Origin of the sequence: Paraburkholderia sp. BL18I3N2, assembly GCF_003001875.1 — a bacterium.
Classification (GTDB): domain Bacteria; phylum Pseudomonadota; class Gammaproteobacteria; order Burkholderiales; family Burkholderiaceae; genus Paraburkholderia; species Paraburkholderia phytofirmans.
In genome coordinates this window covers 228,913-286,583 of record NZ_PVNC01000007.1, presented here as the reverse complement: position 1 = coordinate 286,583, position 57,671 = coordinate 228,913, and the positions used below count along the sequence as shown (strand labels likewise).

Genomic DNA, 57,671 nt, shown 5'->3' with positions numbered 1-57,671 from the left:
AAATTCGCCTTACAGCCGACCCCGTTGCTCTGCCTGGAATCCGGCAATCAACCTGGCTTGGCCACGCTGATGCGCAGCGCGGCGACCTCGGTCTGCCCGGCTTCGAGCCAACGCAAACCCCTGCCGTTGTGAATCGCGTCCGGCAAGCCGAGCCACGGTTCGACGCAGTAGAAGTCCGACTCCGCGGCTTCGGTCCACGTGGTCACCGCGTACCAGGGCACCGAACCCGGCCGTTGCAGGTCGATGGTGATGAGCCGGTCGAGACCCGGCGCGACGAGCCGTACAGGTTGATCGGGCGTCCCGGCGAGGCAATGGAAGCGATCGTGGATGCGCGCCTCGTCGAGCGTATAGCGCGCTTCGCCCGGCTCGGCGGCGCTGATCGAACCGTCCTCCTGCTGATAGCAGCGCTGTGTGCGTGGCAGTTCCAGCGAGGTCTCGCCACGCTGCGTGTGCGGCAGCGTGAAGTAGAAGTGATGGCCGGCGTAGTAGGGCAGGCGCGTATGGCCGGTATTGGTGGTGGTGAACGTGACGTCGAGCGTATGCGCATCCACGAGGTCGTAGGCGGCCTCGAAACGGAATCCAAATGGATAGCCGCCCCGGGTCGCCTCGCTGTCGGTCAGAATCATGCGCAGGCCGGCGCCGTGCACGTCGGCGTGGGCTTCGAACGGCAGGTCGCGGGCGAAGCCGTGCATCGGCAGTTCGCGCACCGTGCCTTCCGCGTCACGCCAGTAACCGATCTTGCCGTCGACACGATGCCGGCCGAGAAACGCGAACAGCAACGGATTGCCGCCGCGAATCCGCGCGGGCTGGCTCCAGTCGGCATGCTCCGGCCAATGGATGACTTCTTCGCCGTCGATCGTCCACGACATCAGTCGGCCGCCGGCTTGCGGCGCGAAACGGAGCACGGAGGCGTCCTGAGCGATCTCGAGAATGTCCTGTTGCGGGGAGAGGGGCATGGTCGATGGATTGGTGAGTAAGAGGTTGAAGGCAGACCCGGGGGTGCCCGCAGGCGGCGCCATCCTGGCGTACGACCGTCGGAAATTGCCGCGCGGCGCCGCGCGAGAGAATGATTTTGCGCTGCTTTCCGCTACGGGGAAACCCTTCTGGGGAAATTGCGGGTGTCGCCGCAAGGGCATTCTTGCTGATAATTCGTCCGACTGCCCGGTAACTTCGACGTCGGGCGAGACTGCCTCAGGAGGCTGTATGGATCTCGCAATGGCAATGGCTGGCACTTTGTTCGGCATGTTCGCAGCAAGCACGGTCTACTTCTTTTACAAGCTCGAGCGCTGATCCGCGCGTCCCGCCCGGTTTACTCTGCTCATCAGAGGCGTCCGGCCTGTTGAGCGATTCTCCTGTCGGGCATCACGCGGTTCGCTTTACGTCATTTCTGCTGATCCCATAGGGCGGCCATTCACGGCGGCCCGTTTCTCTTTCTGCGCCGTAACAACGGTTTCGAGTTGTGACGCGACGCACAATATTTCCCCGAATGCGGTGCAAACGCTTGGCGCTGACATTGCAGCCAGGCATAATCGGTGCGCTTTGAGGCGCCCGTGGATTCCTTATGCGGCGCGCTTGTCCCCGACATTTTCCTTACAAGGACGCCCCGCGTGAACCTGTCGTTTCTCATCTTCCTGAGCGTGCTGCAAGGCGTCACCGAATTGTTTCCGGTGAGCAGCCTCGGCCATACATTGCTCGTGCCCGCACTGTTCGGCATGCATATCGACAAGCACGCGCCGCAATTGCTGCCGTTCCTCGTCGCGTTGCATCTCGGCACCGCGCTTGCGTTGCTGTGGTACTTCCGCAAACGCTGGTGCGAGTTGGTGCGCGGCTTCTTCGCGTCGTTTGGCGGCCGCCGCAACGACGACGCGCACATGATGTGGGCGCTCATCATCGGTACGATTCCGGCGGGTCTGGTTGGGCTGCTGCTGGAAAAACGGCTCGAGCGGCTTTTTCACGACTTGCGGATCGTGGCGATCGCGCTGATCGTCAACGGTGTGCTGTTGTGGCTCGGCGATCGCCTGCAGCGTTCGCGCGCGCATCAGGCACCGGAGAAGCTGAGTTTCGGTCAGGCGTTTTTTGTCGGTCTCGCGCAGATCGGCGCGTTGATTCCGGGTTTCTCTCGCAGTGGCCTGACGATGATCGCCGGCAATGCTGCCGGCCTGACGGCGGAGAAGTCGGCGGAATTCTCGTTCCTGCTCGGCACGCCGATTATCTTCGCGGCCGGCGTGCTCGAGTTGCCTAAACTGTTCCATGCGCCGGGCCAACTCGCCGATGCGTTGCTCGGCGGCGTGCTGACCGCGATCGCCGCATATCTCAGCGTGCGTTTCCTGATGCGCTATTTCGAGGGCCGCGGACGTCTGGCGTCGTTCGGCGTGTATTGCGTGATTGCCGGCATCGTGTTCCTCGGCTGGTTCATGCTGCATCCGCAACCGGCTTGATGGCGTTCACCATGTCCGTTAGCGTGCCGGCGGGCAGGGGACGATCGGTTATAATCCGGGCCCGGCTCAACTTGCCGGGCCCGTTTGTTTTGTGACTTGCGACAGGCGGTGTGACGCGCGGATTGTTTGCCGGGCGTCCGAGTAGATTTCCCGTCTACGGCACGGTCAGTTAGAATTTCGGTATCCCGCGAACCCTGTGGCTTGCAGAGGCACAGGTTCCAATACCCGAAAGCAGGTTCTCATTGCGGGCGATGCACGTTGTACAGGGTTGCATCGCCTCACTTCAATACGGCAGTAGCTCAGCTGGATAGAGCATCGGCCTTCTAAGCCGAGGGTGGGGGGTTCGAGTCCCTCCTGCCGTACCAATCAAATCAGATCTGTTCGCGGGGCAGTGCGCGCCCTGTCGAGTTGCCGAATTTGTTTCTTCAATGTCCGATTGTGCATCGAGCGTGACCACGCGCTGATCGTCATGCGGGGACGTGTTCTGGGTAGGCTTGCTGATCGGATCAAACCGGCCGTCAGAGTCATGCGCCAAGTCATCTCGAACGACCACTTCATATACGAGCCGGGCCCTTCGAAATTCGAGGGCGCGGGACCTTGAGCGTCGAGTTGCCTATTCGCTTGATCGCCACTTATCAATTTAAAGTTTGAGGCTTTTCGCCTACTGTTATTAGGCTATGCGCGCGGCTGAAGGCGACACGTGTCGCTTCCCGATTTCAGACTTTATCGCCAGCCATGTTCAATATCCTCCTCGTTCCGCTGGACGGCTCGCCCCAGAGTGTCCACGTCATCGACCTGGTCAGCCGCGTCGCGGCGCCGGGTACCGCAACCGTGCACCTTCTGTGCGTTGTCGACCCAGCCTATTTGTTGCCTCCCGGTAGCGAAAGCGATGTCGCGCCCGATGGCCAGAACTATCCGTCCGCATACGCGCAGACATCTTTCGCACAATCCGTCCTGACTGCCGCCGGCGCACAGCTTGCCGACCGGAATCTCACGGTGGAACAGCACCTGTGCGCAGGAAATAGTCCGGCCGACGTCGTCATCGAACAAGCCCGACTGCTGACCGCGGAGGTCATTGTGATGGGACATCACCATTTGTCACGGCTGCGCCGCTGGGCCAATCCTTCGACCAGCGGAGAAGTCATCGACCGGTCGCCCTGTGCGGTACTGATCGAAACCCGGGACGAGAGCTGACTCCATGACGCGGGACAGGCCGTAGCCCATTCCCCGCAGCCGTTCCAGCAAGTGAGATGTTGTGGGCCATCGCGGAGTGCATCCATCGTCGAGCCCTTCGGCAGCCACGGCGGCAGCGCACGAAGCGCCGAACCGCGGCGCTACGCGCGACTGTCACTGCGCTGGTTTCACATCGATCGAGTCGACGCGGTTCGGATAGAACGCCAGATGTTGCGCGATCTCCTTCACGGCCGCATACGGCGACTCATAAGTCCACACCGCATTGACTGTCTTTTCACCACCCGACGGAATGCTGTAGTACGCGCAATCGCCCTTGTAAGGACAGTAGGTCGCGTGATCCGTGCGCTCCAGCAGCGTCATTTCGACGTCGTTGCGCGGAATGTAATACACCGGCGGATACGACGCTTCGCGCAGAACGAGTGCTTTGTGGGTATCCGCGATCACCTTGCCGGCGACGGTCACGACGACGCGCGCGTTGGACGGTTCAACCGTGATCGGATGGTCGGGGCCGGGCACCTTGATGGTTTTTTCAGTCATGCTGTCGAACTCCTGAATGTGGGCAAGTCTGCAACGTGTTGCGGAAGATATCGAGCCGCGTTCGACGAGACGATCGCGTTCTGGTTCGAAGCATACGCCGCTCATGAAAACGCGTCGGACTCGGCGGTCACGACGCGGCCATAAAAAAGGGCAGCCGAAGCTGCCCTGTCAAAGTCTCGCCCTCAGGCGGACTGTTGCTTAACGCTTAACATCTTCCTTCCGGTCTTGAACGAGTTGCGCCTTTCGCTCACTGCTTGATGTTCAACGCAGCCGTGAGGTCGCCCATCGGCTTGCCGCCGTTGCTGACCAGCGCCGCGTCGCGCGCCGCGATACCCGGCAGTGTCGGCAGCGAGAAGCGGTGCGTGATGAAGCGCAGGATCGACGTGGTGTCGTACTGCGTGTGATCGACGTAACCCTTCTTCGCGTACGGCGAGATGATCAGCGCGGGAATACGCGTGCCCGGACCCCAGCGGTCGGCCTTCGGCGGCGCCACGTGATCCCAGAAACCGCCGTTTTCGTCGTACGTCACGACCACCACCATGTTGTTCCACTGCGGGCTCTTGTGCAGATGCGAGATGACGTCCGCGATGTGCTGGTCGCCCGACGCCACGTCGGTGTAGCCCGGGTGTTCGTTCAGGTTGCCCTGCGGCTTGTAGAACGACACTTGCGGCAGCGTGCCGCTATCGATCGCCTTGATGAACTCCGAGCCGGCCAGACCGCCGTCGAGCAGATGCTGCGAACGGTTCGCGGTGCCCGGTGCGAGGTCGGCGAAATAGTTGAACGGCTGATGATGCGGCTGGAAATTCGGCGCCGTCAGATTCGCGCCGTAAATCACGTTCGACGTGCCGTTCTGCGCCGCTGACACCGCCGCGCCCCAGGCGCCGCTGTACCATGCCCACGACACCTTCGCGTTGTTCAGCAGATCGCCGATGTGCTGCTGCGACTGCGCCGGCAGGGTGGTGGCCAGGTTCGGATCGGCGAAGTTCGCATCGCCGCCGCTCGCCGGTTTGTTGCCGCTCGGCTGATACGGCGGCTGCATCGTGTTGATCGCGTAGAAGTCAGGCGTGAGGTTGCCCGAATTCACGTATTTGGGCGGACCGCTCAGCGCTGAAGCCGGCGAGTTGGACGCGGCCTTGAGCGTGACACCGTCGCTTTCCACCGACGAGATCGAGCCGGCCGCCACGCTCTTGTCCGCGTTCGGATAAGTCGGCGTGCACGCGCAAATCAGCCACTGGTGGTTCAGGAACGAGCCGCCGAATGCGCCCATGAAGAAGTTGTCGGCGAGCGTGTATTGCTGGGCGATCTTCCACAGCGGCAGTTTGTCCGCGTCGAGCGTGTAGTGGCCCATCACGAGGCCGCCCGAATCCGCCCACGCGGCGAACTTGTCGTTCTTGCCGCCGTTGATCTGCATCTGGTTTTCGTAGAAGCGGTGGTACAGGTCGCGCGTCGTCGCCGTGATCGGCGTGTTGAAACCCTTCGGGTCGTCGATGGCGAACGGGCTGTTCGGCAGATTCGCCGTCATGGCCTGCGTGACCACCGGCGTCACGCCGGTTTGCGTCAGACCGTTCCACACCTGCGGCAGCGTCGCGAGCACGGTGCCGTTGCGATCCACCTGCGTGGCGCTCGCCGCCGTCACGTTCTGCAGACCGTTGGCGCCCGGAAAGTTGCCGTACAGGTTGTCGAAGCTGCGGTTTTCCGCGTAGATCACCACGACGTTCTTGATCGATGTGATGTCCGGTTCGTTGACCTTGTCACCGCCGCACGCATACAGGCTCAACGCTGCTGCGATCGCGATGGGCGTCGCGCAGATCAGTTTCTTGTTCATTTGATGTGGTTTCTCTCTCTCGCGTTGGGGACGGGCCATCTGAACTCCTTACGCGGATGGCCGCGAGCGAAAGTTTGGCAAGGCAATTTGACAGAAAGATGTAATTAATTACGAATCGCTTCTGACTCAAAAATAACGTCGGCCGTATGTCATTTAAACGACATGCGCATGAAATACGCTCGCGGACTTCACTATCGCAAACTCACATCTTCATATGCGGCCAGGTCTGACGGGGATTCGGAAAACAATGGCTCGGGTCGACGCGCGGCATCGCGCCGGGCTCGCGACGAAGCGCCTGCGGCAAGCGACGGCGTTCGCGCTGGCTGCCATGACCTTGACGCTTGCCGCGTGCGATGCGGGCTCCCCGGGCACGGGTGCCGTCGCGAGCTCGGGCGCGGGCGTATCGCCTTCGTCCGTGCCATTGGCGGCTTCGGTTGTGCAAGTCGCCGCTCATGAATCGGGCCAGTCTCGCGCGCAGGTGTACGAATCCGTGCGGCAGATGACGGCGCTCGGCAAGCAACTATTTTTCGACGCATCGCTCTCCGGTTCGGGCAAGCTCGCTTGCGCGTCGTGTCACAGCCCGGAACATGGGTTCTCGCCGGCCAATGCGTTGTCGGTGCAATTGGGTGGCAACGATATGCACCGCACCGGCATGCGCGCCGCGCCGACGCTGAAGTACTTGCAATCGGTGCCGGCATTCGCCGAGCACTATCACGAATCGGACGACGAAGGCGACGAAAGCGTGGATGCCGGACCCACCGGCGGCCTGACCTGGGATGGCCGCGTCGACCGGGGCGGCGACCAGGCGCGCATTCCGCTGCTGTCGTCGTTCGAAATGGGCAGCTCGCCGGCCAAGGTCGCCGCGGCGGTCAAGGCCGCGCCTTACGCCGACGCTTTCCGCGCGGCATTCGGCGCACACATTTTCGACAGCGACGACGCCACCTTCAAAGCGGTGCTGCAAGCGCTCGAAACCTTCGAGCAGACGCCGGAAACTTTCTATCCGTACACCAGCAAATACGACGCCTATCTGGCGGGCAAGGCGCAGTTGACACAAGCCGAACTGCGCGGCCTGCAACTTTTCAACGATGAGAAAAAAGGCAATTGCGCGAGCTGTCACATCAGCCAGCGCAGCATGGACGGCGCGCCGCCGCAGTTCAGCGATTTCGGTCTGATCGCGATCGGCGTGCCGCGCAATCGCTCGCTGTCCGTGAATCGCGATCCGCATTTCTACGACCTCGGCGCATGCGGCCCGGAGCGCACCGATCTGAAGGGGCGTGCCGAGTTTTGCGGGATCTTCCGCACGCCGACGCTGCGCAATGTCGCGCTGAAGAAAAGCTTCTTCCACAACGGCATCTACCATTCGCTCGATCAGGTGGTGCGCTTCTATGCCGAGCGCGACACGAACCCGGAGAAGTTCTATCCGGTGGCAAAAGGCAGAGTGCGGAAGTTCGACGATCTGCCTCAGCAGTACTGGGCCAATCTGAATACCGATCCGCCGTTCGACCGCAAGCCGGGTGACAAGCCGGCGCTCGACGAGGCTGAAATCAAGGACGTGGTCGCGTTTTTGAATACGCTGACGGACGGATACAAGGCCGGAAGCGGGGCGGCCGATTCAGTGGCCGCGAAGTGAGGCGAGCGAGGCGATTGCCGCTGGCGTAGTTGATCGCTCGGGCAAAGATTAGTTGCCGGCGCTCGCCAACATGTAATAGCAAGCGGCGAGCAGCAGCGCGAAGGACAGCAACAGGCAGGCGACGCCGACGCGCGTCAGCAGATTGGGCCAGCGAGCGCGAGGCAACGCGTCCATGCGCACGACGCGCCGCGCGAGTCCAGGATCGCGGCCGATGGCAACCGGCACGAGCGCGACGCACAGCAGCGCAAGCGCGATGGCAATGATTTCGAGGGCGGGGAGGGTGTGCATGGCGGGGCGTCTTCAGATTCTGATTCGCGCGGGGGGCGCAACCGATCAATCTTAAGAAGGCGTCCTGGTGCCAGGAATGGGAGCTGTCCTAAAATTAGGGGCGCCCACTGTGTCCGCTGGCGCGCGATTCCGGGAATGAGGCGCGTCGTGTGCGGGGCTGGCGCTCCTTTCGTCCGCTTCGGCACGCGGCCGTTTCTCGCGGTTCCTCCGAGAGCGACATGCTATGCTTTTGGGGTCCAGATCACGAGACGTCATGCGCGCTCGAGACCGCCGAACACTTTCGAGGAGAACCCTTCATGTCGATGCGAACCCGTGTCCTGTCTCAACTGACCGCCGGTAGCCTGTTGCTGGGTACTGCGATCGGAGCACACGCTGCGAATCTTGGCTTTCTGAACGACACGCCGATCAGCTACATGAAGCAACGCGACATCGACTCCGTCAAAAAGGCGGTCTTCGCCGCACTGAACGAGAAGCAGGACGGCGAAACCGCGACCTGGGTCAACGAAGGCACGGGCAATAGCGTGAAGATCGACGCCGCGATCACGATGGCCAGCACGGCCAAAGACGGCGATCGCACCTGTCGCGACGTCGGCGTCGTGCTGAATGCCAAGGGGCAATCGATGAACCTGCGCCCGCAGTTCTGCAAGCAGGGCAGCGGCACCTGGCAATTGCAGAAAAAGCACTGAGCATGCAGGCCTTGATGGCGGCGCGCGCCGGTTGGCACCGGAGGCGGCCCGAAGCCGTGCGCGTGCATGTCGGCGGATTTGTGCGGCTGCTTGAAATGGTGCGGCGATGAGCACTCGGATAATTTCGTGCGGCATCGTCTTGCTCGACCCGGACGGCCGCGTGCTGCTTGCGCACGCCACCGAAACGTCGCACTGGGACATCCCGAAAGGACACGGCGAAGAAGGCGAGGCGCCGCACGTCACCGCGTTGCGCGAGATGGTCGAGGAGACCGGTATCGTCATCGAGCCCGAGCGTCTGAAAGACCTCGGCTTGTTCGTCTATCGGCGCGACAAGGATCTGCATCTGTTCGGCGCGCGTGCCACCGTCGATGAACTCGATCTGAGCGTGTGCACCTGCACGTCGCTCTTCCCGCGCCGCTCCGACGGCACGCTGATCCCCGAAATGGACGCCTACCGCTGGGCCGCGCCGGACGAGGTGGACAAGTATGCGAGCCGCAGTCTCACGCGGCTCTTTCAGACCACGCTGTCACTCGCGGAACTGCATCGGTCGCTGTAGCGGCGAGGCCGTAACCGCGCGACGCTTCAGTCGAGTGCGCGGTCGTTCGGATGCGCGAACAGGGCGCGGTTCTGCTCCGACAGCGGAAAATTCAGATTGATGCCGTGCGGCGGAATGGGTTGTGTGAACCACTGCTTGTACAGACGCTCCGCTTCACCGGAAGTCTGGCCGCGCGCGATCACGCCGTTGACGAGGGTGCGGAACGGCTCGTCGCCTTTGCGGAACATGCACGCGTAGACTTCGTAGCCCAGCGGCGTGCCCGTCACCACGAAATCGTCGGGACGCGGATCGGTCGATTTGAATCCGTACACGATCGGCTCGTCCATCACGAAGGCCACCGCGTGGCCGTCCTTGAGCGTGTTGAATGCCTCGGAATGGTCGCGCGCGCTGGTAATGCGCATTTTCAGAAGCTTGTCGGTGTTCAGGCGGCGCAGCAGACGTTCATCCGAAGTACCCGCGGTCGTCACGACCGCTTTGCCGGCCAGATCCTGAAAATCCGTGATGCCGGCGTTCTTGCGCGCGATCATGCGCACCGCATACTGGAAAAAACTGTTCGAGAACGCGGCCACGTTTTCGCGTTCCACCGTGTGGGTGGTCGAGCCGCATTCCAGATCGATCTGGTTGTTCAGCAGCATCGGCGTGCGGTTCGACGAGGTCACCGTGATCTCGTGCACCTTCAGTTGCGGCATGCCGAGCGTTTTCTTGATCTCTTCGACGATCTGCAGCGCGATGGTCTGCGAGTAGCCGACCGTGCCCTTGCCGTCGAAGTAGGAAAAAGGAATCGACGCTTCACGCACGCCGAGCACGACCACGCCGTCGTCGTGGATTTTTCTCAGCGTGCCGGTGAGTTCATCCGTCTGGGCGGAGCAGGCGAGAGACGCCGCACCGAAGGTGGTCAGCGCCACGAACGCGCAACGTGCGCCATGGACGAAACGCGCGGCGTATGCCGTGCGCCCCGTCGCGTGCCGGATACTGGCCCTGCGGCGGCCTGCAACTTTCATCGGACCTCCCGGACTGGCGTTTGCGGATGCCGCGCCGTCACTGTCGATGGAACATGGTGCAACAAAACGGCGTGCATCTTCGATCAAGACGCACGCCGAATCCAACCTCAGATGCGCGGTAAAAGGGTGCGTCCAGATTACGCCGGCTTGCCCCAACTGTCGCGCAGACTGACGATGCGATTGAATACGGGCTTACCCGGCTTCGAATCGACGCGGTCGGCGACGAAATAGCCGTGACGCTCGAACTGATAGCGCTGTTCCGGCAGCGCTTCGCGCGCGCCCGGCTCAAGGTAGGCGTTGACCACGCGCTTCGAATCCGGATTCAGCGCTTCGAGGAAATCGCGGCCGCTGGCGTCCGGTTGCGGTTCCTTGAAGAGGCGGTCGTAGATGCGCACTTCGGCCGGGCACGCGGCTGCCGCGCTGACCCAGTGGATGTTGCCCTTGACCTTATAGTTGTTCGCGCCTTCGGTGCCCGATTTGCTGTCCGGGAAATAGTTGCAATGGACCGCGACGATGTTGCCGTTCTCGTCCTTGTCCGCGCCGACGCATTCGATCACGTAGCCGTAACGCAGGCGCACCTTGTTGCCCGGGAACAGGCGGAAATAGCCCTTCGGCGGCGTTTCGTTGTAATCGTCGCGTTCGATCCACAGTTCGCGCGAAATCGGAAACTCGCGCACGCCCATTTCCGGATGATGCGGATGGACCGGCGCATTGCACGGCTCGGTGACGCCTTCCGGAAAGTTGTCGATGATCAGCTTGACCGGATCGAGCACGGCGGCGGTGCGCGGCGCTTTTTCGTCCAGATCGTCGCGCAGCGCGCCTTCGAACACGCTCATGTCGATCCAGGAATCGACCTTGGTCACGCCGATGCGCTCGCAGAACAACTGGATCGATTCCGGCGTGAAGCCGCGCCGACGCACGCCAACAATGGTCGGCATGCGCGGATCGTCCCAGCCGTCCACATGGCCTTCGGTCACGAGTTGCAGCAGCTTGCGCTTGCTGGTGATCGCGTAGGTCAGGTTCAGGCGCGAGAACTCGATTTGCTGCGGCAGCGGGCGCGTGAAAATGCCGGCCTCGGCGAGCTCGTTCAGAATCCAGTCGTACAGCGGACGATGGTCTTCGAACTCCAGCGTGCACAGCGAATGCGTGATGTTTTCCAGCGCGTCCGAGATGCAGTGCGTGTAGTCGTACATCGGGTACACGCACCACTTGTCGCCGGTACGGTAGTGATGCGCGAAGCGGATCCGGTAGATCACCGGATCGCGCATGTTGAAGTTCGGCGAAGACATGTCGATCTTCGCGCGCAGCACGTGCTCGCCTTCCTGGAACTCGCCGGCCTTCATGCGGCGGAACAGGTCGAGATTCTCCTGCACCGAACGCTCGCGGAAGCGCGACGGCGTGCCGACTTCCGTGGCCGAGCCGCGGTTCGCGCGCATTTCTTCGGCCGACTGGCTGTCAACGTAGGCCTTGCCGCGCTCGATCAGCAGTTCGGCGAATTCGTACAGCTTGTCGTAGTAGTCGCTCGCGTAGTAGAGCTCGGCCTTGCCGTCTTTTTCCCACTCGAAGCCGAGCCAGCGCACGGCGTCGATGATCGAGTCGACGTATTCGACGCTTTCCTTTTCCGGATTGGTGTCGTCGAAGCGCAGATGGCACACGCCGCCGTAGCTGCGCGCCACGCCGAAATTCAGGCAGATGCTCTTGGCGTGACCGATATGCAGATAGCCGTTCGGCTCGGGCGGAAAGCGCGTTTCGACGCGCTGGCCCCACTTGCCGGTGCGGTTGTCGTCGTCAATGATGTTGCGGATGAAATTGGATGCCGCTGGCGCGTCGTTGCGTTCGGTATTCATGCGAGATGGTGAGAGTCTGTCGGGGGCGCGCAATGCGTCCTCTTATTCGACAATTCTACCTGACGCGTCCCGTCGCGGCAGGCGAGTGCGGCGTGCCGCCAACGTTTGAGCCATTTTGACGGTAATTCAGGGGGCTGGCGGCGCTGTAACAGGAGGTAAAACGTTTTGTTCACGCGAGCGCCGCCGACTTAGGATGCGAGCGGCGCGGGTTCTCCCGCGAGGGCCGCACGGGATGCCCGCGTGAAGTGTCCTGGCGTGTTCTGGCGCCGCAATGGGCCGTATGCGCCCGCTTTCGGTCCGCCGCATCGAGCAGGCAGTCAGGCCGCGTTTCGTTCGGTGTGAGTCGGTGGCGGGCAACCATCGCGCGCATTGAGACGCCCATTAGCCGCCTCGCCTTACATGACCGCCGCCCGATTTTTCCCCCGGGGCAGTGCAGCTTGCGCCGGAACGCGCAGCGCGTGCACTCGTCGCAGCCGTCCACGCAGGCCGCATCGCCCTTTGTCGCCTTGCACGATTTCCTGCCGTTCGTGCACCATGGCGCCCTCAGTTGCCGGAGTTTCTCGGATGTCTGTCCCGACGCACGGCGCGCCTCGCGCGCCTTTCACCTTTCTTTCCCTGACCCGGATCCTGACCGTGTCGGCCGTGCTCGCCGCTTTTGCGGGCGGCGCGGCCGCGCCCGCGGTCGCGCTGGCGAAAACACCGCCGCCCAAGGCCGTGCTCGACGCGTCGGCGGTGGCCGTGCCGGACCGCTACAGCGCGGACACGGCGCAGCAGATCTTCGCCGCCGGCGGCAACGCGGTGGATGCCGCCGTCGCCATCGCCTTCACGCTGGCCGTGACCGCGCCGGATGCGGGCAACCTCGGCGGCGGCGGGTTCATGACCGTGTTCATGGACGGCAAGCCGTACTTTCTCGACTATCGCGAGAGCGCGCCGCAACAGGCGACCCGCGACATGTATCTCGACGACAAGGGCAATCTGCTGCCGAGCATGAGCGCCGTCGGGCACCGCGCGGTGGGCGTGCCGGGCACCGTCGAGGGCATGTGGGAGGCGCAGCAGCGTTTCGGCAAACTGAAGTGGAAGCAGGTGCTCGCGCCCGCGATCCGCTATGCCACCGACGGCTTCCAGGTCGAACCGTGGTTGCAGCAACGCCATGACGCGGCGGCGAAGAGTTTCGCCGGCAAGACCAACTTCGACGCCTACTTCTCCAATCTCAAGGCGGGCGTGACGTACCGCCAGCCTGAACTGGCGCAGACCCTGTCGCGCATTGCAAGCGACGGCGGGCGCGAATTCTATGAAGGCCGCACCGCCGACCTGATCGCCCAGCAGATGTACGGCCACGGTCTCGTCACGAAACAGGATCTGATTCAATACAAGGCCGTGTGGCGCCAGCCGCTTACCGCCGACTGGAACGGTTATCAGGTCGTCACCGCGCCGCCGCCGAGTTCGGGCGGCGTGGGTCTGATCCAGATGCTGAAGATGAAGGCCGACTTGAAGCAGGCGTTCGATGGTCTTGAGCTGAATTCCGTGCCGTACATCCATCTGATCGCGCAGATCGAGGACCGCGTGTTCGCCGATCGCCAGCAATACCTGGGCGATCCGGATGCGTACAAGGTGCCGACCGGCAAACTGATCGACGACGCCTACCTCGCGCAGCGCGCCGACGAAGTCAAACCCGACGAAGTGCCGGGCGCGACGCCGGTCAAGCCTGGCCTCGGCGACGCGGCGCCGGAGAAGGCGCAAACCACGCATTTCTCGGTGGTCGACAAGTGGGGCAACGCCGTGTCGAACACTTACACGCTGAACGGGGACTTCGGTTCGGGCGTGGTGGTGGACGGCGCCGGCTTTCTGCTGAACGACGCCATGGACGACTTCGTCACCAAACCCGCCGGCGCGAACGCGTCCGGCGCAAGCGGCGCCGAACTGAACACGGTGGCGCCGGGACGCCGTCCGCTGTCGTCGATGACGCCGACCATTCTGCTGAAGGACAACAAGGTGTCGCTCGTGATCGGCACGCCGGGTGGCTCGCGCATCCTGACGTCGATCTTCCAGGTGATGACCGACCTGTATGACTTCAACATGTCGCCCGCCGACGCGCTCGCCGCGATGCGTTTCCACCACCAGTTGTTGCCGCAGAAGACGATCTATTTCGAGCCGTATCGTCCGATCACGGGTGAACTGGCCGAGCAGTTACAGGCCAAGGGCTACACGCTCGAAGGGCAGTCGTTCAACGGCGACGTGCAGATGATCCGTATCGAGGGTACGACGCCCGTGCCTGCGGCGGATCCGCGCGGTGTGGGCGTGGGGCGCGTGATGCATTGACGCGGCGATGCGGGCTTGCGCCGGCGCGAGCAAATACCGCAGGCCAAAAACAATAAACTGCAATTGACAACCTTCGACGGGGAACGCGGATGAGCGCACGAAAACAGTCCACCACGCTGGTTCTGCCGGGCTACCAGAACTCCGGCGCCGGCCATTGGCAGACGCGTTGGGAAGAACTGAATCCGGCATTCGTGCGGGTGCGGATGCCGGACTGGGATCACCCTGAGCGCGACGCCTGGTGTCGCACACTCGACGCCGCCGTGGCCGCCGCCGATGCGCCCGTGGTCTTCGCCGCGCATAGCCTCGGCTGCCTGACGACGGCATTCTGGGCGGCGCAATACGCGAGCGCCGCGCAGCTTGCGAAGGTGGCGGGCGCGTTGCTGGTTGCGCTACCCGATCCGGGCGAGGCGCATTTTCCGCGGGACGCGCGCGGTTTCGCACCTGTGCCGCTCGAGCGCTTGCCGTTTCCGACCATTGTCGTCGCCAGCAGCGATGATCCCTACGGCGGCGTGCCGTTTTCGCAGACTTGTGCGAACGCGTGGGGCAGCCGCTGGATTGACCTCAGCGCGCGTGGCCATATCAACGCGGACAGCGGACTCGGCGATTGGGACGAAGGGCGTGAGTGGCTGGAGTCGTTCGGGCCGCGCTAGCCGGCCGCGCCGTCGATCTGGAAGCCCGTTTCTGGGCTACGTTCATCCCGGCGTTACGCTGCACACCTCGCATCTTCGGACCTCGCGGCAGCCTGACCGCAGACTCAAATCACGGACTGGCTTCGCAACGCCGCAATCCTGGCTTCGTCATAGCCCAGCACGTCGCGCAAGATGCTCTCCGTATGCTCCCCGAGGGTGGGCGGATGGGCAAGCGCTTCGGGCGGCGTGCCTGTCATATTGATCGGATTGCGCACCAGCTTGACCGTTCCGCCCGACGGATGCGGCAGATCCACCTGCAGCCCGCGCGCCACCACCTGCTCGTTCTCGAAGACTTCGCCGAGATCGTTGATCGGCCCGCACGGCACACCCGCCGCTTCGAGCGCGGCGATCCATTGCTGCTTGCCCTGCAGGCGGACCATCTCCGAGAGAATCGGTACGAGGATGTCGCGGTTGCGCACCCGCGCCGGGTTGGTGGCAAAGCGCTCGTCGTCCGCCAGTTCCGGGCGGCCGCCCGCTTCGACGAACTTGCGGAACTGCCCGTCGTTGCCGACCGCGACGATGATCCAGCCATCGCTCGTCTGGAAGGTCTGGTACGGCACGATGTTCGGATGCGCATTGCCCCAGCGCACCGGCGGCTGGCCGCTCGCCAGGTAGTTCGAGTTCATGTTGGCAAGCATCGCGACCTGCACGTCGAGCAGCGCCATGTCGATGTACTGGCCTTCGCCCGTCCGGTCACGGTGGGTGAGGGCGGTGAGCACGGCGATGGTCGAATACATGCCGGTCATGAGGTCGGCGATCGCGACGCCGGCCTTCTGCGGGCCGCCGCCCGGCTGGCCGTCGCGCTCGCCGGTAATGCTCATGAAGCCGCCGATGCCTTGCACGATGAAGTCGTACCCGGCGCGCTGCGCATACGGCCCGGTCTGCCCGAAGCCGGTCACCGAGCAATAGATGAGGTCCGGCTTCACTTCCTTGAGCGACGCATAGTCCAGGCCGTACTTCTTCAACTGGCCGACCTTGTAGTTCTCCAGCACTACGTCGCTCTGCGCGGCCAGCTCGCGAATGATCCGCTGACCTTCGGGAGAGGCGATGTCCACGGTGACCGAGCGCTTGTTGCGGTTCGCCGCAAGGTAGTACGCGGCCTCGCGCGTGTCCTCGCCTTCCGGCGTCTTGAGGTACGGCGGGCCCCAGTGGCGGGTGTCGTCGCCCACTTCGGGGCGTTCGATCTTGATCACGTCGGCGCCGAAATCGGCGAGAGTCTGCGCGCACCAGGGGCCGGCGAGTACGCGTGTGAGATCCAGCACGCGGATATGACTGAGAGCGCCCATATTGTTCGATGTCTCCTTTGTCGACCAGAGTTAACGCTTTAGCGCTTAGTCTGGTCCCATGCAAGGCGGGTCCCATGCACGTAGTTGCGAGTAGCCAGGCGGCGCGCGAGGCGCTGCGGGATGGAGGCAATCTTAAGCGATTCCCGCGCGCACGCGCAGTCGGCCGAACGGCATAGGACGAATGACGGGCCCCGCAAAGCGCCGTTATGTCCCGCGCCGCCCGCTCAAACCTGGCCGAACGGCCAACCATGCAGCCCGCCCCGCCGCGCACGGGCGCCGATCCCGTATAATCAGTCGTTTAAGAAACAAACAGTTGGCGCATCCCACGATGCCGCCGGTAACAGCCAGTGAACTGGCAAACCCGTCCCCCGCCCGCTATGAAAGCCGCAGAAATCCGCGAGAAATTCCTCAAGTTCTTCGAATCGAAGGGCCATACGATCGTTCGCTCGTCGAGCCTTGTGCCCGGCAACGACCCGACGCTGCTCTTCACCAATTCGGGAATGGTGCAGTTCAAAGATGTGTTCCTCGGCGCGGAATCGCGCCCGTATTCGCGTGCCACGACCGCGCAGCGCAGCGTGCGCGCCGGCGGCAAGCATAACGATCTGGAAAACGTCGGCTACACCGCGCGTCACCACACGTTCTTCGAAATGCTGGGCAACTTCTCGTTCGGCGACTACTTCAAGCGCGACGCGATTCACTACGCGTGGGAGCTGCTCACGGGCGTGTACCAGCTGCCGAAAGACAAGCTGTGGGTCACCGTCTATCACGAAGACGACGAAGCGCACGACATCTGGGCGAAAGAGGTGGGCGTGCCGGTCGAGCGCATCATCCGCATCGGCGACAACAAGGGCGCGCGCTACGCGTCGGACAACTTCTGGCAGATGGCCGATGTCGGTCCGTGCGGCCCGTGCTCGGAAATCTTCTACGACCACGGTCCGGACGTTTGGGGTGGCCCGCCGGGATCGCCCGAGGAAGACGGCGACCGCTACATCGAGATCTGGAATCTCGTGTTCATGCAGTTCAGCCGCGACGCGCAAGGCAACATGACGCCGCTGCCCAAGCAGTGCGTCGACACCGGCATGGGTCTGGAGCGTATCGCCGCCGTGCTGCAGCACGTGCACAGCAACTACGAGATCGACCTGTTCCAGGCGCTGATCAAGGCGGCCGGCCGCGAAACCGGCGTGAGCGATCTGACCAACAACTCGCTGAAGGTGATTGCCGATCACATCCGCGCGTGCTCGTTCCTGATCGTCGACGGTGTGATTCCGGGCAACGAAGGCCGCGGCTACGTGCTGCGCCGCATTGTGCGCCGCGCGATCCGCCATGGCTACAAGCTGGGCAAGAAGGGTTCGTTCTTCCATCGCATGGTGGCCGACCTCGTCGCGCAAATGGGCGGCGCGTACCCGGAACTGAAGGAAGCCGAACAACGCGTGACCGACGTGCTGCGTCAGGAAGAAGAGCGCTTCTTCGAGACCATCGAACACGGCATGTCGATTCTCGAGAGCGCGTTGGCCGACCTCGAAGCCAAGGGCGGCAAGACGCTCGACGGCGAACTCGCATTCAAGCTGCACGACACGTACGGCTTCCCGCTTGATCTGACGGCAGACGTGTGCCGCGAGCGCGAAGTGACGGTCGACGAAGCCGCCTTCGACGAAGCCATGGCGCGTCAGCGCGAGCAGGCTCGCGCGGCGGGCAAGTTCAAGATGGCGCAGGGCCTCGAATACTCGGGCGCGAAGACCACGTTCCACGGTTACGAAGAAATCGTCTTCGACGACGCAAAGGTAATCGCGTTGTATGTGGACGGCGCCTCGGTGAAGGACGTGCGTGGCGGCCAGCAGGCTGTCGTCGTGCTGGACCACACGCCGTTCTACGCGGAGTCGGGCGGCCAGGTCGGCGACCAGGGCGTGCTGGCCAACGCGAGCGTGCGCTTCGCGGTGAGCGATACGCTGAAGGTGCAGGCCGACGTGGTCGGTCATCACGGCACGCTCGAACAGGGCACGCTAAAGGTAGGCGACGTCGTCAAGGCGGAAATCGACGCGGTGCGCCGCGCTCGCACGCAACGCAACCACTCGGCCACGCACCTGATGCACAAGGCGCTGCGTGAAGTGCTCGGTTCGCACGTGCAGCAGAAGGGCTCGCTCGTCGACGCGGACAAGACCCGTTTCGACTTCGCGCACAACGCGCCGATGACGGACGAGCAGATCCGCCGCGTCGAAGAAATCGTCAACGCCGAAGTACTGGCGAATGCGCCCGGTATCGTGCGCGTCATGCCGTTCGACGAAGCGGTGAAGGGCGGCGCGATGGCGCTGTTCGGCGAGAAGTACGGTGACGAAGTGCGCGTGCTCGACCTGGGCTTCTCGCGTGAATTGTGCGGTGGTACGCACGTGCATCGCACCGGCGACATCGGCCTCTTCAAGATCGTGATGGAAGGCGGCGTGGCGGCGGGCATCCGTCGCGTGGAAGCGATCACGGGCGACAATACCGTGCGCTTCGTGCAAGACCTCGACGCGCGCATCAATGCGGCCGCGGCCGTGTTGAAGGCGCAACCGTCGGAACTGACGCAGCGGATCACGCAGGTTCAGGATCAGGTGAAGTCGCTGGAGAAGGAACTGAGCGCGCTGAAGTCGAAGATGGCGTCGAGCCAGGGCGACGAGCTGGCGGGTCAGGCGATCGAAGTCGGCGGCGTGCACGTGCTGGCGGCCACGCTCGAAGGCGCGGACGTCAAGACGCTGCGCGAAACCGTCGACAAGCTGAAGGACAAGCTGAAGAGCGCGGCGATCGTGCTGGCGTCGGTCGAAGGCGGCAAGGTGAGCCTGATCGCCGGCGTCACGGCGGACGCGAGCAGGAAGGTCAAGGCAGGCGAACTGGTCAACTTCGTGGCGCAGCAAGTCGGCGGCAAGGGCGGCGGCCGTCCGGACATGGCTCAGGCTGGTGGCACCGAGCCGGCGAATCTGCCGGCGGCGCTGGCTGGCGTCAAGGGTTGGATCGAAGCCCAGCTTTGATTCTGATGTGATCGGGTGGGCCACGCGGGGCGCCGGAAGATTGGGCGTCTAGCGTGGCCCAAGTTTTTTAAGAGTCAGGCGCGCCGGGTTTTGGATTGGCGGCGCGCCGAGCCTCGATTTTGCTGGCAGTGTTCGTTTTGATGGATGCCGGCGGTGCAGCCAAAGATCAGACTGCACCCTCCGCGGCGGTCGCAATCCCGGTCGAATTCACCGCATCCTGCCGCATCACCAGCGCCTGCTTCAGCGCGTTCAGCGCGGACGAAAAATGTCCGCGTCGCCACACCAGCAGTGTCTCGATCACGCCGATATCGGCCAGTTCATGCACGGCAATATTGCTGGCGTCGGTCTGCAAATTCAGCACCGACCGAGGCGCGACCGCAACCCCCGCGCCGGCGGCCACGCAGGCCACGATCGCGTGATAAGAGCCCAGTTCCAGCACGCGCGCCGGCCTCACGCCGTGCTCCAGATACCACTTCTCGATATAAGACCGGTAAGCACAGCCGCGCTCGAACGCGATCAGCGTCGACAACGCAATGTCCCGAACGTCGCGAATCGGCCGATGCCCGCGCGGCGTCAGCATCACCAGTTCTTCCCGAAACAGCGGCACCGACTCGAATAAATCGCCGAGCGTGGCCGAATCCAACGGCGTCGCCACCAACGCCGCATCCACTTCGAATTCACGTACCCGCTCGATCAGCTTGCCGGTCGTGCCGATCTCGAGTTCCAGCGCGACGGCGGGCCACTGCTGGTGATAACGCGCCAGCAGTGCGGGAAGACGCGTCGCGGCGACACTCTCCATCGTGCCCAAACGCAACCGTCCGCTCGGACGATCCTCACGCACCGCGTGACGCGCTTCATCCGCGAGCGCGAGAAGGCGCTCGGCATACGGCAGCAGCGTCTCGCCTGCTGGCGTCAGCACGAGACGACGCCCGTCGCGGATGAACAGGTCGGTGCCCAATTGTTCCTCGAGCTGCTTGATGCGCGTGGTGACGTTCGATTGCACGCGATTGAGCTTGGCGGCAGCGCGCGTCACGCCGTTTTCCCGCACGACGGTGCGAAAAATGGTCAAAGCGGCCAGATCCATGATTCTCTCTCGGCGATGGGTGATATCCGAATTATTCATTTTTCGTGATTGAAAGGTCAAGCTAGTATGCAGGTACGCCATCTGACTCGTTGACTGCATTTATTGCCCTTGCCTATGAACGACCTCGCCTCCACCGCGCACGGCGGCTTCGCCGAACGTCACGCCGCCCGCCGCGCGGCGCTTGCCTGCATGGTCACGCTGGCCGTCGCGCTCGGTATCGGGCGATTCGCATTCACGCCGCTTTTGCCGCTGATGCTTCACGGCCACGGGTTCGGTCAGCCGCCGCTCGACATTCAGCATGGCGGCTGGCTGGCGTCGTTCAATTACGCGGGGTATTTCGTCGGCGCGCTCACGTGCGCGGCGCTGCGGATCGAGCCGGCGCGCATGGTGCGCGCGGGGCTCGCCGCGACGGTGTTGCTGACGCTGATGATGGGCGTGACGAGCCAGTTCTGGATCTGGGCGACGGTACGGTTCATCGCGGGCGCGGTTAGTGCCTGGACGTTCGTATTCGCGTCGCAGTGGGGCTTGCGGCGGCTCGCCGAACTTGGTGCGCACGGGTGGGGCGGGGTGATCTACACGGGACCGGGGGTGGGCATCGTCGGCACGGGGCTGCTGGTCAGCGTGGCGGGTGGGTACGGGGCCACGATCGGATGGCTCGGCTTCGGGCTGATTGCGGCGGTTCTGTCGATTGTGGTTTGGCCGGTGTTTGGCGCGGCGTCTGGCGCGGCGTCTGGCGCCGCGGCCCGACCCACCGCCGCGCAACCCACCGCGACCCAAGCCGCCGCCGCCCGACCCACCGCCACCCGACCCACCGCAACCCAAGCCACCGCAACCCAAGCCACCGCAACCCAAGCCACCGCCACCCGCGCCACCCACCACGCCGCCACCCACCACGCCGACGCCCTCTGGCTCATCTTCCTCTACGGCATCCCCGGTTTCGGCTACATCATCACCGCGACGTTCCTGCCTGTCATCGCACGTCACGCCTTGCCCGGTTCATCGTGGCCCGACCTGTTTTGGCCGATGTTCGGCGCGGCGCTGATCGTCGGCGCGCTGCTGGCGGCGCGTTTTCCGGTGCATTGGGACAACCGCACGCTGCTCGCCGGCTGCTATGTGCTGCAGGCGTGCGGCATCGTCCTCGGCATTGTCTGGCCGACAGCGGGCGGTTTCTCGTTCGGCAGCATTCTGATCGGCCTGCCGTTCACCGCGATCACGCTGTTCGCGATGCGTGAGGCGCGGCGTCTGCGTGGCGACGACGCTGCGGGTCTGATGGGTTACGCGACGGCGGCCTACGGCGTCGGTCAGATCGTTGGCCCACTGGTTGCCGCGCCGATCGCGGAGCAGACCGGCTCGTTTTCGCCGGCCTTGTGGCTGGCGGCGGGTGCGTTGCTGGTGGGCGCGGCCGGGTTGATCGTCGTCGCGCGCATCCCGCGCGGCCGGGGCCGCATGCCCGAATGCGGCTGCAACTGAGCGCACATCGGTAAAGGCGTCGCCGCCCACGCTGCAACCGCCGGAAAACAAATAACCGCAGCGCGCACTAAAATGACCGCTTTCCCGTCATCCCAGCGCGCCCATCGCCGGACGCGCCGCCCGCCATGCAACATTTCGCGTCCGACAACTACGCCGGTATCTGTCCTGAAGCGCTCGACGCGCTGATCGCCGCCAACAACAGCGGCCACGAGCCGGCCTACGGCGACGATTCCTGGACCAACCAGGTGTGCGACCGTCTGCGCGAACTGTTCCAGACCGACTGCGAAGTGTTCTTCGTGTTCAACGGCACGGCGGCCAATTCGCTGGCGCTCGCGTCGCTGTGCCAGTCGTATCATTCGGTGATTTGCCACGAGCTCGCGCACATCGAGACCGACGAATGCGGCGGCCCGGAGTTCTTCTCGAACGGCTCGAAACTGCTGACCGCGCCGGGCATCGGCGGCAAGCTCACGCCGGATGCGATCGAAGCCGTGGTCACGCGCCGCGCCGACATCCATTACCCGAAGCCGAAAGTCGTCACGCTGACCCAGTCGACGGAAGTCGGCACGGTCTACAGCGTCGAGGAAGTGCGGGCGATCGCGGCGATCGCCAAACGGCGTCATCTGAAAGTGCATATGGACGGCGCGCGTTTCGCCAACGCGGTCGCCGCGCTGGACGTGCATCCGTCGGAGATCACGTGGCGCGCGGGCGTCGACGTGCTGTGTTTCGGCGGCACCAAGAACGGCTTGCCGGTGGGTGAAGCGGTGGTGTTCTTCGATCGCGCGCTGGCCGACGATTTCGCTTACCGCCTGAAGCAAGCCGGCCAACTGGCCTCGAAGATGCGCTTCATTTCCGCGCCCTGGCTCGGTCTGCTCGACAACGACGTGTGGTTGCGCAACGCCCGTCATGCGAACGCGATGGCGCAACTGCTGCAAACGCGGTTGCAGGAAATTCCGGGCGTGAGCATTATGTTCCCCGGAGAATCGAACGCGGTCTTTGCGCAATTGCCCGCGCAAGCCGCCAAGGCCATGCGCGCGCGAGGCTGGAAGTTCTACGAATTCATCGGCGCGGGCGGATGCCGGCTGATGTGCGCGTGGGATACGCAGCCGGAAACGGTCGAGCGGTTCGCCGCCGAGGTGCGCGAGTTGTGCGCGGCGTGAGTGCTCGATGGGACTTTGCGGGATGAGCACGCGACCTAACGCGCGGAAACGGCAACTCGGGATCGCGTGGCATCGTCCACTGACCCGCGAAGCACCGATCCTCGCGCCGGCTGGAGGGCGATATTCGACACGATCGCGCGCGCCGAACAGGGCGGAATGCGAATGCCGGATGCCACGCGGTAGAAGCCACGCTAATCCGCTATTGCACGCGTCTAGTCCGGCGTAGTGCCGCGTAATAAAGTGGCAAGCGCAAACCGAGCGTCACACCCGGAAGCTACAAGCCATCACACAAGACAAACGAGACGTCCCCTTCGCCATGACCGAATACCGATTTTGCCCACGCTGCGCGACGCCTTTGACCAAGCGCGCCGACGCCGAACACGAAGGCGGCCGCGTCCGCCAGACCTGCCCTGATCCGACGTGCGGCTACGTCCACTGGAACAACCCGCTGCCGGTGGTGGCGGCGATCGTCGAATACGAAGGCAAGATTCTGCTGGCGCGCAATGCCGCCTGGGCGGAGGGAATGTTCGCGCTGATCACGGGCTTCCTCGAAAACGGCGAGACGCCGGAAGAGGGCATTGCCCGCGAAGTGCTCGAGGAAACCTCGCTGCGCGCGGAGACGGTCGAACTGATCGGCGTGTACGAATTCATCCGCAAGAACGAACTGATCATCGCGTATCACGTGAAGGCGTACGGCACGATTGCGTTGTCGCCGGAATTGCTGGAGTACCGGCTGGTCGAGCCGGCCAAATTGCGGCCGTGGCGCGCGGGCACAGGCCAGGCGCTCGGCGAATGGATGCGGCGGCGCGGCCTGCCGTTCGAGTTCGTCGAAAGACCGGGGCAGTGAGCCGGCTGACAAATTCGCCGATGAGCCGTGCTGAGCGAGTCGCGCGGCACGGCTAATATTTCCGGCCTGATCATGCACCGTTAGCGAAGGCGCTCGCAGCGCATGCTACCCGACTCGCATTGACGAAAACAACCCGCCGCACAACGTTCACGATAACGCCCGAGACGACCACGCCAGCATGAACAAACCCGCATCCGCCCCGCGCAGCGCCTACCCGCATTTTCTGACGATCCCTACCCGCTGGATGGATAACGACGTCTACGGTCACGTGAACAACGTCGTCTACTACAGCTACTTTGACACCGTGGTGAACGAGTATCTGCTCCGCACCGGCGTGCTCGATTTCGAGCAGGGCGAGACGATCGGCCTCGTGGTGGAGACGCAGTGTAACTACTTCGCGCCGGTGGTGTTTCCCGAGCGGATCGACGCGGGCCTGCGCGTGATACGGCTCGGCACGTCGAGCGTGCGCTATCAGGTGGGTCTCTTCAAGGAAGGCGAAGATCAACCCGCCGCGCAAGGACACTTCGTGCATGTGTATGTAAATCGTGTCACACGGCGCCCGGTGAATTTGCCCGCCGACTTGCGCGCGGCGCTCGAACCGTTGAGCGTCGCGGAACAGCCGGATTAGGCGCGTGCAGTCGTTCGTTATCAATCTGCTCAACGGCGTCAGTTACGGCCTGCTGCTGTTCATGCTGTCGGCGGGCTTGACGCTGATTTTCAGCATGCTCGGCGTGCTGAATTTCGCGCATGCGAGTTTTTACATGCTCGGCGCGTATGTTGGATTTTCGGTGGCGGCGCGCGCAGGTTTCTGGAGCGCGCTGGTCGTCGCGCCGCTCGTCGTCGGGCTGATCGGCGCAGCGCTGGAGCGTTGGCTGTTACGGCGCGTGCGCGTGCAGGGCCATCTTGCCGAGTTGCTGCTGACGTTCGGCGCCGCGTATCTGCTCGGCGAACTGGTCAAGCTCGGCTGGGGCCTGAGCCCGCTGTCCGCGACCGTGCCCGCCGTGCTCGACGGGCCGCTCTTCACCGTCTACGGCGCGGCGTTCGCCCGCTACCGTGCGTTCATGATGGCGGTGTCGCTCGCCATGCTCGCCGTACTGTTCGCGGTGTTGCGCGTGTCGAAGGCGGGGCTGATCGTGCGCGCCGCGCTCACGCACGCGAGCGCCGTCGAAGCGCTCGGCCACAACGTGCCGCGCGTGTTCACCGGCGTGTTCGCGGCCGGCACGGCGCTCGCCGCGCTGGCCGGCGTGATCGGCGCGCCGCTCTTCGTGATCGAGCCGGGGATGGCGGAGTCGCTCGGCTCGATCGTGTTCGTGGTGGTCGTGATCGGCGGGCTTGGCTCGCTAGGTGGAGCGCTGGTGGCGTCGCTGCTGGTCGGTTGCGTGCAGACGCTGGCCGTGGCGAGCAATGTGTCGCTGGGCGACGTGCTGTCGATTTTCGACGCCACGCTCCCCGTCGAATGGGACGCGTTGACGCTCGCGCAACTCGCGCCGCTGATTCCGTATCTGCTGCTGGTGGCGATGCTGGCGCTGCGTCCGCGAGGCCTGTTCGGACGGCGCGACGATCATGCATGAAGCCGGCGAATCGTCAGCGAAATCCAGGGCCGCGCCGCATGCGCGTTGGCGCGTGCTCGCGCCGTGGCTTGCGCTGATTCTGTTCCTTGCGGTGCCGCCCTTCGTCTGGCCGCAAAGCTGGCTGCTCGCCTATCTCGCGCAGACCGCGACGATGATCGTGTTCGCGCTTTCATACAACCTGCTGCTCGGCGAGACGGGGCTGCTGTCGTTCGGTCATGCCGCTTACTCGGGCCTGGGCGCGCTGGTGGCCGCGCAGGTGTTCAACCGGATCGGCGTGCCGCTCGCGCTGCTGCCGCTGGTCGGCGGCATTGGCGGTGCGCTGTGCGGCGTGCTTTTCGGTTTCATATCGACGCGGCGCGCCGGCACGGCCTTCGCGATGATCACGCTCGGTCTCGGCGAACTGGTGGCGGCCGCGGCGTGGACGCTGCCCGACTGGTTCGGCGGCGAGGCGGGCGTGGCGATCGATCGCGCGAGCGGCGTGCCGCTGGGAAGCTGGAGCTTCGGCCCGGCGCGCGAGGCTTATGCGCTGATCGCCGTGTGGTGCCTGCTCGCGTGCGCGGCGATGTTCGCGCTTTCGCGCACGCCTTTCATGCGCCTTGCCAATGCGGTACGCGACAACCCCGTGCGGGCCGCGGCGATCGGCTGCTACCCGCGTCGCATTCGCTATGGCGTCGTGGTGATGTCGGCGTTTTTCGCGGGCATCGCGGGAACGTTGGCGCTGATCAATGTGGAGCTGGTGTCGACGGAAAGCGTCGGCATGATGCGCTCGGGCGCGGTGTTGATCGCCACGGTGATCGGCGGCACGGCGGCGTTTTTCGGGCCGGTCGCGGGCGCGGTCGTTCTGACGTTTTTCAGCGTCGCGGTGGCGAGCGCCACGCGAGCCTGGCTGTTCTATCTGGGGCTGTTCTTCATCGTGGTCGTGGTGATGTCGCCGGATGGACTGGCGGGCTTCGCGCGGCGTTTTATGGCGCGGGTGGCCGCGCATGGCTGGCGCCGGTGTGGCGCTGCGTATGGGTGGGGCACGGTTGCCGCATTGCTGTGGAGCGTGGCCGCCGTGCTCGCCGTGCAATGGGCCTACGCCGCGCAATTCGGCGCGGGCGACGGCGCGGTGTTCAGTGTGCCTGGCGTGCCGTCGTGGATCGTCGCGTCGCCGGTTCACTTCGGCGCCACGGTCTTTGTGCTGGCCGCGTTGGGAGGACTGGCCGCGCATTACGCGAGGCGCGCGCAAGTGCTGCTCGCAGCGTTACGCTCAAACGTCACCCCTACCGCCGGAGCTTCGCGATGATCTCCGCGCTCGCAATTCTCAGGCAAGCGCATCTCGCCGCAACGCGCTCAAGCGCCACGCGCACCGCCGGTGCTTTGACGATCTCACTGCCGGCAATTCGCGCGCGAGCGCATCTCGCAGCCACGCGCTCAAGCGCCACACCCACCATCGGAGCCTCGCGATGATCCCCGCGCTCGCGCTCTACGGCATCGAAAAACGCTTCGGCTCGACGCGGATTCTGCGCGGCGTCGATCTCGCGATCCAACCGGGCGAGCGTCACGCGCTGATCGGTCCGAACGGCGCGGGCAAGTCGACGCTCTTCAATCTGATCGCCGGCGGTGCGCGGCCGAACGCGGGGCGCATCGATCTGTTCGGCGCCGAGATCACGCGGCTCGCGCCGGCCGCGATCACGCGTCGCGGGCTTGCGCGCAGCTTCCAGAGCACCAGCGTGTTCACGCGCCTCAGCGTGTTCGACAACCTGCGCTGCGCGGCGATGCTGGCTGAGCGTGACCGCACACGCTGGTGGCAGCGTTTCAGCGGCTCGCCAACGGTCGACGCGCGCGCCGCACAAGTGCTCGACGCGGTGGGCCTGAGCGAGCGCCGCCACGTTCAGGCCGGCACGCTCAGCTATGCCGAGCAGCGCGCGCTCGATCTCGGCATCGCGCTCGCGGGCGGCGCGCATACCTTGCTGCTCGACGAGCCGACGGCCGGCATGAATCGCGCGGAAGCGGCACGCACCATCGAACTGATTCGCGAGACCACGGCGGGCCGCACGCTGTTGATGGTCGAGCACGACATGGACGCGGTCTTCGCGATCGCCGATCGCATTTCGGTGCTCGTGCAAGGACGCATCATCGCGAGCGGCACGCCGGCGGCGATCCGCGCGGACGAGACAGTGCGCGCCGCCTATCTCGGCGAAGGGTTCGGCACATGAGCGCCTTGCTCGAGATTCGCGCGCTGAACGCGTGGTACGGCGCGAGCCAGGCGCTGCACGGCGTCACGCTCAGCATCGAAGCGGGCGAAGTGCTGGCGCTGGTCGGCCGTAACGGCTCGGGCCGCTCGACGCTCGCACGCGCGATCATGGGCCTCGTGCGCAGCGAAGGCGAGTTGCGTTTCGCGGGCCGACCGCTCGGCGGTCTGCGCACCTTCGAGATCGCGCGTCTCGGACTCGGTTATGTGCCGGAACATCGCGACGTATTTCCGACGCTGAGCGTGCACGAGAATCTGCAGCTCGGCATCGCGCCACGGGATCGCGGCCGCGCGCCGCGCTTCACCCTCGACGATGCCTACGCGCTTTTCCCCGTGCTGCACGAACGAAAGCGCGCGCGCGCAGGCGTGCTCTCGGGCGGCGAGCAGCAGATGCTGACACTCGCTCGCGCGCTCCTTGGCGACCCCGATCTGCTCGTTATCGACGAACCCGGCGAGGGTCTCGCGAGTCTCGTGATGGAGCAGGTCGCGCAGTGCTTGCGGACTTTGCGCGATCGCGGCGTGGCGATGCTGCTGATCGAGCAGCGTCTCGTGATTGCGCAGGACATCGCCAGCCGCGTCGCGGTGATGGGGCACGGCGAAATCGTGTTCGACGGCGCGCTCGCGTCGTTCGTGCAGCGGGCGGACGTGATGCGGGAATGGCTTGGCGTCGGTTGATCGATCGACGTTCGCTAGCGGCGTTTTATTGCGGCGCCGCGCGGCGATGGGTGGCCGTTGTGTTGTCCTTGCCGAATGCCTCATGTGTCGAAGGCGTCGCCCGATCCGCGCAGAGCGCTCGGATCGCGCCAATCGTGCCGTTTGAATCCCATTTGCCGACGCGTCGCTCACGCCCCGTGCACGCGGCTCTCCGCTCAGCCGGCACAGCGATTCAAACGCTTGATCGTTTGGTGAGCGTCCTCCAGAAATCTTGTCGGCAACGCGCTGACAAATAAAGACAATCGGATAAAGACGCGTGACGGCGGCTTGCTGTTTAAAGCCGCAGTATGCGCGACGAACCATGTCGTGCCCGGCGCGCGAAGAACGCGTCACGGCTTCAGGAGGAGACATCATGAGACAGAGACGCGCATTGCATGTGGCGTCGGCGAACGATCCGCGGACGTCGACACACTCGCTGCAAGATCTGAAATCGAAGCTCGCATGGTGGTACGCGCCGATTTGCGCGAGCGGCGCGCTGTTGACGGCCGCGCTGCTGATGTCCGCCTGCGCCGACGCCAGCTCGACAACCGGCGACACGGCCTCCGCAACGTCAAATCCCGCGAGCACGACAACCAGTGCGTCAAGCAACGAAGCCGGCACCGCTGACCGCCGCGCGAATGCCACGACATCGCCGGACGCCGCGCTCGCCGCTCAACCCGCCTCGTCGACGCAACCCGCACTCGAACTCGCCAAGGCGAAACAACTCGCCGTGGAGCAAAGCATCGCTGCGCGCGTACCATCGGCGAGCGGAATGAGTGAGAAACGCAGCCGTCCGCTGACGCTGCGCGATTCAGGCATCGACGGCTCGCTGATGTTCGCGCGCGACGTCGACTTTCGCGTGACCGGCGACATCGGCTTCATGATTCACGACATGGCGGCGACGCTGAGTCCGGCGCGTCCCGGCCAGCCGATCGTATTCGACGATCCGACCAGCGTGACGATCAACGTCCACCGCGGCCATGTGACGCTCGACACCGCGAAGCTCACGGCGATCTTCAACCGTTACCTGTTCCAGTATCAGGGCTCGCCGCTGCGCAATATGCGCGTGGTGCCGCGGGACGGCGGCAATCTGCGGATCACCGGCGAAATGCATCGCGAGACCTGGGTGCCGATCGTGCTGAGCGGATCGCTGTCGATGCGCAACCCCGACGAACTCGTCTTTCACGCCGATCACGTCGAAGTGGCCGGCGTCGGCGCCGACAAGCTGATGCAGGCAGCGCATGTGAAGATGGCCGACCTGCTGAAAGTGGACACGCCGATCGCGCGCCTGGAGGGCGACGACGTCGTGATGCAAGTGGCCAAATTGACGCCGCCGCCCGCGTTGCATATGACTATCACGCAGATTGAAACGAGCGCCGCGGGCGTGCGCTTCACGCTCGACGACCGGAGCGTGCCGAACATCGTCTGGCCCGCGACGATGCCCGCGCGCGGCATGCTGGTGCAAGGCGGCGACGTTAAATTCATGCGCTCGATGCCGATGAACATCGACATGGCGCTCACGCCGGTCGACGGCAAAGCGCCGTTCGTGCTCGATCTGTACCACTATCGCGAGCAGATGGCGGCCGGCTATTTCACCTTCGACGAAGCGGGCGCGCTGGACGTGCATCTGCCGTCATATACAACGCTAGCCAGCGCGGACAAAGGCGCGTCTTTGCAAACAGGCAGCGCGAGCGCGCGCTTTAACGACAGCTTCATTCGCGCGCAGCAGGCCGCGCTCTCGCAGGCGCGGCTCGTTTGGCAACACGCGCCGCAGACGATGCGGACCGCCGCGGTGGCGCGCGCGATTCCAGTCGGCACGCGCGCGGCATTCTCGGGGCAAAGTATGGCGACGCCGGGTTCGGCTTTCACCGACGAGCGTCATTCGTCGGGACCCGCACCGTTGATTCACGTCGAGAATGTCGACTTCTACGTGTCGGGGCGCATCGGTTTTCACGTGCGTACGCTGGACGCGCAGATGGTGCCGAAAAAACCGGGACAACCGGTCGACCTGGACGATCCCGATCAGTACGACATCCGCATCATAAGCGGCGAGGTCGTGGAGCCGTGGCCCGCGATGGCGGCGCTTTTCAACGACTATCTGCTCGACTACGAGCCGCGCTCGCTCAACGATTTGCAGTTGAAGCCGGTGGACGGCAAGCTGGAAGTGAGCGGCGGCATCAAGTTATGGAATCACTTTCCTGGTGTCTGGCTGCCGACCACGATGAGCGGTACGATCGTCGCCAGAGACGAGCGGCATCTCGTGTATGAGCCGACGTCGGTGAAGGTGCTCGGCGTGCCGCAGGCCGGCTTGCTGCGCGCGTTGGATATTCCGCTCGCGTCGCTCACGCCGTTCACGCGCAAGGGCGTGGCGCTCAAGGGCAATGAACTGGTGTTCGACCAGTACACCGTGTTTCCGCCGCCGGTTTTGCAAGGGCGTCTCGCCAGCGCGACGGTCACCGACGAAGGCCTCGTGCTGAAGTTCAAGCGCGACGGCAACGTCGCCGCCGCGAGGCCGCCCGCCGGCGCGGGCAAGAGCTTCGTCTGGATCGAGTCCGGCGACATGAAAATGTTCAACTCGCTGGTGACGAATACGCGCACCTTCATCAAGGACAGTTCGAACCCCGGCGTGATGAAGTTCGATCTGTACGGTTATCGCAACGACGTGTCGAAGGGAACGGTGAAGATGGGCGAAGACGGCGGCCTGGATGTCGATCTGGCCGTTAGAAAATAGCCCGCGCGGTGCTTCTCGAAAGCGCCGCACAGGCTGCTACTTCAAGCATCCTTATTGATGATCCATTCATGCGCCGGGTCGTTGCGGAAATGCCAGACCCGCTGTCCGCCCGCCATCACGTTCAGATAATACGAGTCGTACCCATACGGCACGATCACCGGATGATAGCCACGCGGCACCATCACGACATCGTGATTCTCGACGGCCATCGACTCGTCGATGTCGCGCATGTCGGTGTACACGCGTTGAAACGCAAACCCTTGTGGCGGATCGAGCCGGTGATAGTAAGTCTCTTCGAGTGAGCTCTCGTGCGGGACATTGTCGGTATCGTGTTTATGCGGCGGGTAGCTCGAAGCGTGTCCGCCAGGTGTCCTGACTTCCACGACCAACAACGACTCCGCTGGCTCGGTCTGCGGAAGAATGTCGCATACGTATCGCGTATTCAGCCCTTTGCCGCGTGTCGAGCGTTTCATCGAACCCGGCTCGATCAACCTCGCCGGCAATTCGCCTTTGGCCGGTGCGCTCGCCACGCCGATCTCGGCATCGCGGCAGGCGCGTACCGTGATCCGCACATTCGGCGGCAGATAGACCGCATACGGCGCGGCGTCTTCGAACACGCTGTCGCGCGAACCCAGCGAACTCCATTTGGTGTCCGCGGTTTCGATATCCACTGCGCCCGTCAGCACGACAATGCACACTTCACGCGACGGTTCGAACACGTGCACAACTTCCTTCTCACCCAACCGGTAGGCGGCAAAACCGACATAACGCCAGCACGCCGACTCCGGTGTCACTCGCGCGATTGTCTGGCCTTCGCGCTGCGCCTTCACCAATAAACTCATGCTGCCTCCTGCTGTGTGCCGTCGAGCGGCGCATCGACCAGCGCGCGCAACGTCTTGTAGCCTTTCTGCGCGTATTCGAAGGATGGCGCCACGACCGGATCCTGTTCGGCTTCCACCACCAGCCAGCCGCAATAACCGTGCCGCTTCAGGCGCTCGATGATCGCGGGGAAATTCACCGCGCCGTCGCCCGGCACCGTGAAGGCGCCGGCGATGACCGCGTCCAGAAAACTCCAGTTGCGATTGCGCGCGAGCTTCATGACAGCGGGGCGCACGTCCTTGCAATGCACGTGGCAAACGCGCCCGATATGCTTGTCGAGCACGGCGAGCGGATCGCCGCCGGCAAACGTGATGTGTCCCGCGTCGAACAGCAGGCCAACGGCGTCGCTGGTGCGCGCCATCAGTTGATCGACATCGGCCGGTGTTTCGACATAAGCGCCCATGTGGTGATGATAGGCGAGCCGCACGCCGCGGCTCAGCGTATAACGCGCGAATTCGTCGACACGGGCCGCATATTCGGCCCATTGCTTCTCGCTGAAAAAACGCGGGCGTTGGTAAAGGGGTTGCGCTGCGCCCTGAATCGAATCGGCGACCTCGCCGTACACCATCGCCGTCGCGCCGTTTTGCGCGAGCAGTTCGAGATGCGGGCCGACCTCCGCGATTTCTTCTTCGACGCTGCGTCGCGCGAGGCGTCCGGAATACCAGCCGGAAACCAGCGCGAGATCGTATTGAGCGAGCAGCGTCTTCAGCGCCTGGGGTTCGCGCGGAAACTTGTTGCCGAGTTCGAAGCCTTGATAGCCGATCTCGCGGCCTTCCGTCAGCGCCACTTCGAGCGGCGTCTCGCCGCCGAGCGAAGGCAGATCGTCGTTCATCCACGAGAGCGGATTGATGCCGATACGTACGTCGAAAGCAGTCATGCGGGCGTCCTCATTCGTTGTCGGCGGAGCCGGTGTTGTGCGCGGAGCCGGCAGGTTCGGCGCGGGCCGCGAGTTGCGTTTCGTATTTTGCGCGCGCGTCGCGCACGGCGGGGCGCGTCGAGACTTCCGGCACCGCCACTTCCCACCACCAGCCGCCGTCGTCGGTGGTGCGGGCGGGATCGGTATCGATACTGATCACGTACGTGCGATCCGCCGCGCGTGCGCGCTCCAAAGCAGCTTCGAGTTCGGCGACATTCGCCGCGTGTTCGGCCTGCGCGCCGAGCGCTCGCGCATGCGCGGCGAAATCGATCTTCGGCGCGCCGAGCGGGCCTTGCATGCAGTTTTCGAGCAGATTGTTGAACGGCGCGCCGCCGCACGCCTGCTGCAAGCGGTTGATGCAGCCATAGCCGCGATTGTCGAGCACCACGACGATCAGCTTCGCGCCGATCATCACCGAGGTGGCGATCTCGCTGTTCATCATCAGATAGCTTCCGTCGCCGACCATCACGATCACTTCACGCGCGGGCCGCGCGAGCTTCACGCCGAGTCCGCCGGCGATCTCGTAGCCCATGCACGAATAGCCGTACTCGACGTGGTATGCGCCCGGTCTGCCCGCGCGCCACAGCTTGTGCAATTCGGCGGGCAGGGTGCCGGCCGCGCAGACGACGATATCGTTCGCGGGTGAACTGGCGCTCGAACGCTGCACGGCGCCGATCACATCGCCCTCGTAAGGCAGCACGGTATCGCGCTGCGGCGCATGCGTGAGCGTGCTCACCGTATCGCGCCAGCTTGCCGCGAGTTTGTGCGCGCGCGCGGTCCACGCGCGGTCCGCGTGCCAGCCTTGCAGCGCGTCGGCGAGCGCTTCGAGCGCGAGACGCGCGTCGGCTTCGACCACTTGCGCGCGATGCTTGAGACCGTCGAACGCATTGGCGTTGACGGCGATCACGTCGGCCTGCGTGAACAAGGTGTTCGAGCCGGTCGTGAAGTCCTGCAAGCGCGTACCGATGGCCAGCACGCAATCGGCGTCGTGCGCGAGCGCGTTCGCCGCGGGCGAGCCGGTCACGCCGAGCGCGCCCGCGTTCAGCGGATCGTTCCACGCGAGCGCGCCTTTGCCGGCCTGGGTTTCCGCCACTGGAATGCCATGCGTGGTGGCGAAACGGTGCAGCGCGTCGGTTGCTCGGCCATAGAGCGCGCCGCCGCCCGCAACGATCAACGGCCGCTTCGCATGACGCAGACGCGCGATGGCGGCTTCGATTTCATCGGCGCGCGGCGCGGGCGAATGAAACGTGACCACGCGTGGTTTGAAGAAGTCGACCGGGAAATCCCATGCCTGCGCCTGCACGTCTTGCGGCAACGCGAGCGTGACAGGCCCGCACAACGCGGCGTCGGTCAGCACGCGCACCGCGCGCGGCAACGCATTCAGCAGTTGCGCCGGATGCACGATGCGGTCGAAGTAGCGCGACACGGGCTTGAGCGCGTCGTTGGCGGAGACGCCGCCGTCGTGGAAGTCTTCGACCTGCTGCAACACGGGATCAGGCGCGCGCGAAACGAAGATGTCGCCGGGCAGCAGCAGCACCGGCAAACGGTTCACATGGGCGAGCGCCGCCGCGGTCACGAGGTTGGTGGCGCCCGGTCCGATCGACGTCGTGACGGCCATCATGCGGCAGCGGAAATGCGCCTTCGCATAGGCGATCGCGCTGTGCGCCATCGCCTGTTCGTTGTGCGCGCGCAGGGTCGGCAGTTCGTCGCGGTGCTGATACAGCGCCTCGCCGATCCCCGCCACGTTGCCGTGGCCGAAGATGGCGAACACGCCGCCGAACAGCGGCTCGGTGCCTTCGCCGTCTTCCGTCGCGACGCGTTGCGCGGCGAGATAGCGGACCAGTGCCTGCGCGGTCGTCAGGCGCACCGTGCCACCCGTGCGCGTGCTGGCGTGGCTGGCGTCGTTGGCGGACGCCGCGTCGTGATGCACTACGCGCTGATTCATGCGGCTTGCTCCTGATGGACAGGGTTCGGTGCGCCGGACTGCGCGGTGCTTGCGCCACGCGTTGCACGCCACGAAGCGATCAGTGTTTCGAAGGTGCGGCGCACGCGCCCGATCAACTCGTCGTCGCCGATTTCTCCGGCGAGCCAAGCATGGCTCGGCTCGTGGAAGATCGTGCGTCCGACCGTGAAGCCGCGGCACGTCGCCGATTGCGCGGCCGCGCGGAAGCCTTCGTCCAACTGCTCGACGGCCGCCGACAAACCGAGCAGCACCACGCCGCGGCAATACGGATCGCGCTCGGCGATCAGCGCGTCGACGTTGCGCCACTGCGCGGCGTCCATCGGTTCGAGCTTCCACCACTCGGGATAGATGCCTATGTTGTACAGGCGCTTTAACGCGCGATACACGGTATCCGGCGCTTGCGGCAGATGCGCGTGTTTCGGCGGAATCACTTCGAGCAACAATTCGTGGCCGCTCGCTTGCGTCGCGTCGTAGAGCGCGCGCAATTGCGCCTCCTGTTCGAGACGCTGCTCGATGGGTTCGTCGGGATGGAACTGCACGAGGCACTTCACGATATGTTCCTGCGGCCACGGGATCAGCGTGGTGCCGATCGAACGGCCGTGATCGAACACGAGCGGCACCGAGCCCGGCAGTTCCACCGGCCGCCCGATCCACCAGCCGCGCCCAGTCGCTGCGTTCAGCGCGTCCTGGCCATAACGGTCGTCGATCAGCACGCCGATGCGGTTCTGCAAACCCAACGCGCTTTCGGTTTGCGCGACGGCTTCGACGAACAGGCCCTTCAGGCGCGCAATGCGCGCATCGTCAGCGCCGGTTTGCTGCGCGAGTTCGAAGAACTGGTTGCGATGGTCGAAGGCGAAGCCGAGCACTTCGTCCCATTGTTTGCGGGCCGGCGAGACGCGATGCAGCCGTGCGAGCGTTGCGTCGCGATCCGGGCGGCGCATGCGCTGCGGATCCGCTTTCGCTTCGCGCAGGAAGTAGTCGAGTTCGGCGGGCGTCGGCATGGCCGGCGCGCAGCCGTGGCGCGAGACGACCAGCGCGCCGCTCGCGTTTGCAATGCGCGCGCAGGCTTCGAGCGGTTGATCGCGCAGCCATCCGGAGAGAAAGCCCGAGGCGAACGCATCGCCCGCGCCGAGCACGTTCAGCACTTCGACTTCCACGCCGCCGTGAATCGGCAGGTCGTCGAGCGAGGCGGGCACCGCGCCGTCGATGATCTGGCAGCCCATTGGTCCGCGTTTCAGCACCAGTGTGGCCGGCGTGACGGCGCGCACCATCGCGAGTGCTTCAACTAGTTCGGTCTTGCCGCCGGCAATGCGGAATTCCTCTTCGGTGCCGATCACCAGATCGAAGAGCGGCAGAATGCGCTGCAAATGCGCGGTGACGCCTTCGCTCGCGACGAAGCGTGTTTCACCGTCCGCTTTACCGGTGAGGCCCCATAACACCGGGCGATAGTCGATATCGAGCACGGTGCGCACCTGGTTGCGGCGCGCGTAGTCCAGCGCGCGGCGGCTCGTGCGGTTCACCTGTTCGGTGGAAAAGTGCGTGCCGGTGATCAACAGCGCTTTCGACGATGCAATGAAGGCCTCGTCGAAATCCGCTTCGTCGACCGCCATATCCGCGCAGTTCTCGCGGTAGAAGATCAGCGGGAAAGTATCGCGGTCTTTCAGGCCGAGCAGCACGAGGGCGGTCAGGCGCTCCTGATCGATGCGCACGTGGCTGACGTCGCAGCCTTCCCTGGTGAGCGTCTCGGTGAGAAAGCGGCCCATGTGATCGTTGCCGACGCGCGCCAGCATCGACGACGCGAGACCGAGACGCGCGCAGCCGAACGCGATATTCGCCGACGATCCACCGAGATACTTCGCGAAGCTCGACACGTCTTCGAGCCGCGCGCCGACTTGCTGCGCGTACAGATCGACGGCGAGGCGGCCGAGACAGACGATATCGCGGCTGCGGCCCGGCGCGAAGCGGCTGCCGGTGGCCGGAGCCGATGCGGACGCGATGCCGCTGGAGGTGCTGGAATGATCCATGAAGTTTCCTGAATAGCTAAGCGCGGCGGCCGGCGCGACTGCGCCGGGCCGGCGCGCGAATGAATCAGATCGTCGCGCCTTCGAGTTCGCCGATCATCTTCTGCATCTCGGCGCCGCCGGCCATCATGTCGAGCACTTCGTCCTTGCTGATGGTTTCCTTGGTGAACGTGCCGAGCGATTTGCCGCGATTGAGCACCGTGAACGAATCGCCGATCGGATACGCGTGGTGCACGTTGTGCGTGATGAAGATCACCGAAATGCCCTTGGCGCGCGCCTTGTGAATCAGCTTGAGCACGTTGAAGCTCTGCTTGACGCCGAGCGCGGCGGTCGGCTCGTCGAGAATCAGCACACGTGCGCCGAAGTGAATCGCACGCGCAATCGCGAGACATTGCTTCTCGCCGCCGGACATGGTGCCGATCGGCTGATGCGCGTCGCGCACGTTGATGCCCATTTCGGCGAGCTTGTCGCGCGCGGTGATGGCGCTGGTTTCAAGGTCCATCACGCTCAGGAAGCCGAACAACTTCTTTTGCGGCTCGCGTCCCATGAAGAAATTGCGCGCCACGGAGAGCAGCGGCACCAGCGCGAGATCCTGATACACGGTGGCGATGCCGAGATCGAGCGCATCTTTCGGCGACTCGAACAGCACCGGTTTGCCGTCCACCAGATACTGTCCGGAAGAGGGCTGATGCACGCCGGCAAGCGTTTTGATCAGCGTCGACTTGCCCGCGCCGTTGTCGCCGAGCAGGCAGTGCACCTCGCCGCGTTTCAGGCGCAAGGTCACGCCGCTTAGCGCGATGACCTTGCCGAAGTATTTGTTGACGTTCTCCAATGCGAGGATCACGTCTTCCTGCGGCGCGGCTGCGGTCGCGTTTGCGTTCGATTCAGGCAAGGCGTTCGCCGCGGTATTCATATCGGACATGTTCGTCTCCTCCTTACGCCTGCGAGACGCGGCGGCGCACATAGTGATTGAACAGCACGGCGATCAGGAGCATCACGCCGAGGAACACGCGGAACCAGTCGGAACTGACGTTGGTGTAGGTAATGCCGATCTGCACGACGCCGAAGATCAACGCACCGAAACACGCGCCGACCACCGAACCATAACCACCCGTGAGCAAGGTGCCGCCGATCACCGCGGCGATGATTGCTTCGAACTCTTTCTGCAAACCGCGGTCGGCCGCGGCCGAGCCGATGTCGCACACTTGCAGCACCGCGAACAGGCATGAGCAGAACGCGGTCAGCACGAACAGCGAAATCTTCACGCGACGCACCGGCACACCCACGTTCTTGGCCGCGTTGGCGTCGCCGCCTACCGCGAGAATCCAGTTGCCCGCGCGCGTTTTTGCCAGCACGAACGCGCACACCGCCGCGAGTCCGAGCCACCACAGAATCACCTTGGGAATGCCCGGCACGAGCGCGTGGCCGTTATCGAGCATGGTGCCGATGCCGTGGCGCGCGAGCATCGTGAACAGACCGTTCAGCGCGACGCCGTGAAACAGCGTATTCGCGAGCCAGTCCTGCTGCGCGAGGTCGCCGACACCGGAGACGATGGTGCGGTCCGCGAACATGATCGAGAGCGCGAGCGTGAGGCCGCGCAGGATGAACAGAAACGCGAGCGTGACGATGAACGACGGCAGGCGCGTGCGCATCACCAGATAACCGTTCAGCGCGCCGAGCAACATGGAGCCGGCGAACGCGAAGAGAATCGCCAGCGAAATCGGCCAGTGAAAATACACCGAGGGAATCGCGACCATCATGCCGGCGAAACCGATCATCGAGCCGATGGAGAGATCGAACTCGCCGGCGATCATCAGTAGACAAGCGCCCACGGCGAGAATGCCGAGATACGCGGAGACCTGCGACCAGTTCATCACGCCGTCGAGGTTGAACATGCCGGAGTTGCCGGCCGTCAGCGCGAAAACGAGAAACACCAGCACCGCGCCGGAAATCGCGGCGAATTCAGGGCGATTCAGCACATGGCCGAATCGGGATTCCTTGCGCAATCGTTCATCCGAATCGGGCAGCGACGGGGCTGCTTCGCCGGTATTCGTCTTGACGTGCGGTGGGAAGTGTTTGCCGGCTACACCCATGATGTCTCCTTGGAGCCCGGCCGTGTGCGGCTCGCACGCGAGGATGCGTGGCGAGAACGACAGCCGGTGAAATGCGCGGTGGCGGCGGGCGGCCCGTTCCGAATCGAAGCGGTGCCCGCCGTGCGCGTGACTAGCTAAAGAAAAGAATCAGCGATACTGCCCTGCGTACTTGATGACCTTGTCGAGGTTTTCCTTGGTGATGAAACCCGGACCCGAGCGAATGTTCTTCGGCCCATAGGAAGGCGCGAGGCCATAGGTTGCGAGCCGTTCCTTGAACTTCGGATTGGCTTCGAGAATCTGGCGGATCTTCGCGGGATCGATGGTGTGCTCTTTCTTCACGATCGCCAGCACGGCCACGGGGATATAGCCCTGCAGGTACGGCTGCTGGTCGATCGCGAACTGGATCGTGCCGTTCTGGATCGCCTTGGCGATGTCGTCGGAGAAGTCGAACGTGCAGAAGTAGATCTTGCCCGCCAGACCCATTTGCGTGACCGCTTTCAGCGTGGCCGAAGCCGGGGTCGGTCCGAGCGTCAGGATCGCGCCGGTGTTCGGATGGTTGCGCAGATACGCGCTGACCTTCGACTGGATTTCGGTCGGATCCTGGCCGGAGTCGATCGTGGATGCCTTGTAGTCGACGCCGAGCGCTTCGGCGAAACCACGGCAACGGTCGAACGACACCGTATTGCTGGCAATGTGGTTCACGCACAGGAACGACTTCACGCCCGCGGCCTTGGCCTTCTCGCCGGCCGCTTTGCCCGCGACGTATTCCGGTTGACCCACATGCATGATCGCGCCGAGTTGCGCGCTCTGTTCCTCGGTGCCGGAATTGATCGTGACGAGCGGAATCTTCTTCGCGGTCACTTTGTTGATCGAGCTTTTCAGCACGTCGAAATCGGCGATGGTGACGATCACGCCGTCGTAGTTGCGCGCGGCCGCCTGTTCGATCAGACGGGACATGTCGGCGATGTCGCCGTTCGGCGGATTGCGGTAATCGGTCTCGACGTTGAAGTCCTCGTCGGCCTGTTTAATGGCGTTCTTGATGGTGTTCCACCACGAATCCGAATCCGGCGCGTGGCTGATCAGCACGAAGTGCGCGTCAGCCGCGCGGGCGGCGGAGGCCGCGCCGAATCCCGTCGCCAACGTCAATGCCGTCACCAGAATCCTGAGCGTAGCCTTGCCCTTGCAAAGTCTCATTGTCTCCACCTTTCTCGGTATGTCGTTTTTGAAGGGAGCGTCTGGCGGGCGGCTTTGCATCCGCGTACAAACCCGGGTGTTGCCACCAAAGCGCCATCGCTCACGACCAAGATTAGGCGATCTTCGAAGGCGTTGCAATGAAAATTTCATTACAAATAAAAATGGAAAATACGTTCCATTTGACGGGGCGGCTGCCTATAATCGGCAGCGTCAGGAGGCCGTGTGGCGGCGGGTTGGAGCGGCTGCCGCACTGCAATAAAGCACCCGAGAGAGAGCCATGGCGGAAGAGAGCACCGAGGAATTGCCCAGCGTCGAAGAATTGATGCAGCGCATCGCGGAAAACTACGATGCGTTGCCGCGTCAGTTGAAGAATGTCGCGACATATATCGAGCAGCATCGATCGAGCGTGATGGTGGACCGCACTAGCGACATTGCGGCGAGCTGTGGCGTGCATCCGTCCGCCGTGGTGCGTTTTGCGCAGCGCTTCGGCTTTTCCGGCTTCTCCGATCTGCAGGCGGTTTTTCGCCAGGCTTACACGGGGCAGGGCAGTTCGTCGCCGAGTTATCAGCAGCGCATTCGCAAGCTGATCGACGAGAAGCCGGGCGCGCTGTCCGGCGGCTCGGTGGCGCGCGAATTCATCGCGGCCTCGCGCGGCGGTCTGGAAGAACTCGAAGCGGGCCTCGACGACAAGGAGTTCGACGCCGCGGTGAAGATGCTGCAACAGGCCGACAACATCTATGTGATCGGCGTGCGGCGCTCGTTTCCGGTGGCGAGCTATATCGTCTACGCGCTGCAGCACACGCCCAAACGCGTGCATCTGGTGTCCGGCTTCGGCGGCATGTACCGCGAACAGATTCGCAGTGTGAAGAAGGGCGATGTGGTGATCGCGATCAGCTTCGCGCCCTATGGCAAGGAAACGCAATATTGCTTGCGGGTCGCGCATCATCATCAGGCCAGGACGCTGGTTATTACGGATAGCCAACTATCTCCGCTTGCGCGTTATGCGAGTACGCAACTGTATGTGAAAGAGGGCAGCGCATTTGCCTTCCGCTCGCTGACCAGCACGATCTGTTTGTGCCAGGCGTTGTTTATCGCGCTCGCGTACAAGCTCGAATTGAATGTTGAAGAATCCAAAGACACTGGAGGATACGATGACTGATGGGGCAAAGACGATCGACGTAGCGGTGTTCGGTGCGGGGCGCATCGGCAAGATTCATGCGGCGAATCTCGCGCGGCAGCCGGGCGTGCGCCTGAAGTATGTGGTCGACGTGAATCGTGAAGCCGCCGCGGCGCTCGCCGCCGAGCATGGCGCGCAGGTTGCCGATATCGACGGCGCGATGGGCGATGCGTCGATCGGCGCGACCGTGATCTGTTCGAGCACCGACACGCATGCCGATCTGATCATGCAATCCGCCGCGCAGAAGAAGCACGTGTTCTGCGAGAAGCCGGTCGATCTCACGCTGGAGCGCGCTCGGGCTTGTGCGGATGCGGTGGAGCGCGCGGGCGTGGTGTGCATGATCGGTTTTCAGCGCCGCTTCGATCCGACGTTTTCGGCGTTGAAGGCGCGGCTCGATGCCGGTGAGATCGGCACGCCGGAAATGCTGGTAGTGACGAGCCGCGATCCGGGCGCGCCGCCGGTCGAGTACATCAAGCATTCCGGCGGTATTTTCAAGGACATGCTGATTCATGACTTCGACATCTTCCGCTGGATTCTCGACGATGAGGCCGACACGCTGCACGCCACCGGCAGCTGTCTGAGCGACCCGGCGATTGCTGAGGCGGGCGATATCGATTCTACCGCGGTGACGATCCGCACGAAGCGCGGCCGCCTGTGCCAGATCAATACCGCGCGCCGTGCCGCCTACGGCTACGACCAGCGTTTCGAAGTACTGGGCAGCCACGGCATGTTGCAAGCGGGCAATGTGCGGCCCACCGAAGTCACGGCTTATTCGAAAACCGAGGTGTCGAGCGACGTGCCGGAAGCGTTTTTCCTCGAACGCTACCGGGCGGCTTATGCGCATGAAATCGCGCATTTCTTCGACGCGGTGACGCATGGCAAGCCGGTGCGCACAACCGTCGCCGACGGTTTGAAGGCGCTCGAACTGGCTGAAGCCGCGACCCGTTCGTGGCGTGAGGGCCGCGCGGTCAAACTCGGCGAGGCATTGTGATGACGGCCGCCGCGCCGCGGGTTCGTGTGGGCGTAGTCGGCCTCGGGCGTCTCGGCAAGCGGCACGCGGAGAATCTGGCCTATCGCGTGCCGGGCGCGTCGCTCGTGGCCGCCTGCAGTCCGGTGGAAGAAGAGCGGGCGTGGGCGCGCGAGGCGTTGCCCGCGCCGCGTCTGTACGAGGACTATGCGGAGCTGCTGGCTGACCGCGAGGTGGATGCGGTGTGGCTCGTCACGCCGTCTTCGTTGCACGCGCAGCAGATTGTCGATGCGTTGCGAGCCGGCAAGCATGTGTTTTGCGAGAAGCCGTTGTCGCTGGATCTTGCCGAGTGCGAAAGGGTGCTGGCCGAGTCCGCGCGTTATCCGCATTTGCAGGCCACGATTGGTTTCATGCGGCGTTTCGATCCGAGCTATAAAGACGCGTTCGACAAGATCGAAGCCGGCAAGATCGGCCGGCCGTTTCTGGTGCGCTCGCAGACCGCGGATCAGAACGACAGCGATGGTTTTTTCGTGCGTTTTGCGGCGACATCAGGCGGGATTTTTCTCGATTGCACGGTGCACGATATCGATGTCGCGCGCTGGCTGCTCGGGCGGCCGCGCGCGAAACGCGTGTTTGCCGCGGGGGCCGCGGTGATGCATGAAGGGTTGCGTGAGTTCGGCGATGTCGATAACGGTGTCGCGATCTGCGAATTCGAGGGCGGCAAGCTGGCCGTGTTTTACGCGTCGCGGACGCAGGCGCACGGCAATGACACGCATAGCGAGGTGATCGGCACGGCCGGAGCGCTGGCTATTGGGTGTAATCCGCGGGCGAATCGGGTTGAGATTTATGACGCCACGGGGATTCGGAACGAGTGCACGCCGAATTTTTTTGATCGGTTCGAGGATGCGTTTTTGTTTGAGGCGCGGGCGTTTGTTGTGGCTGTGCGGGGTGGGGTGGGGGCTTCTGCTGCGCAGGCGGGTGCTTCACTCGCTGATGCGGTGGAGGCTACGCGGATTGGGGTGGCGTTGCGGGAGTCTTTGTTGAAGGGGGAGGCGGTTACGTTGTAGGTTTTTTTGCTTTTTGTTTTTTGCCTGCGCGGCGGGGTCTGCTTGCTGTGTTGGCCTTTCCTTGAATTGTTTGTGGTTTATTGGCGTTGCCCCTGTGCGGGGCGGCACTCCCTTTCTTTGCCGCCGCAAAGAAAGGAAGCAAAGAAAGCGGCTTTACACCGCCAGCTTATAAGTGGGTCCCCCGCACAGCCACGGTAGTGGCACATCTGGAATCCGTGCCCCCGCGCATTCCGCGTTCGTGACAAGGCGCTCATTCTTCCGGCGGCGCTGCGCGCGCCGTCGCGGTCGTTCTGCGAGACGTCGGTCGTTTCGATGTCAAGGGCTTTCCATGAGCCGTGGACGGATTGCCCGCGGCTTGCCGGGGTGTTCGGCCTCTTTCGCGCGCGACTGTGCTCGTCCCGTCATTTTCCACGTCCCACGGCGTCTCCCGTAGTGCCGGCTCCGTCCCGCCCGAGCGCTTTCAGGACCGCCGGCCGTTTCGCGGCATCGCCGGGGCGAAGCCGGTGGCCCCACCGCGCACACGCGCAGGACGGGTTTCTGGACAGACCGTTCCGGCGAGCGCGCAGCGCGAGGCGGGCGGTATGACTGCCTTGTCACGAACGCGGAATGCGCGAAGGCACAGATTCCAGATGCGCCACTGCCCCCTCCAGGCCGGGGGACCCGCTTATAAGCTGGCGGTGTGAAGCCGCTTTCTTTGCTTCCTTTCTTTGCGGCGGCAAAGAAAGGGAGTGCCGCCCCGCACAGGGGCAACGCTAATAAACCACAAAGAATTCAAGGAAAGGCCAACACAGCAAGCAAACAGCCAAAAAAACCGCCCCGCCGGCAACCCCACCAACCCTGCTGTAGAATTTGACCCTCCAGCGTCAAAAAAACACGCCCCAGTCCCGAAGGTCATCGTCGATGCAAATTCAGATTCACAAGGAAGTCGATGCACGCGGCCTCATGTGCCCGCTGCCCATCTTGCGCGCCAAGAAGGCGCTCGCCGATATGGAAAGCGGCCAGATTCTCAAGGTGCTCGCCACCGACCCGGGCTCGCAGCGCGATTTCGCCGCGTTTGCCCGGCAAACCGGCAATGAAATCGTCGAAAGCTCTGCGCACGACAAGGTTTTCACCTTCCTGATGAAGCGCCGCTGAAGCCGACGCAGCAACGCGCTCACCCTGAGCGGTCACCAAAAAACAAAAGGCGCTGCCCCCGCGAATGCGGGCACAGCGCCTTTTAACTTCGGTTCAACGCTACCGAGAGGCTACCGGCTCAAAGCCGCTCAACCCTCCAGCACCGGCGAACGGGTGCGCAGATATTCTTCGAAATCGGCAGCCACTTCCGGGTGACGCAAGGCGAACTCGACGGTCGCCTTCAGATAACCCAGCTTGCTGCCGCAGTCGAAACGCGTGCCGTGATACTTGTACGCCAGCACCTGTTCGTCGGCGAGAAGCGATTGAATTGCGTCCGTCAGTTGCAATTCGCCGCCCGCGCCCGGCTTCAACGCACGCAGATGTTCGAAGATGCGCGGCTTCAGCACATAGCGGCCCACCACACCGAGATTCGACGGCGCCACGTTCGGCTCCGGCTTCTCGACGATACCGGACATCTTGATGATCGAGTCTTCCCACTCCTTGCCGTCGACGATACCGTACGACTTGGTTTCCTGAGCGGGAATCTCTTCGACGCCGATCACCGAACTGTGATAGTGGTCGAACACCTCGATCATCTGCGTCATAACGGGCGGCGTGCCGTACAGCAGGTCGTCCGCGAGAATGACGGCGAACGGGTTGTCGCCCACCAGCTTTTCGGCGCACATCACCGCATGGCCCAGGCCCAGCGCTTCCGGCTGACGCACGTAGAAACAGTCCACATGGCTCGGCTTGATGCTGCGCACGAGTTCCAGCAGCTTGTCCTTGCCGCGTGCCTCGAGTTCCGCCTCGATTTCGTACGACTTATCGAAGTGGTCCTCGATCGCGCGCTTGCTGCGGCCCGTGACGAAGATCATTTCGGTGATGCCGGCCGCCATTGCCTCCTCCACCGCGTACTGGATCAGCGGCTTGTCGACAATCGGAAGCATCTCTTTCGGGCTCGCCTTCGTGGCCGGGAGGAACCGGGTGCCAAGACCTGCTACCGGAAAAACCGCCTTTGTAACTTTTAGCATGTGATTACCCTGAATCCTCTGGTTTAGCTATCGGTCCTTGCCTGCCGCTTCGGGCGGGCACGGAGCGTGATCAAACCGGCAAGCGCGCCAATTGGGCTTTCAGCTTGCCCACCGTCGCTTCGAAATCCGCCAGTCTTTTCTGCTCCTGCTCAACGACTGCCGGCGGTGCCTTTGCAACGAAACTCTCATTCTGCAATTTTCCGTTGCACTTGACGATTTCCGTACTCAACCGCGCAATCTCCTTCGACAACCGCTCGCGCTCGACTGCCACATCGATTTCCACTTTCAGCACGAGCTTGTCATTCCCGACGATAGCAATTGGCGCGCCATCTGCCTGCGCATCCAGCGTTGCCTCGTCGGCAATGATCTGCACTTCGGACAAACGGGCCAATGCCTGTGCGTACGGAGCAAAGGTGCGCAGGCGCTCCGCGTTGCCGGTAGCGAGCAACGGCACCTTGACCGCCGGCGACAGATTCATTTCGCCGCGCAGATTCCGGCACGCATCGATCACTGCTTTCAGATCGGCCGCCCACTGTTCCGCGCCTTCATCGATCTTCGACGGTTCGGCGATGGGGTAAGGCTGCACCATGATGGACGCTTCGCCCTCGGCCTTGCCCTCGGGATAACGCCCGGCCAACGGCGCCACTTTTTGCCACAGCGCCTCGGTAATGAATGGAATCACCGGGTGCGCCAGCCGCAGTACCGTCTCGAGCACGCGCAGCAGCGTGCGGCGAGTTGCGCGCTGCTGGTTCGGCTGACCCGTCTGGATCTGGACCTTCGCGAGCTCCAGATACCAGTCACAGTATTCGTCCCAAACGAACTTGTATAGGGCGTTGGCCACATTGTCAAAACGATAGTCGGCGAAACCCTTGGCGATTTCCGCTTCCACGCGCTGCAGACGCGAGACGATCCAGAAGTCGGCCTGCGAGAAATGCAGGTGCCCGTCCGGACCGCATTCGCCGCATTGTTCCGGTTTGCCGAAACCGCAATCGTGGCCTTCGCAGTTCATCAGCACGAAACGGGTGGCATTCCACAGCTTGTTGCAGAAGTTGCGATAGCCTTCGCAGCGCGCCAGATCGAAGTTGACGTTGCGCCCGAGCGTGGCCATCGAGGCCATCGTGAAGCGCAGCGCGTCGGTGCCGAACGCGGGGATGCCGTCGGGGAATTCCTTACGGGTCTTCTTTTCGATCGACGCAGCCTGCTTCGGGTTCATCAGCCCGGTGGTGCGCTTGGCGACCAGCGCGTCGAGGCCGATGCCATCGACGATATCGATCGGGTCGAGCGTGTTGCCCTTGCTCTTCGACATCTTCTGGCCTTCGGCGTCGCGCACGAGACCGTGCACGTACACCGTATCGAACGGCACCTTGCCGGTGAAGTGCGTGGTCATCATGACCATGCGCGCGACCCAGAAGAAGATGATGTCGAAGCCGGTCACCAGCACCGACGACGGCAGGAAGTGCTTCAGCTCCTGCGTTTCATTGGGCCAACCGAGCGACGAGAACGGCACCAGAGCAGACGAGAACCAGGTGTCGAGTACGTCTTCGTCGCGCCTGAGCGCGCCTGTGTAGCCGGCCGCCGCGGCCTTGGCGCGCGCGCCTTCCTCGGTCTTCGCGACGAAGATTTCGCCGTTTTCGCCGTACCACGCCGGAATCTGATGGCCCCACCAGAGTTGGCGCGAGATGCACCAGTCCTGAATGTTTTCGAGCCACTGATAGTAAGTGGTGGTCCAGTTTTCCGGCACGAACTTGATTTCGCCGCTGCGCACCACGTCGAGCGCGGTTTCGGCGATCGATTTGCCTGGATTGAAAGTGCCTTCCGGCGCCGGCTTGCTCATGGCGACGAACCATTGATCCGTGAGCATCGGCTCGATCACGACGCCCGTACGGTCGCCGCGCGGCACCATCAGCTTGTGCGGCTTGACCGATTCGAGCACGCCGAGCGCTTCGAGGTCGGCCACCACCTGCTTGCGGGCTTCGAAACGGTCGAGGCCGCGGTATTTTTCCGGCGCGTTGTCGTTGATCTTCGCGTCGAGCGTAAGGATTTCGATCATCGGCAGCTTGTGGCGCAGACCGACCTGGTAGTCGTTGAAGTCGTGCGCGGGCGTAACCTTGACGACGCCGGTGCCGAACTCGCGGTCGACATAATCATCCGCGATGATCGGCACTTCGCGACCCGACAGCGGCAATGTGACCGTCTTGCCGATCAGGTGCGCGTAGCGCTCGTCTTCCGGGTGGACCATCACGGCGGTGTCGCCGAGCATGGTTTCCGGGCGCGTGGTGGCGACCGTCAGATGGCCCGAGCCGTCGGTAAGCGGGTACTGGATGTGCCACAGCGAGCCGTTTTCTTCTTCGCTGACCACTTCGAGGTCGGAGACGGCGGTGAGCAGCACCGGGTCCCAGTTCACGAGGCGCTTGCCGCGATAGATCAGGCCCTGTTCATACAGACGTACGAAGACGTCGCGCACGGCGGCCGACATCTTGTCGTCCATCGTGAAGTATTCGCGCGACCAGTCGATCGAGGCGCCGAGGCGGCGCACCTGGTTCGTGATGGTCGAGCCGGATTCCTGTTTCCACTCCCAGACGCGTTCGACGAACTTTTCACGGCCGAGGTCGTGGCGCGAGACGCCTTGCGCGTCCAGTTGCCGCTCGACGACGATCTGCGTGGCGATGCCCGCGTGGTCCGTGCCCGGCACCCACAGGGTGTTTTCGCCGAGCATGCGGTGATAGCGGGCGAGGCCGTCCATGATGGTCTGGTTGAACGCATGGCCCATGTGGAGGGTGCCCGTGACGTTCGGAGGCGGCAGTTGGATCGAGAAATCTTTCCGGTTTTCGTCGATGACGGGCGTCGCATAGGCGCGCTTTTCCCATTCGGGGCCCCAGTGGGCTTCGATGGTGTGGGGCTCGAAGCTTTTGGCAAGCGTGGAGGTGGTGTCGCTCGAGGTCTCGCTCATTTGTGTCGGGTCGGCTGGTGAATGCTGGGAATGGTTGATTATAAGCGGCGCCTTGGGGGTGGGCGGGTTTTGGGTGGTTTGGGGGTGGCTTGCTGCTTTGGCCTTTCCTTGCTTGCTGCTTTGGCCTTTCCTTGAATTCTTTGTGGTTTATTGGCGTTGCCCCTGTGCGGGGCGGCACTTCCTTTCTTTGCCGCCGCAAAGAAAGGAAGCAAAGAAAGCGGCTTCACACCGCCAGCTTATAAGCGGGTCCCCCGGCTTGGAGGAGGCAGTGGCGCATCTGGAATCCGTGCCCTCGCGCATTCCGCGTTCATGACAAGGCGCTCATTCTTCCGGCGGCGCTGCGCGCGCCGTCGCGGTCGTTCTGCAAGACGTCGGTCGTTTCGATGTCAAGGGCTTTCAATGAGCCGTGGACGGATTGCCCGCGGCTTGCCGGGGTGCTCGGCCTCTTCCGCGCGCGCGACCGTTCTCGTCCCGTCATTTTCCACGTCCCACGGCGTCTCCCGTAGTGCCGGCTCCGTCCCGCCCGAGCGCCTTCAAGACCGCCGGCCGTTTCGCGGCATCGCCGGGCGAAGCCGGCGGCCCCACCGCGCGCACGAGCCGGGCGGTATGACTGCCTTGTCACGAACGCGGAATGCGCGAAGGCACGGATTCCAGATGCGCCACTGCCTCCTCCAAGCCGGGGGACCCGCTTATGAGCTGGCGGTGTAAAGCCGCTTTCTTTGCTTCCTTTCTTTGCGGCGGCAAAGAAAGGAAGTGCCGCCCCGCACAGGGGCAACGCCAATAAACCACAAAGAATTCAAAGGAAAGGCCAACACAGCAAGCAGACCCAACCCCCAGCGACCGCAACAAAAGACCAACAAAAAAACCGACAACCCCAAACCAACCCGCCCCGCCGAGCAGGCAAAAAATAGTCCCCCCCTCCGGGGCATATAATGTCGAACGACCCGCCGCCCCTCCGAAAAAATGCCCGACCTGCTAGCCAATCTAAACCCCGAACAACACGCCGCCGTCACGCTCCCGAACGAGCCCGCCCTCATTCTCGCCGGCGCGGGCAGCGGCAAGACCCGCGTCCTGATCACTCGCATCGCGTGGCTCATCCAGCACGGACTGGCGTCGCCGGCCACGATTCTGGCGGTAACCTTCACCAACAAAGCCGCCCGCGAAATGATGTCGCGTCTGTCGGCGCTCCTGCCGATCGACACGCGCGGCATGTGGATCGGCACCTTCCACGGCCTGTGCAACCGCATGCTGCGCGCGCATCACCGCGACGCGGGCCTGCCGGCCACCTTCCAGATTCTCGATACCGCGGACCAGCTGTCCGCGATCAAGCGTCTGATGAAGGGCCTCAACATCGACGACGAAAAGTACCCGGCGAAAAATCTCCAGTACTTCATCAACAACGCGAAGGAACAGGGCCTGCGCCCGAAAGACGTCGACGCCACCGACAACTTCAACCGCAAATTCGTCGAACTCTACGAAGCCTACGACCAGCAATGCCAGCGCGAAGGCGTCGTCGACTTTCCGGAACTGCTGCTGCGCTGCTACGAACTGCTCGCGCACAATCCGCCGTTGCGCGCCCACTACCAGGCGCGCTTCCGGCATATTCTGGTCGACGAGTTCCAGGACACCAACAAACTGCAATACGCCTGGCTCAAGATGCTGGCGGGCGAGACCAACTCGATCTTTGCCGTCGGCGACGACGACCAGTCGATCTACGCCTTCCGCGGCGCGAACGTCGGCAACATGCGCGACTTCGAACACGAGTTCAACGTCCGTCATCTGATCAAGCTCGAGCAGAACTACCGCTCGCATGGCCATATCCTCGACGCCGCCAATCAGCTCATCGCCAACAATTCGCGCCGTCTGGGCAAGAATCTGCGTACCGACGCGGGTCACGGCGAACCGGTCCGCGTGTATGAATCCGCGACTGATTCGCAGGAAGCCGGCTGGATCGTAGAAGAAATCAAGGCGCTGATCAGCACCGGCACGTCGCGCAGCGAAATCGCGATTCTCTACCGCAGCAACGCGCAGTCGCGCACGATCGAACACACGCTGGTCAACGCGGGCATCGCGTATCGTGTGTACGGCGGCTTGCGCTTTTTCGAGCGCCAGGAAGTTAAGCACGCGCTCGCCTATCTGCGCCTGATCGACAATCCGAACGACGACACTGCGTTCGCGCGCGTCGTCAATTTTCCGACACGCGGCATCGGCGCGCGCTCCATCGAGCAACTCGCGGATGCGGCGCGCCAGTACAACTGCTCGATGGCCGCGGCGATTCCGTACGTGGCGGGCAAGGCGGGTTCGAGCCTCGCGGGCTTCGCTAACCTGGTCGGCAAGATGCGCGCGGAAACGCAGCAGATGAGCCTGCCGGAAACCGTCGAATACGTGGTGCGCACAAGCGGTCTCTCCGAGTTCTATCAGAACGAACGCGAAGGCCAGGACCGGCTCGAGAACTTGCAGGAACTGGTCAACGCGGCCGCCGCGTTCGTCAGCGAAGAGGGCTACGGCATGGACACGCCGGCGCGCTCCATTCCGCTGCGTCCGGGCGCGACCGCCGCGCCCGAACTGGCCGTCGCCACCGACGATCCGAATACCGTCGTGCTCGACGCGCCCGGCATTGCCGACCCGGCGCAAAACCCGGACACGATGACGCCGCTCGCCGGCTTCCTGTCGCACGCGTCGCTGGAGGCGGGCGACAACCAGGCGCAAGCCGGCCAGGAAGCTGTGCAACTCATGACAGTGCACGCGGCGAAGGGCCTCGAGTTCACGGCGGTGTTCATCACCGGTCTGGAAGAGGGGCTGTTCCCGCACGAAAACAGCGCGATGGAGTCGGACGGTCTGGAAGAAGAGCGCCGCCTGATGTACGTGGCGATCACGCGCGCCAAGGAGCGGCTCTATCTGTCGTTCGCGCAAAGCCGCATGCTGCATGGCCAGACGCGTTACAACATCCGTTCGCGTTTCTTCGACGAACTGCCGCAGGAAACGCTCAAGTGGCTCACGCCGAAGGTCGAGGCGGGCGCGCGCTGGGGCGGCCGCTCGGACAACGCGGGTTATGGGCGCGACTGGTTTGCGCGGCCGGGTTATACGGGGCCTGCATCGTCCACGCCCGCGCAGTTGCCCGCGTTCGCGAACGAACAGCGTGCGGCGGAAACGGGTTTCCGCGTCGGCCAGCAGGTGTTCCACACCAAGTTCGGCGAAGGCACGATCACCGCGCTCGAAGGCGGCGGCACCGACGCGAAAGCACAGGTCAAATTCAAGCGGCACGGCGAGAAGTGGCTGGCGCTCGCGGTCGCTAAATTGCAGGCGGTGGAATGAGCGGGACGGGCACAGGTGCGGCGGGCGTGGGTGTCGGGTCGTCCGGCGTCGACGCAGTGCGCAAAGAGGCGCATTGCGCTGAAACGGTGGGCGTCGAGGCTCAGGGCGTAGAAGCTGCCGGCACGGCAGCGGTGGTGGGTGGCTCATCAGCCGCAAGCAGGTCCGCGATCGATCCGAACCGCAGCGGCATGCCGCTTTCGCAACGGCCGCTCGGGATTCTGGCGGCGCTGCCGCAAGAGCTCGGCGATCTGATCGAAGCGATGCGCGCCGAGTCGGGCGTGCGCACGATCACGCACGGTCAGCGCGACTATCACGTGGGCACCGTCCACGGCGCGCCGTGTGTCGTGACGCTGGCGCGCGTAGGCAAGGTCGCGGCGGCGGCCACGGTCAGCGCGCTGATCCATGCATTCGACGTCGAAGCGATCGTCTTCACGGGCGTGGCCGGCGGCGTGGGGAGCGAAGTGCGAGTTGGCGACATCGTCGTCGCCAACGCGCTGCTGCAGCACGATCTCGACGCATCGCCGCTGTTTCCGCGTTTCGAAGTGCCGTTGCTGGGCGTCTCGCGATTCGACGCCGACGCAGCGTTGGCCGATCAACTCGCCGCGGCCTGCGGGAGGTTCGTCGCAGAAGAGGGCTTGGCCTCGGCGGCGCGTTTTGGCACACATGAGCCGCGCGTACATCGCGGTTTGATCATCAGCGGGGATCAGTTCGTCGCCAGCGCGGCCGGCGTTCAGGCCTTGCGCGAGGCGTTGCCGGATGCGCTCGCCGTGGAGATGGAAGGCGCGGCGATCGCGCAGGTCTGTTACGAATACGGCGTGCCGTGCGCGGTCGTGCGTACCGTTTCTGATACCGCCGACGATCACGCGCCCGCGTCTTTCGTGTCGTTTCTCACGGAGATCGCGGGGACGTATTCGAACGCGATTCTGACGCGGTTTTTAGAAGCGCGTAGTTCGACCGTCTGACGGACGGCGTCGAGATGCGCGTGCCGATGCGTCTATAAAGACACGCGCTTCAGCCCCCGCCACTGCCTTGCGAGCTACTTCCCCGCACCGTCGTCCAATGCCTCGCGCACCTGCTGCAACGCCGCCGGATCTTCAATGGTCGGCAGATCGCCGGGTTCACGTCCCTCGGCGAGCGCCGCGATCGCGCGGCGCAGCAGCTTGCCGGAACGTGTCTTCGGCAGCATGGACACCACCACGACCCGTGACGGCCGCGCAATCGCGCCGAGCTGGCGGTCTACCGTCGCCGTGAGGTCGGCATCCAGTTTGCTGCGCTTTTTCGTGTCCGCGTAAGCCTGCGCGTCGCGCAGCACCACGAAGGCCATCGCCGCCTGACCCTTCAACGGATCCGTCACACCGACCACCGCCACCTCCGCGACGGCTGCGTGGCTCGACAACGCTTCCTCGATCTCGCGCGTGCCGAGCCGGTGGCCGGCGACGTTGATCACGTCGTCGGTACGGCCGAGGATCGTCACGTAGCCGTCTTCGTCCTGCACGCCCCAGTCGAAGGTCGAATAGACCTGCTGGTTCGGAATGCTCGACCAGTAAGTGCTGACGAAGCGTTTGTCGTCGCCCCATACCGTCGACATGCAACCCGGCGGCAGCGGATAGTCCAGCGTCAGCACGCCCTTTTCGCCGGGCGGGCAGGGCTCGCCGCTCAGCTCGTTGCGCAAGGTCAGATTGAATCCCGCCGACGGCACGCCCGGCGAGCCGAGCTTGGTCGGCAGTGCTTCGACGCCGCGCGGAATCGCCAGCATCGGCCAGCCGGTCTCGGTCTGCCAGTAGTTGTCGATCACCGGCTTGCCGAGCGCGCCGGCGATCCAGGCGGCGGTGGGTTCGTCGAGCGGCTCGCCGGCGAGGAACAGCGCGCGCAGGCTCGTCAGGTCCGCTTGCTTCAGTAGCGCCGGGTCCTGCTTCTTCAGCACGCGCAAGGCGGTCGGCGCGGTGAACATCAGATTGATCCGGTGATGGGCGACGAGACGCCACCAGATGCCGCCGTCCGGACGGATCGGCGTACCTTCGTACATCACGGTGGTGAGGCCCGCGATCAGCGGCGCGTAGACGATATAGCTGTGGCCGACCACCCAGCCCACGTCCGACGCGGTGAACATCACGTCGCCCGCCTTGCCCTGAAAGATGTGTTCCATCGAAGCCGCCAGCGCGACGGCGTAGCCGCCGACGTCGCGTTGCACGCCCTTCGGCTTGCCGGTCGTGCCCGACGTGTACAGCACGTAGGAAGGCTCGTTCGATTCGAGCCACTCGCACGGCACGTGGGCGTCGAAGAACTGCTCGCGCAGCGGTTCGTAGGCGACCAGGTAGCTGGCATTGAGCCGCTCGGGCGCAAGTTGCCGGTCGATCAGCAGGACGCGCGGCGTCTTGTGGTTCGCGCGGGCGAGCGCTTCGTCCATCAGCGGCGTGTAGTCGATCACCTTGCCGCCGCGCGCGCCGGCGTCGGCGGTGACGATCAGGACCGGCTTTGCGTCGTCGATGCGGGCCGCGAGATTCGGCGCCGCGAAGCCGCCGAACACCACAGAATGAATCGCGCCGAGCCGCGCGCAGGCGAGCATCGCGAACAGGGCCTCGGGGATCATCGGCAGATAGAGCAGCACCACGTCGCCGCGTTTCACGCCGAGCGAGCGCATGACCGCCGCCATCCGGTTGACCTCGCCGTACAGTTCGGCGTAGGTGTAGCGCCGCTCGATGCCGGTTTCCGTCGACACATACACCAGCGCGTTCTGCTGCGCGCGCTCGGCCAGATGGCGGTCCACCGCGTTGTGGCACAGGTTCGTGCGGCCGCCGACAAACCAGCGCGCGAACGGCGGATTCGAACGGTCGAGCACCGTATCGAACGGTGTGTGCCAATGGATGCGCCGCGCTTCGTCGCGCCAGAATGCTTCGGGGTCTTCGATCGAACGGCGGTGGAAGTCGCGATAGCTTGTCATCTGCGGCGATCCTTCTGCTGCGTGAGTGAACGGATGTCGGGTCGCGCGGCCGTGTGGCGCGGCGCGAGAGCAGGGCGTGTATCCGCACAAGCATAGAGCAGGCGCGGCTCGGCGGACAACGCGGGTTCACCATGAGCGATGCGGCGCGCTATCGGAGTGGCGATGACTTCCGCGGCGGACCTGCAGGGGACAGCTGTCGCACGCAGAGAAAAAGAAAAAGGCGCCGAAGCGCCTTTCTCTCACCGGAGTTGCCGTCAGCCGGCCATCACGCCTTTGCGCGCTTGCCTTCCACATCGGGCAGGAACACCGTCAGTACGCCGATCAGCGGCAGGAACGAGCAGACCTTATAGACGTACGTGATGCTGGTGGCATCGGCCAGTTGCCCGAGCACCGCCGCGCCGATGCCGCCCATGCCGAACGCGAAGCCGAAGAACAGGCCCGCGACCATGCCCACCTTGCCGGGAATCAGTTCCTGCGCATACACGAGGATCGCCGAGAACGCCGAGGCCAGCACCACGCCGATGATCACCGTCAGCACGCCGGTCCAGAACAGGTTGGCGTACGGCAGCAGCAGCGTGAACGGCGCCACGCCGAGAATCGACACCCAGATCACATACTTGCGGCCGATCCTGTCGCCGATCGGACCGCCGATCACCGTGCCCGCCGCGACGGCCGCGAGGAACACGAACAGATGAACCTGCGCCGCCTGCACCGGCAGATGGAACTTGTCGATCAGATAGAACGTGAAGTAGCTGTTAATGCTGGCGAGATAGAAGTACTTCGAGAACACCAGCAGGATCAGCACGCCCATCGCGAACATGACCTTGTTGCGTGACAGCGTGGCGTGACCGGCGACGCTGCGCGCCTTCTTCACCGACGGATGCGCCTTGTACCAGCGGCCGATCTGCGTCAGCACGACGATCGCGACGAGGGCGGCCACCGAAAACCACGCGATGCTGCGCTGGCCGTGCGGAATCACGATCAACGCGGCGAGCAGCGGCCCGAGCGACGAACCCGCATTGCCGCCCACCTGGAACAGCGACTGCGCGAGCCCGTGCCGGCCGCCGGACGCCATGCGCGCGACCCGCGACGATTCCGGATGGAACACCGACGAACCGCAGCCGACCAGCGCGGCTGCCACCAGCAGCACGCCGAAGTTGGGCGCGACCGACATCAGCAGCAGACCTGCCAGCGTGAAGCCCATGCCGACGGGCAGCGAATACGGCTTCGGATGCTTGTCCGTATAACTGCCGACCAGCGGCTGCAGCAGCGAGGCGGTGATCTGATAGGTCAGCGTGATCAGGCCGATCTGGCCGAACGACAGCGAGAAGTTGTCTTTCAGCATCGGGTAGATCGCCAGGATCAACGACTGGATCATGTCGTTGAGCAGGTGCGAGAAGCTGATCGCGCCGAGCACGGAGTACACCGTGCGCTGCACTTTGGCGGCGGGTTGCGCGGCGGCGGCCGCGCCGGTTCCTGTTCCAGCTCCGCCGGCTCCGGCCGGCGCGCCGGCGAGGGCGCTTTTATCGAGGCTCGTTTCCATACGCTAAATGAGAGAGAAGAAGATGGATCTGGAGTAGCCGGAGGCTGCTTACGCAACTTTTCCGGCGCTGCGGCATTTCGACGCGGCAGTTTGCGCCGTCGACTAATTGCCGAAGTTTAATGTGGCCTGAGCGAAATGTAAGGACAAGTTTTGTCGCGAATCGGACAGGCGGTGGTCACAAGGGCCGGAGACCGTGCGCCGAAACTGGGAACCGCGCGCACCTTAGCGGTGCCGGGGACCGGTGTGCTGCCACGTCTACGCACGGCTGGCAAGTCGTCTGATATATGCCGACCGGTGATTTTTGGCCGTGTATAAAACGGTCGCGGGCGCGAGGCTTACGAGGCGGCGCGCCGAGGACCGGGCGACAGATGTGGCAAGAACCGTGGCAAAACGCGTGGCGACACGTGTGCGAAAGCGGCTGGCATTTTTGCGAGCGACGTTAAAGATCGCGGGCGTTCTTGCCGTAGACCCGGAGAGATAAGCAGCAATGCCGGAACCGACCTTTCCGGCAGTTCTAAACGTGGGGACGGGGAATATGAAAGCAGTTTCGCTGGGAAGCCAGACGGGCGCGGGATTCGTACCGGAGGGAGAAGCGGCGGGCAAGCCGCCGCGTGGCCAGAGCAGCCGCTCGCGGGCGGTGAGGCTCAAGGGATTGTCGGTGAAGGCGATGTTGCGCCTCGCTTTCGCCGTGCTGCTGGTCGGCACGCTGCTGATCGGCGTGTTCTCGCTGACCCAGATCAGCCGTCTGAATGCGTCGGCCCAATCGATCTACGATCAGGGGCACGTCGCCAGCCGTGCCGCCGAAGAAGCGCGCGGCCACATGCTGCGCGCGAGCCGCGCGCAAAAAATGCTGCTCACCGCCACCACCGCGAAGGAGCGCGACGAACTCGGCACCGACATCGAGGCGGGCTTAAGCGGTCTCGCCGCGCAACTCGGCACGCTGCAACAGTACGTCGACAGGTCCGACGCGAAGGCCGTCGATCAGCAGAAGAAATTCGCTGCCGCCGTGACCGTGTGGAGCGGGCATCTGCGCGACTTCGTGACGCTCGTGAAAGCGCAGCCGCTCGACCTCTCGCAGATGAACTGGCAGGTCGGCACGCAGGATGTGTCGCTGCTGGTCGAAACCGGCAAGCTTGAAAAAATGGTCGACGAACTCGTCGCGCAGCGCGGCACGGCGGCCAAGGCGACCATCGAGGCGTCGGGCTTTATTTACCACTCGTCGTTCGTGATGCTGGCGGTGGCGACGCTCGCGCTGATCGTGCTCGCGTTCGGCATCAGCGAGTGGGTGGTGCGGCGCCTCGCCGGCCAGCTCGGCGGCGAGCCGGCGTATGCGAAGGAAATTGCCAGCCGGATCGCGGCGGGCGATCTGTCGGTCGAGATCGCATTGGGTCGCAAGGACAAGTCGAGCATGCTGTTC

Annotated in this window: 44 protein-coding genes and 1 tRNA gene (1 of these 45 running past the window's edge); 26 read left to right on the top strand and 19 right to left on the bottom strand. The window is 64.0% G+C overall.

Annotation, left to right across the window (positions count from 1 at the left end; translation table 11 throughout):
* Window positions 1-47: 47 nt before the first annotated feature.
* Window positions 48-956, bottom strand: a complete 909-nt coding sequence (locus B0G75_RS21060) for an aldose epimerase (protein ID WP_106309723.1) — start codon at window positions 954-956, stop codon at window positions 48-50.
* On the opposite strand from B0G75_RS21060, the gene B0G75_RS40235 reads away from it, so the two are divergent.
* The 4 genes from B0G75_RS40235 (at window position 955) to B0G75_RS21045 (ending at window position 3,632) form a co-directional block, all read left to right on the top strand.
* Window positions 955-1,290 (top strand): hypothetical protein, encoded by a 336-nt coding sequence (locus B0G75_RS40235; protein WP_146142528.1) that lies wholly within the window; start codon window positions 955-957, stop codon window positions 1,288-1,290. The genes B0G75_RS21060 and B0G75_RS40235 overlap by 2 nt on opposite strands.
* Before the next feature lie 317 nt (window positions 1,291-1,607).
* Window positions 1,608-2,438, top strand: coding sequence for an undecaprenyl-diphosphate phosphatase (locus B0G75_RS21055; protein ID WP_106309719.1), 831 nt, complete (start codon window positions 1,608-1,610; stop codon window positions 2,436-2,438).
* 288 nt (window positions 2,439-2,726) lie between these two features.
* A tRNA-Arg gene (locus B0G75_RS21050) sits at window positions 2,727-2,803 on the top strand.
* Between the two features lie 370 nt (window positions 2,804-3,173).
* Window positions 3,174-3,632: a universal stress protein gene (locus tag B0G75_RS21045; protein WP_106309716.1), complete on the top strand. Its 459-nt coding sequence runs from the start codon at window positions 3,174-3,176 to the stop codon at window positions 3,630-3,632.
* A gap of 153 nt (window positions 3,633-3,785) precedes the next feature.
* Here B0G75_RS21045 and B0G75_RS21040 read toward each other — a convergent pair whose 3' ends face one another.
* Window positions 3,786-4,169 (bottom strand): DUF427 domain-containing protein, encoded by a 384-nt coding sequence (locus tag B0G75_RS21040; protein ID WP_106309713.1) that lies wholly within the window; start codon window positions 4,167-4,169, stop codon window positions 3,786-3,788.
* 247 nt (window positions 4,170-4,416) lie between these two features.
* The gene (locus B0G75_RS21035; protein ID WP_106309710.1) at window positions 4,417-5,994 is read right to left on the bottom strand and encodes an acid phosphatase; all 1,578 of its coding nucleotides are present in this window, start codon (window positions 5,992-5,994) and stop codon (window positions 4,417-4,419) included.
* Between the two features lie 247 nt (window positions 5,995-6,241).
* Here B0G75_RS21035 and B0G75_RS21030 point away from each other — a divergent pair, with 247 nt between their 5' ends.
* Window positions 6,242-7,624 carry a cytochrome-c peroxidase gene (locus B0G75_RS21030; RefSeq protein WP_258194604.1) on the top strand — a complete coding sequence of 461 codons (1,383 nt, stop codon included), beginning with the start codon at window positions 6,242-6,244 and terminating at the stop codon, window positions 7,622-7,624.
* Between the two features lie 48 nt (window positions 7,625-7,672).
* On the opposite strand, the gene B0G75_RS21025 is transcribed toward B0G75_RS21030, so the two are convergent.
* Window positions 7,673-7,912, bottom strand: coding sequence for a hypothetical protein (locus B0G75_RS21025; protein ID WP_106309707.1), 240 nt, complete (start codon window positions 7,910-7,912; stop codon window positions 7,673-7,675).
* Window positions 7,913-8,208: 296 nt separating this feature from the next.
* On the opposite strand from B0G75_RS21025, the gene B0G75_RS21020 reads away from it, so the two are divergent.
* Both B0G75_RS21020 and B0G75_RS21015 read left to right on the top strand, forming a co-directional pair.
* Entirely contained in the window at window positions 8,209-8,598 is a 390-nt protein-coding gene (locus B0G75_RS21020; protein ID WP_106309704.1) for an RT0821/Lpp0805 family surface protein, read from the top strand.
* 106 nt (window positions 8,599-8,704) lie between these two features.
* Window positions 8,705-9,154 (top strand): NUDIX hydrolase, encoded by a 450-nt coding sequence (locus B0G75_RS21015; protein ID WP_106309701.1) that lies wholly within the window; start codon window positions 8,705-8,707, stop codon window positions 9,152-9,154.
* A 26-nt stretch (window positions 9,155-9,180) separates the two neighbouring features.
* Here the strand turns inward: B0G75_RS21015 and B0G75_RS21010 are convergent, their stop codons facing one another.
* Both B0G75_RS21010 and B0G75_RS21005 read right to left on the bottom strand, forming a co-directional pair.
* Entirely contained in the window at window positions 9,181-10,155 is a 975-nt protein-coding gene (locus B0G75_RS21010) for a transporter substrate-binding domain-containing protein (protein ID WP_106309699.1), read from the bottom strand.
* A 137-nt stretch (window positions 10,156-10,292) separates the two neighbouring features.
* Window positions 10,293-12,002: a glutamine--tRNA ligase/YqeY domain fusion protein gene (locus B0G75_RS21005; protein ID WP_106309696.1), complete on the bottom strand. Its 1,710-nt coding sequence runs from the start codon at window positions 12,000-12,002 to the stop codon at window positions 10,293-10,295.
* Between the two features lie 564 nt (window positions 12,003-12,566).
* On the opposite strand from B0G75_RS21005, the gene ggt reads away from it, so the two are divergent.
* On the top strand, window positions 12,567-14,321 hold the full coding sequence (gene ggt / locus B0G75_RS21000) for a gamma-glutamyltransferase (protein WP_106309693.1): 1,755 nt from the start codon (window positions 12,567-12,569) through the stop codon (window positions 14,319-14,321).
* Between the two features lie 89 nt (window positions 14,322-14,410).
* Window positions 14,411-14,971 carry an alpha/beta hydrolase gene (locus tag B0G75_RS20995; protein WP_106309689.1) on the top strand — a complete coding sequence of 187 codons (561 nt, stop codon included), beginning with the start codon at window positions 14,411-14,413 and terminating at the stop codon, window positions 14,969-14,971.
* Window positions 14,972-15,075: 104 nt separating this feature from the next.
* On the opposite strand, the gene B0G75_RS20990 is transcribed toward B0G75_RS20995, so the two are convergent.
* Window positions 15,076-16,296 (bottom strand): CaiB/BaiF CoA-transferase family protein, encoded by a 1,221-nt coding sequence (locus B0G75_RS20990; RefSeq protein WP_106309686.1) that lies wholly within the window; start codon window positions 16,294-16,296, stop codon window positions 15,076-15,078.
* A 377-nt stretch (window positions 16,297-16,673) separates the two neighbouring features.
* Between B0G75_RS20990 and alaS the strand changes: the two genes are divergently transcribed.
* A complete protein-coding gene (gene alaS, locus B0G75_RS20985; RefSeq protein ID WP_106309683.1) occupies window positions 16,674-19,298 on the top strand; it encodes an alanine--tRNA ligase in 2,625 nt (874 codons plus the stop codon).
* Window positions 19,299-19,464: 166 nt separating this feature from the next.
* Here the strand turns inward: alaS and B0G75_RS20980 are convergent, their stop codons facing one another.
* Window positions 19,465-20,382: a LysR substrate-binding domain-containing protein gene (locus B0G75_RS20980; protein ID WP_106309680.1), complete on the bottom strand. Its 918-nt coding sequence runs from the start codon at window positions 20,380-20,382 to the stop codon at window positions 19,465-19,467.
* 114 nt (window positions 20,383-20,496) lie between these two features.
* Here B0G75_RS20980 and B0G75_RS20975 point away from each other — a divergent pair, with 114 nt between their 5' ends.
* The 9 genes from B0G75_RS20975 to B0G75_RS20935 all read left to right on the top strand — a co-directional run bounded on the left by B0G75_RS20975 (window position 20,497) and on the right by B0G75_RS20935 (window position 31,084).
* Window positions 20,497-21,852: a YbfB/YjiJ family MFS transporter gene (locus B0G75_RS20975; protein WP_106309677.1), complete on the top strand. Its 1,356-nt coding sequence runs from the start codon at window positions 20,497-20,499 to the stop codon at window positions 21,850-21,852.
* Between the two features lie 125 nt (window positions 21,853-21,977).
* A complete protein-coding gene (locus B0G75_RS20970) occupies window positions 21,978-23,009 on the top strand; it encodes a low specificity L-threonine aldolase (protein ID WP_012433803.1) in 1,032 nt (343 codons plus the stop codon).
* A gap of 316 nt (window positions 23,010-23,325) precedes the next feature.
* Window positions 23,326-23,856, top strand: a complete 531-nt coding sequence (locus B0G75_RS20965) for an NUDIX domain-containing protein (RefSeq protein ID WP_106309674.1) — start codon at window positions 23,326-23,328, stop codon at window positions 23,854-23,856.
* A gap of 178 nt (window positions 23,857-24,034) precedes the next feature.
* Window positions 24,035-24,484, top strand: a complete 450-nt coding sequence (locus tag B0G75_RS20960; RefSeq protein ID WP_106309671.1) for a thioesterase family protein — start codon at window positions 24,035-24,037, stop codon at window positions 24,482-24,484.
* Window positions 24,485-24,488: 4 nt separating this feature from the next.
* A complete protein-coding gene (locus tag B0G75_RS20955; RefSeq protein WP_106309668.1) occupies window positions 24,489-25,427 on the top strand; it encodes a branched-chain amino acid ABC transporter permease in 939 nt (312 codons plus the stop codon).
* Window positions 25,420-26,712 carry a branched-chain amino acid ABC transporter permease gene (locus B0G75_RS20950; protein ID WP_181309318.1) on the top strand — a complete coding sequence of 431 codons (1,293 nt, stop codon included), beginning with the start codon at window positions 25,420-25,422 and terminating at the stop codon, window positions 26,710-26,712. The genes B0G75_RS20955 and B0G75_RS20950 overlap by 8 nt, the downstream gene beginning before the upstream one ends.
* A gap of 160 nt (window positions 26,713-26,872) precedes the next feature.
* Entirely contained in the window at window positions 26,873-27,625 is a 753-nt protein-coding gene (locus tag B0G75_RS20945; protein WP_106309666.1) for an ABC transporter ATP-binding protein, read from the top strand.
* Window positions 27,622-28,335: an ABC transporter ATP-binding protein gene (locus B0G75_RS20940; RefSeq protein ID WP_106309663.1), complete on the top strand. Its 714-nt coding sequence runs from the start codon at window positions 27,622-27,624 to the stop codon at window positions 28,333-28,335. The genes B0G75_RS20945 and B0G75_RS20940 overlap by 4 nt, the downstream gene beginning before the upstream one ends.
* Before the next feature lie 391 nt (window positions 28,336-28,726).
* The gene (locus B0G75_RS20935; RefSeq protein ID WP_106309660.1) at window positions 28,727-31,084 is read left to right on the top strand and encodes a hypothetical protein; all 2,358 of its coding nucleotides are present in this window, start codon (window positions 28,727-28,729) and stop codon (window positions 31,082-31,084) included.
* Between the two features lie 41 nt (window positions 31,085-31,125).
* Here B0G75_RS20935 and iolB read toward each other — a convergent pair whose 3' ends face one another.
* From iolB to B0G75_RS20900, 7 genes are all read right to left on the bottom strand, one after another.
* Window positions 31,126-31,926, bottom strand: coding sequence for a 5-deoxy-glucuronate isomerase (gene iolB / locus B0G75_RS20930; protein WP_106309657.1), 801 nt, complete (start codon window positions 31,924-31,926; stop codon window positions 31,126-31,128).
* On the bottom strand, window positions 31,923-32,840 hold the full coding sequence (gene iolE / locus B0G75_RS20925) for a myo-inosose-2 dehydratase (RefSeq protein WP_106309654.1): 918 nt from the start codon (window positions 32,838-32,840) through the stop codon (window positions 31,923-31,925). Before iolE ends, iolB begins: the two co-directional genes overlap by 4 nt.
* A 10-nt stretch (window positions 32,841-32,850) precedes the next feature.
* Window positions 32,851-34,824 carry a 3D-(3,5/4)-trihydroxycyclohexane-1,2-dione acylhydrolase (decyclizing) gene (iolD, locus tag B0G75_RS20920; protein WP_106309651.1) on the bottom strand — a complete coding sequence of 658 codons (1,974 nt, stop codon included), beginning with the start codon at window positions 34,822-34,824 and terminating at the stop codon, window positions 32,851-32,853.
* Entirely contained in the window at window positions 34,821-36,866 is a 2,046-nt protein-coding gene (gene iolC / locus B0G75_RS20915; protein ID WP_106309648.1) for a 5-dehydro-2-deoxygluconokinase, read from the bottom strand. The genes iolD and iolC overlap by 4 nt, the downstream gene beginning before the upstream one ends.
* A gap of 64 nt (window positions 36,867-36,930) precedes the next feature.
* Window positions 36,931-37,785 (bottom strand): ATP-binding cassette domain-containing protein, encoded by an 855-nt coding sequence (locus B0G75_RS20910; protein ID WP_258194600.1) that lies wholly within the window; start codon window positions 37,783-37,785, stop codon window positions 36,931-36,933.
* 13 nt (window positions 37,786-37,798) lie between these two features.
* On the bottom strand, window positions 37,799-38,956 hold the full coding sequence (locus B0G75_RS20905) for an ABC transporter permease (RefSeq protein ID WP_106309645.1): 1,158 nt from the start codon (window positions 38,954-38,956) through the stop codon (window positions 37,799-37,801).
* A gap of 147 nt (window positions 38,957-39,103) precedes the next feature.
* Window positions 39,104-40,150: a sugar ABC transporter substrate-binding protein gene (locus B0G75_RS20900; RefSeq protein ID WP_106309641.1), complete on the bottom strand. Its 1,047-nt coding sequence runs from the start codon at window positions 40,148-40,150 to the stop codon at window positions 39,104-39,106.
* A 277-nt stretch (window positions 40,151-40,427) separates the two neighbouring features.
* Here B0G75_RS20900 and B0G75_RS20895 point away from each other — a divergent pair, with 277 nt between their 5' ends.
* The 4 genes from B0G75_RS20895 (at window position 40,428) to B0G75_RS20875 (ending at window position 44,495) form a co-directional block, all read left to right on the top strand.
* On the top strand, window positions 40,428-41,309 hold the full coding sequence (locus B0G75_RS20895; protein ID WP_106309638.1) for a MurR/RpiR family transcriptional regulator: 882 nt from the start codon (window positions 40,428-40,430) through the stop codon (window positions 41,307-41,309).
* Window positions 41,302-42,318 (top strand): inositol 2-dehydrogenase, encoded by a 1,017-nt coding sequence (gene iolG, locus B0G75_RS20890; RefSeq protein WP_106309635.1) that lies wholly within the window; start codon window positions 41,302-41,304, stop codon window positions 42,316-42,318. Before B0G75_RS20895 ends, iolG begins: the two co-directional genes overlap by 8 nt.
* Complete coding sequence (locus tag B0G75_RS20885; protein WP_106309632.1) at window positions 42,318-43,361, top strand: Gfo/Idh/MocA family oxidoreductase; 1,044 nt, start codon at window positions 42,318-42,320, stop codon at window positions 43,359-43,361. Before iolG ends, B0G75_RS20885 begins: the two co-directional genes overlap by 1 nt.
* Before the next feature lie 906 nt (window positions 43,362-44,267).
* Window positions 44,268-44,495, top strand: coding sequence for a sulfurtransferase TusA family protein (locus B0G75_RS20875; protein WP_041759012.1), 228 nt, complete (start codon window positions 44,268-44,270; stop codon window positions 44,493-44,495).
* A gap of 128 nt (window positions 44,496-44,623) precedes the next feature.
* On the opposite strand, the gene galU is transcribed toward B0G75_RS20875, so the two are convergent.
* Window positions 44,624-45,505, bottom strand: a complete 882-nt coding sequence (gene galU / locus B0G75_RS20870) for a UTP--glucose-1-phosphate uridylyltransferase GalU (protein ID WP_106309629.1) — start codon at window positions 45,503-45,505, stop codon at window positions 44,624-44,626.
* A gap of 70 nt (window positions 45,506-45,575) precedes the next feature.
* Complete coding sequence (locus tag B0G75_RS20865; protein WP_106309626.1) at window positions 45,576-48,455, bottom strand: valine--tRNA ligase; 2,880 nt, start codon at window positions 48,453-48,455, stop codon at window positions 45,576-45,578.
* Between the two features lie 963 nt (window positions 48,456-49,418).
* On the opposite strand from B0G75_RS20865, the gene B0G75_RS20860 reads away from it, so the two are divergent.
* Together B0G75_RS20860 and B0G75_RS20855 are read left to right on the top strand one after the other, a co-directional pair.
* A complete protein-coding gene (locus B0G75_RS20860) occupies window positions 49,419-51,770 on the top strand; it encodes a UvrD-helicase domain-containing protein (RefSeq protein ID WP_106309624.1) in 2,352 nt (783 codons plus the stop codon).
* Window positions 51,771-51,958: 188 nt separating this feature from the next.
* On the top strand, window positions 51,959-52,732 hold the full coding sequence (locus B0G75_RS20855; RefSeq protein ID WP_106310069.1) for a 5'-methylthioadenosine/adenosylhomocysteine nucleosidase: 774 nt from the start codon (window positions 51,959-51,961) through the stop codon (window positions 52,730-52,732).
* Between the two features lie 74 nt (window positions 52,733-52,806).
* Here B0G75_RS20855 and B0G75_RS20850 read toward each other — a convergent pair whose 3' ends face one another.
* Together B0G75_RS20850 and B0G75_RS20845 are read right to left on the bottom strand one after the other, a co-directional pair.
* On the bottom strand, window positions 52,807-54,711 hold the full coding sequence (locus B0G75_RS20850) for a propionate--CoA ligase (RefSeq protein WP_106309621.1): 1,905 nt from the start codon (window positions 54,709-54,711) through the stop codon (window positions 52,807-52,809).
* Window positions 54,712-54,976: 265 nt separating this feature from the next.
* Entirely contained in the window at window positions 54,977-56,254 is a 1,278-nt protein-coding gene (locus B0G75_RS20845; protein WP_106309618.1) for an MFS transporter, read from the bottom strand.
* A gap of 535 nt (window positions 56,255-56,789) precedes the next feature.
* Here B0G75_RS20845 and B0G75_RS20840 point away from each other — a divergent pair.
* Window positions 56,790-57,671 carry the 5' portion of a methyl-accepting chemotaxis protein gene (locus B0G75_RS20840; RefSeq protein ID WP_106309615.1) on the top strand. 792 nt of this gene lie beyond the right edge of the window, so only the first 882 of its 1,674 coding nucleotides appear in the window; the start codon lies at window positions 56,790-56,792; the stop codon falls past the right edge of the window.

Excerpts from the sequence above, each read along its gene's own strand:
- B0G75_RS20945 (WP_106309666.1), top strand. The coding sequence starts at position 26,873 with ATGATCCCCGCGCTCGCGCTCTACGGCATCGAAAAACGCTTCGGCTCG.
- B0G75_RS20970 (WP_012433803.1), top strand. The coding sequence starts at position 21,978 with ATGCAACATTTCGCGTCCGACAACTACGCCGGTATCTGTCCTGAAGCG.
- iolG (WP_106309635.1), top strand. The coding sequence starts at position 41,302 with ATGACTGATGGGGCAAAGACGATCGACGTAGCGGTGTTCGGTGCGGGG.
- B0G75_RS20995 (WP_106309689.1), top strand. The coding sequence starts at position 14,411 with ATGAGCGCACGAAAACAGTCCACCACGCTGGTTCTGCCGGGCTACCAG.
- B0G75_RS20855 (WP_106310069.1), top strand. The coding sequence starts at position 51,959 with ATGCCGCTTTCGCAACGGCCGCTCGGGATTCTGGCGGCGCTGCCGCAA.
- B0G75_RS20910 (WP_258194600.1), bottom strand. The coding sequence starts at position 37,785 with ATGTCCGATATGAATACCGCGGCGAACGCCTTGCCTGAATCGAACGCA.
- B0G75_RS20885 (WP_106309632.1), top strand. The coding sequence starts at position 42,318 with ATGACGGCCGCCGCGCCGCGGGTTCGTGTGGGCGTAGTCGGCCTCGGG.
- B0G75_RS20975 (WP_106309677.1), top strand. The coding sequence starts at position 20,497 with ATGAACGACCTCGCCTCCACCGCGCACGGCGGCTTCGCCGAACGTCAC.
- B0G75_RS20935 (WP_106309660.1), top strand. The coding sequence starts at position 28,727 with ATGAGACAGAGACGCGCATTGCATGTGGCGTCGGCGAACGATCCGCGG.
- B0G75_RS20895 (WP_106309638.1), top strand. The coding sequence starts at position 40,428 with ATGGCGGAAGAGAGCACCGAGGAATTGCCCAGCGTCGAAGAATTGATG.
- B0G75_RS21060 (WP_106309723.1), bottom strand. The coding sequence starts at position 956 with ATGCCCCTCTCCCCGCAACAGGACATTCTCGAGATCGCTCAGGACGCC.
- B0G75_RS21020 (WP_106309704.1), top strand. The coding sequence starts at position 8,209 with ATGTCGATGCGAACCCGTGTCCTGTCTCAACTGACCGCCGGTAGCCTG.
- B0G75_RS21010 (WP_106309699.1), bottom strand. The coding sequence starts at position 10,155 with ATGAAAGTTGCAGGCCGCCGCAGGGCCAGTATCCGGCACGCGACGGGG.
- B0G75_RS21005 (WP_106309696.1), bottom strand. The coding sequence starts at position 12,002 with ATGAATACCGAACGCAACGACGCGCCAGCGGCATCCAATTTCATCCGC.
- alaS (WP_106309683.1), top strand. The coding sequence starts at position 16,674 with ATGAAAGCCGCAGAAATCCGCGAGAAATTCCTCAAGTTCTTCGAATCG.
- B0G75_RS20850 (WP_106309621.1), bottom strand. The coding sequence starts at position 54,711 with ATGACAAGCTATCGCGACTTCCACCGCCGTTCGATCGAAGACCCCGAA.
- B0G75_RS40235 (WP_146142528.1), top strand. The coding sequence starts at position 955 with ATGGTCGATGGATTGGTGAGTAAGAGGTTGAAGGCAGACCCGGGGGTG.
- B0G75_RS21025 (WP_106309707.1), bottom strand. The coding sequence starts at position 7,912 with ATGCACACCCTCCCCGCCCTCGAAATCATTGCCATCGCGCTTGCGCTG.
- B0G75_RS20960 (WP_106309671.1), top strand. The coding sequence starts at position 24,035 with ATGAACAAACCCGCATCCGCCCCGCGCAGCGCCTACCCGCATTTTCTG.
- B0G75_RS20860 (WP_106309624.1), top strand. The coding sequence starts at position 49,419 with ATGCCCGACCTGCTAGCCAATCTAAACCCCGAACAACACGCCGCCGTC.
- iolD (WP_106309651.1), bottom strand. The coding sequence starts at position 34,824 with ATGAATCAGCGCGTAGTGCATCACGACGCGGCGTCCGCCAACGACGCC.
- B0G75_RS20950 (WP_181309318.1), top strand. The coding sequence starts at position 25,420 with ATGCATGAAGCCGGCGAATCGTCAGCGAAATCCAGGGCCGCGCCGCAT.
- B0G75_RS21035 (WP_106309710.1), bottom strand. The coding sequence starts at position 5,994 with ATGAACAAGAAACTGATCTGCGCGACGCCCATCGCGATCGCAGCAGCG.
- iolE (WP_106309654.1), bottom strand. The coding sequence starts at position 32,840 with ATGACTGCTTTCGACGTACGTATCGGCATCAATCCGCTCTCGTGGATG.
- B0G75_RS20845 (WP_106309618.1), bottom strand. The coding sequence starts at position 56,254 with ATGGAAACGAGCCTCGATAAAAGCGCCCTCGCCGGCGCGCCGGCCGGA.
- B0G75_RS20965 (WP_106309674.1), top strand. The coding sequence starts at position 23,326 with ATGACCGAATACCGATTTTGCCCACGCTGCGCGACGCCTTTGACCAAG.
- B0G75_RS20980 (WP_106309680.1), bottom strand. The coding sequence starts at position 20,382 with ATGGATCTGGCCGCTTTGACCATTTTTCGCACCGTCGTGCGGGAAAAC.
- ggt (WP_106309693.1), top strand. The coding sequence starts at position 12,567 with ATGTCTGTCCCGACGCACGGCGCGCCTCGCGCGCCTTTCACCTTTCTT.
- B0G75_RS20905 (WP_106309645.1), bottom strand. The coding sequence starts at position 38,956 with ATGGGTGTAGCCGGCAAACACTTCCCACCGCACGTCAAGACGAATACC.
- galU (WP_106309629.1), bottom strand. The coding sequence starts at position 45,505 with ATGCTAAAAGTTACAAAGGCGGTTTTTCCGGTAGCAGGTCTTGGCACC.
- B0G75_RS20940 (WP_106309663.1), top strand. The coding sequence starts at position 27,622 with ATGAGCGCCTTGCTCGAGATTCGCGCGCTGAACGCGTGGTACGGCGCG.
- B0G75_RS21040 (WP_106309713.1), bottom strand. The coding sequence starts at position 4,169 with ATGACTGAAAAAACCATCAAGGTGCCCGGCCCCGACCATCCGATCACG.
- B0G75_RS21015 (WP_106309701.1), top strand. The coding sequence starts at position 8,705 with ATGAGCACTCGGATAATTTCGTGCGGCATCGTCTTGCTCGACCCGGAC.
- B0G75_RS21030 (WP_258194604.1), top strand. The coding sequence starts at position 6,242 with ATGGCTCGGGTCGACGCGCGGCATCGCGCCGGGCTCGCGACGAAGCGC.
- B0G75_RS21045 (WP_106309716.1), top strand. The coding sequence starts at position 3,174 with ATGTTCAATATCCTCCTCGTTCCGCTGGACGGCTCGCCCCAGAGTGTC.
- iolB (WP_106309657.1), bottom strand. The coding sequence starts at position 31,926 with ATGAGTTTATTGGTGAAGGCGCAGCGCGAAGGCCAGACAATCGCGCGA.
- iolC (WP_106309648.1), bottom strand. The coding sequence starts at position 36,866 with ATGGATCATTCCAGCACCTCCAGCGGCATCGCGTCCGCATCGGCTCCG.
- B0G75_RS20990 (WP_106309686.1), bottom strand. The coding sequence starts at position 16,296 with ATGGGCGCTCTCAGTCATATCCGCGTGCTGGATCTCACACGCGTACTC.
- B0G75_RS20900 (WP_106309641.1), bottom strand. The coding sequence starts at position 40,150 with ATGAGACTTTGCAAGGGCAAGGCTACGCTCAGGATTCTGGTGACGGCA.
- B0G75_RS20865 (WP_106309626.1), bottom strand. The coding sequence starts at position 48,455 with ATGAGCGAGACCTCGAGCGACACCACCTCCACGCTTGCCAAAAGCTTC.